Consider the following 57,671-nt stretch of genomic DNA (forward strand, 5'->3'; position numbering starts at 1 on the left):
CCCTCGAATCCGGGCAAGAGATCCCCTCGGGATCGCCCGGATCAGGCGTGTGGACGTCGCTCATGGCGGATTCGGACATCAGGGAGGCGGACATGGCGGAATCCGAGAGCCCCGTGCGGATGCCTTTCAGCGGTCCTGACCTGGAGATCCTGCGTTTCCTCGCCCAGCAGCCCCGGGCCTCGTTCGCCGAGGTCGGCACCCGGGTCGGGCTGCACGAGCGGACCGTCGCCCGGCGGCTGGAGCGGATGCTGCACACCGGCCTGGTGCGCTTCATCGCCGCCCTGGTGAGCGAGCACCTGGGCGAGGGACTGGTCGTCGAACTGGCCGTACGCTGCGCCCCCGGCCGCCTGGAGGAGGTGGCCCGCGTCCTCGCCGCCCGGCCCGACACCCGGTCGGTGGAGGTGGCCACGGGCGACCTGGTGGTCCTCGCGGAGATGGCCGTCAAGGACGAGGCCGAGCTGATCGAGGTCATCGACCGCACGGTGGGCCGGCTGCCGGGGGTGCTGGACATCCACTCCGCGCTCGTGCTGAGGCTCCTGCTCACGGCGGTGGACTGGTCCCCCTACGAGACGGAGCCCACCCGGTTGCGCCGGCTGGCGATGTACGGGCGGCGGCCCCCGCCCCCCATCGACGTCGACGCCGTCGACCGCGAGCTGGTGGATCTCCTGGCCGAGGACGCGCGGATGCCCGTCAGCAGCCTGGCGACCCGGCTGAGCCTGAGCGAGTCGACCACGCGCCGGCGCCTCGCCCGGCTGATGTCCTCGCACGTCTTCCAGCTACGGCTGTTCGCGGAGCCGGAGGTCCTCGGGTACCCGGCGGAGACCCGCTTCCAGCTCGAGGTCGAACACACCCACCTCGACGCCACGCTCCGCCGGCTCGCCCACGAGCCCTCCGTGCGGTACCTGGGGGTCACGACGGGACGCAGCAACGTGCTCGGCTACAGCAGCCACGCCACGGTGGCCGCCGCGCACGACTTCCACGCGCGGGCCTTCTCCGGCTTGCGGGGGCTGCGCCGGGTGGAGACCGCCCTGCTCATGCGCACCTACAAGCGCGCCGGACGCTCGGTGCCCGCCCTCATGGGGCGGGCCTCCCCGGACGCCCGCCCCCGCCCCCGCATCTGACGCGGGCGCCCGGCGGGCGGCCGGCGGGTGACGCGGCCCGATCCGGCCGCCCGATCCGGCTGGTGGGGCCGCGTCGGTGGGGGCCGCGTCGACGGGTGGGCGGACCCCCGACGCGGTTCAGCGGGCCAGCAGCTCGCGCAGCGCCGCGGCGACGTCCTTGGGGGCCTCCTCCGCCATGAAATGGCCCCAGCCGACGGTGGTGTGCACCAGGTCGGGGGCCCACGCGGCCCACAGCGCCCGGGCGTCGTAGCCGAGCGCGGCGCCCCAGTCCTGCTGCAGCACGGCCACCGGCATCCGCAGCCGGTTCCCCGCGTCGCGGTCGGCCTGGTCGTGCGTGACGTCGATCCCGGCGGAGGCGCGGTAGTCCGCGACGATCGACGGGATCGCGGCGCGGCAGGCGTCGAGGTACGCGGCGCGCACGTCGGCCGGGATCGCGGCCGGGTCGCCCGTCCAGGCGTCGAGGAAGTGCCCGAAGAACGCGTCCGCCGCACCCGCGATCAACTGCTCGGGCAGGCCCGGAGGTTGCGCCATCAGGTACAGGTGGAAGCCGACCGCGGCCGTGGTGCCGCGCATCGCCGCCCACATGTCGAGCGTCGGCAGCACGTCGAGGCAGGCCAGGTGGGTGACCGCGGACGGGTGGTCGAGACCGGCCCGGAACGCGACCAGCGCGCCCCGGTCGTGCCCCGCCAGCGCGAACCGCTCGTGCCCGAGCGCCCGGGCCAGCGCCACCGTGTCGGCGGCCATCGTGCGCTTGCCGTACGCGGTGCCGTCCGGGTCCGCGGGTTTGTCGCTCGCGCCGTAGCCGCGCAGGTCCGGGCAGATCACGGTGTGGTCCGCCGCGAGGTCGGCGGCGAGGTGCCGCCACATCAGGTGGGTCTGCGGGAAGCCGTGCAGCAGCACGAGGGGGCGGCCGGCGCCGCCGACCGCGACGTTCAGGGTGACGCCGTCGGCGACCTTGACGCGCTGCTGCTCGAAGTTCGGGATGCTCGGTGCCATGGTGCGCTGCTCTCGTCTCGTTCCGCGGGTGCGTCTGATATCTCTGACATGTCGAGCCTGCCGCGCCCCGATCAGCAACGAATCAGCGCCGACGGCGGGGCACCGGCCGGCGGCCACTTCTCCCCATACCTCCTGACCTGGGCGTATATCGGCCGTTTATCCGGTGACGCGTAGCCTGTGACGGTGCCCCCGACCTTGCTCGCCGCGGAGACCGTGCGCCCGACGGAGGCCGCGATCAACGACCAGATCCGGACCCTCATGAACCACCCCGCCAGTGCCGAACGCACCGAGGAGTACGTCCGGCTGCTCACGCTGTGGGCGAGGGCCGGGACCGTGGTGGCGGGGAGGTGCGGGGAACTCGGGGGCCACTAGCGTGGGGGGATGGCGGAGGTGGAGTTCGGGGTGCTCGGGGCCGTCGTGGCGGAGCGGGGCGGGGAGCGGGTCGCGCTGAGGGGACCGCGGCACGCGGCCGTGGTGGGGCGGCTGGTGGTGGCGCGGCGGCGGGTGGTGCCGGTGGGCCGGCTGGTCGAGGACCTGTGGGAGGAGCCGCCCGCGGGGGCGGTGGGCGCCGTGCAGACGTTCGTGGCGGCGCTGCGCAAGGCGCTGGAACCGGACCGCCCGCCCAGAGCCCCGGCGACGCTGCTGGTGACGGAGGGCCCCGGGTACGCGCTGCGCGCGGCGCCGGACGCGGTGGACGCGTGGCGCTTCGAGGCGGCGGTGAGCGCCGCCGCCACGCTGCCGCCCGGGCAGGCGCTGGAGCGGCTGCGCGAAGCGCTGGGCCTGTGGCGCGGCCCGGCCTACGCCGAGTTCGCCGACGCGCGCTGGGCCCGCGCCGAACGCTCCCGGCTGGCCGAACTCCGGCTCCAGGCCGGGGAACGCGCGGCCGAGGCCAGGCTCGCGCTGGGCCTGGCCGCGGAAGCGGTGCCCGACCTGGACGCGCACCTGGCCGAGCACCCGTGGCGTGAGGACGCGTGGCGGCTGCTGGCCCTCGCGCTGTACCGCACCGGCCGCCAGGGCGACGCGCTGGCGGTGCTGCGCAGGGCGCGGGCCCTCCTGGTCGGCCAGTTGGGCGTGGACCCGGGGCCCCGGCTGCGCCGGCTGGAGGCGGAGATCCTGGCCCAGGACCCGCACCTGGACCTGCCGCAGGCGCCGCGCCCGGAACCGTACGACGCCCCGGACCCCGATCTGCCCGCCACCGCCGCCGACCGGCTGTGGCGGCAGGCGGCCGCGGCCTACGACCGTACGGTCGGCGGTGGCGCCAGGGCCCGCCTGGAGTCGACCGTCGGCCTGATCCGCAACCTCGCGGTCACCGGGGGCGGCGGCCTCGAAGCGGCCCGGCGGCACCGGCTCGCCGCGATCGCCGCGGCGGAGGAACTCGGCGATCCCGAGCTGACCACGCGGGTGATCGGCGGCTACGACGTGCCCGCGATCTGGACCCGCGGCGACGACCCGGAGGCGGCCGAGCGGATCGTGGCCGCGGCGGAGCGCACCCTTGCCGCGCTGCCCGCGGGCGCGCTGCCCGCGGGGCCGCCGCCCGGGGGCGCTTCCGGGGGCGCGGCGGCGCCGTACGACGCCGCGCGCTGCCGCCTGCTCGCCACGATCGCGGTCGAGATGCGCGGCACCCGCTCCCCGCGCGGGCCCGAGGCGGCCCGGGAAGCCGAGGAGACCGCGCGCCGGCTGGACGACCCCGCGCTGCTCGCGTACGCGCTCAACGGCGTGTTCATGCAGTCCTGCACCCGCGCCGGCCTCGCGCCGCGCCGCGACGCGGTCGGCGCTGAACTCGTCGCGCTCGCCGCCCGGCACGGCCTGGCCACCTTCGAGGTGCTCGGGCACCTGATCCGGATGCAGGCGCGCGCGGCGCTCGCCGACCTCCCCGCCGCCGACGCGCACGCCGCGGCCGCCGACCGCCTGGCCGAGCGGCACGAACTGCCGCTGGTCGGGGTCTTCACCGAGTGGTACGCCGCGCTGCGGCTCGCCGTCGCCGGGCGGCCGGGGCCGGCCGAGGCCGCCTACCGGGCCGCCGACGCACGGCTCGAGGGCGCGGGCATGCCAGGGGTACGGCGCGGCCTGCTGCCCCTCGCGCTGCTCTGCCTGCCCCTCGCCGAAGGCGCCAGTGCCGGTGCTGGTGCTGGTGCTGGTGCCTGGGCCGTCGTAGCCGCCGCCGAGCAGGCGGAACCCGGCGCGGACTGGGGACCGTACCGGCCCTGGGCCGAGCCCTTCCTGCTGCTTCGCGCCGGCCGCCGCGACGACGCCCGCGACGCGCTGCGCGCGCTCCCCGAGCCGCCCGCCGACCTCACGTACGAGGCGCTGTGCTGCCTCCAGGCCGTTCTCGCCGCGGAGTTGGGCGACCTGCCCGCCCTGCGCCAGGCGCGTGCCCGCCTGCTGCCGGCCGCGGGCGAACTCGCGGGTGCGGGCACGGGCATGTTCACCGCCGGCCCGGTGGCCCGTCATCTGGCCGCGATCGACGCGGTGTCGGACGGTTAGGCCGTGTTGGGGAAGTCCCTCCGCCCTGCCTTGAGCGGGGGAGGCGCCCCCTCCCGTGGCGCCTGGCACTCACGCTTCGTCGTCGGGCTGGTCCGAGGAGGCCCCCTACGAGGACAACCCTCCGCCTTGCGATCGGGGGGCACCCTGCCGCGCCGAAGGCTGTGGGGAGCGCCAGACGCCACGGGCCCCGCCCCTCGGGCGGACGGCGCTCCTTCCCCGACACGGCCCAGCTGTATTGATCATGGGCGTTGTCGACACGGGTCTTGATCATGGCGAGGACCCCCGGTGTGGTGGGGGTGTCCGGGCTCCACACCACGCACGGAGGTCTTCGTGTCCCACCGTGATGCCCGGCTGACTGTTCACGGCGGGCGAATATCCTGGTCGAGCGGGTGCTGTCGGGCCGTCCGGCCGCCCGTGTCGCGGCCGAGAGGGGTGTGTCGCGGGCCACCGCCTGCGAGTGGGTGGCCCGTTGGCGGGCCGAGGGCGACGCGGGCCTGGCCGGCCGGTCCAGCCGCCCGCACAGGACACCGCACCGCACCCCTGCCGTGGTGGAGGCCCGGGTCTGCGAGCTGCGCCAGGCACGCAAGCTGGGCCCGGCCCGGACCGGCCCGATGCTTGGCCTGCCCGCCTCGACCGTCCACGTGGGCGGCCCGCCGCAGGCGGGGGAACCCGGAGCAGCCGGGCGGGTCGGGGCGCCGCGGGGCGCTTGAAGGACCTGGTGCGCGAGCGGCGGCGGGCCCGGCACGCCCTGCGACTCCGTCTGCGGTGTTGCCGAAACGCCCTCAGGAAACCGCCCTGAGGACCCTTGGGCGCCTTGCATCCGAAGCCCCATGACGCCGCTCGCTGATCCACCGCCTCTCGTGCACCAGGTCGTCACTCGCGGGTGAGCAGCGCCACCGGGGAGGTGCCGAGGAGGTCGGCGAGCGGGACCGCTCCCTCGTGGACGGTGCCGCCGATCCGGTCGTGCCAGCGGCCCGGCGGCAGCGGCAGGACGCTGCCGCGCCACCCGCCGGACTCCTCCAGCCGCCGGGACAGCCGCGTCACCACGGTCAGGGCCGCGCCGCCGCGGACGAAGGCCACGCAGTGCGCCGCGGCCGGGCCGTCGGCGCCCAGCGGGGCGTAGCCGGCCTGCGGGCCGTACCACTCGGGGTGGTCGCGGCGCAGCCGCAGCGCGACGGCGGTCAGCCGCAGCTTCACCTCGTCGGGGCCCTGCGGCTCGGCGCCGTCCAGCACCCGCTCCAGGGCGCGGTCGACGCCGGTCCGGACCGTGTCGGGCTCGGCCTCGCCCAGCGGGCCGCGGTTGTCGGGGTCGACGAGCGTGTACACGGGGAACTCGGTGCCCTGGTAGAGGTCGGGCACGCCGGGCATGGTCAGGTGCAGCAGGGCCGCGCCGAGCGAGTTCGCGGTGGCGTACGGCTCCAGGCCCGCGGCGAACGTGCCCACGTCGTCCAGCCGCGCCCCGCACGGGCCCTCGCGGGTGAAGTCGGCGACCGCCGTCTCGTAGTCCCCGTCCTGCTCGGTCCAGGTGGTGCGCAGGCCCGCCTCGCGTACGGACTTCAGGGCGGCGGGCACCAGGCGGTCGGGGTCGCCCGAGCCGAGGCCGAGCGCGGTCTGGTAGACGGTGTACTCGGTGTGCCGGTCGGGCGCGGCGGCACCGCTTCGCCCGCCGCGGCTCGATCCCGCGGTCAGCCACTCCCGCCAGGCGTCCGGGCACTCGGACAGCACCGCCAGCCGCAGCCGCAGATCGGCGCCGTGCTTGGTGTCGTGGGTGGACAGCACCGTGCCGGTGGCGGGCAGGGTGCGCCGCCGCTGCTCGCAGTAGGCGTGGAACTGCTCGGGGGAGACGGCCGGCGACCCGGGATCGCGGCCGACCTCGCACAGCGGCAGCAGCGGGCCGTACCGGTAGAACGCGGCGTCCTCGACGGACTTGGCGTGCAGCGCGGAGGCGACCTGCGGGAAGCGGACGACGAAGTCGTCGGCGTCCGGGCCGGGGGCGCAGCCGGCCGCGTCGAGCCGGCCGAGCGCGAGGTCGCGGAGCATGCCGAGCGCGGGGGCCAGGCGCCGTCCGCAGTCGCCGATCGCCCGCTTCGCGGCATGGGTGAGCATGATGACGTCGGCGTCCGCGGGCTCGGCGCCGGGCCGGACGTAGGAGCGGTAGACCGGGATGCGCACCAGCAGTTCGCGCAGTGCGTCCGCCAGGACCTCCGGCGCGTAGGGCGGCGCGTAAGGGTCGACCTCCTGGTGGTCGGTCCTGACGTAAGGGGTGTTGTCCTGGTGGGCGGGGCTTACCTCCGCGGCGGAGCCCGCCATCTGGTGCGCCCGCTGGGCCCGGTCCGCGCCGCGCACCAGGCGCGCGACCTCCGCGGCCAGGTCCCGGCCCACCACCCGGTACGCGGCCCGCCGCACCGTCGGCTGCCAGCGCCCGCCCGCGTCGTCCGACACCCCGGTGAACTCGCGGTAGAAGTCGGCCACTTGGGCTGCCCCGCGCGGATCGGTGAACAGCCCGTCGATCCGGTCGAGCGCGTCGTATCCGGTGGTGCCCGCGCACCGCCAGTCCGCCGGCAGCTGCTCCCGGCGCTGGAGGATCTTCTCCACCACCGTCCAGCGCCCCCCGCTCGCCTGCGCCAACTGCTCCAGATAGCCCGCCGGGTCGGCGAGCCCGTCCGGATGGTCGATCCGCAGCCCCTCGGCGACGCCCTCCCGCAGCAGCCGCAGCACCGTCGCGTGGGTCGCCTCGAACACCTCCGGCCGCTCCACGCGGACCGCGATCAGGTCGGAGATGGTGAAGAAGCGGCGGTAGTTCAGCTCGGTGCGCGCCGCCCGCCAGTACGCCAGTTCGTAGTGCTGCGCGGCCACCAGCTCCGGCAGCGGCAGCTCCTCGGTGCCGGCCCGCAGCGGGAAGCGGTGCTCGTAGTACGCCAGCACCTTGCCGCCCCCGGAACCCGCCCCCGCAGCTCCCGTGCCCGTGCCCGCCGGGGCCCCTCCCGCGCCCTCCTCCGCCCGCTCGGCGCGCTTGTCGGCCACCACCGCCAGCTCGCCCAGCACGTCCGGCAGGGGCTCGCCCAGCACCGGCAGCAGCACCCGCCCGCCGCGCTCCGCCCAGTCGATGTCGAACCAGTCGGCGTACCGCGAGCCGGGGCCGTCCCGCAGCACCTCCCACAGCGGACCGTTGAGGTGCTCCGGCGCCGGCACCGCCATGTGGTTCGGCACCACGTCCAGCACCAGGCCCATGCCGTGCGCCCGGGCCCGCGCGGACAGCTCCCGCAGCCCCTGCTCGCCGCCCAGCTCCGCGCGCACCCGGGTGTGGTCCACCACGTCGTACCCGTGCGTCGAGCCGGGCACCGCCTCCAGGACCGGCGACAGGTGCAGATGGGTGACGCCGAGCGCGGCCAGGTACGGGACCCGGGCGGCCGCGTCGGCGAAGGTGAACCGGGGCTGCAGCTGTATCCGGTAGGTCGAGGCGGGCACCACAGGAGGCGCCGGGAAAGCCATCATGAGGTCTTCTCTACCCCGGATCGGCCGAACAGGCGCGCCAGACCGGCCCGAACCGGCCCGCGCCACCCGACGCGGCCCGCCCGCCCCTGCGCGCCACCCGAGCCGGGCCGCCCGCTGTCACCCGGGCGCCCGCCGCATGTCACCCGTACGGGTCAGCGCCGGTCAGTCCGGGGGCCGCTGGAGCACCACGATGCTGCGGTCGGCCAGCAGCAGGGAGTCCCCGCCCCTGACCTTCTCACCGCCGCCCGGCGGCACCCCGTCCGGCCGCTCGGTGTCGATCACGAGCTGCCACTCCTTGCCGTGGTTGACCGGCAGCACGAACTCCAGGGCGCGCGGCGCCGCGTTGAACAGCAGCAGGAACGAGTCGTCGGTGACCGGCTCCCCGCGCGGGCCCGGCTCGGAGATCGCGTTGCCGTTCAGGAACACCACCAGCGACCTGGCGTGCGCGGCCTGCCAGTCCCGCTGCGTCATCTCCCGCCCGTCGGGGGTGAACCAGGCGATGTCCGACAGCTCGTCGTGGGTGCCCTGCACCGGCCGGCCGTGGAAGAAGCGGCGGCGCCGGAAGACCGCGTGGTCGCGGCGCAGCCACACCATGGTCTTGACGAACTCGTGCAGCTTCAGCGCCTCGTCGTCGGCCTCGCTGCTGCCGGGCTTGCCGGGCCAGCTGATCCAGGCCAGTTCGTTGTCCTGGCAGTAGACGTTGTTGTTGCCGCGCTGGGTGCGGCCGAACTCGTCGCCGTGGCTGAGCATCGGCACGCCCTGCGAGAGCATCAGGGTGGCGATGAAGTTCCGCATCTGGCGCAGCCGCAGCGCCTGCACCGCCCGGTCCTCGGTCGGCCCCTCGGCGCCGCAGTTCCACGACCGGTTGAAGCTCTCGCCGTCCCGGTTGCCCTCGCCGTTGGCGTCGTTGCGCTTGTCGTTGTACGACACCAGGTCGCGCAGGGTGAAGCCGTCGTGGCAGGTGACGAAGTTGATCGAGGCGAGCGGGCGGCGGCCGTCGTCCTGGTAGAGGTCGGAGGAGCCGGTCAGCCGCGAGCCGAACTCCGCCAGCGTGGCGCTCTCGCCGCGCCACAGGTCCCGCACCGTGTCACGGAACTTGCCGTTCCACTCCGTCCACAGCGGCGGGAAGTTGCCGACCTGGTAGCCGCCCTCGCCGACGTCCCACGGCTCGGCGATCAGCTTCACCTGGGAGACCACCGGGTCCTGCTGCACCAGGTCGAAGAAGGACGACAGCCGGTCCACCTCGTGGAACTGCCGGGCCAGCGTGGCCGCCAGGTCGAACCGGAACCCGTCGACGTGCATCTCGGTCACCCAGTAGCGCAGGCTGTCCATGATCAGCTGGAGCACGTGCGGGCTGCGCATCAGCAGGCTGTTGCCGGTGCCGGTGGTGTCCGTGTAGTAGCGCTTGTCGCCGCCGAGCCGGTAGTACGACGCGTTGTCCAGGCCGCGCAGCGACAGCGTGGGGCCCAGGTGGCTGCCCTCGGCGGTGTGGTTGTAGACCACGTCGAGGATCACCTCGATGCCCGCCCGGTGCAGCGCGCGCACCGCGGTCTTGAACTCCAGCACCTGCTGGCCGCGGTCGCCCAGCGAGGAGTAGCCGTTGTGCGGGGCGAAGAAGCCGATGGTGTTGTAGCCCCAGTAGTTGGCCAGCCCGGCGTCGGCCAGCCGGTGGTCCTGGATGAACTGGTGCACCGGCATCAGTTCGAGGGTGGTGACGCCGAGTTCGACGAGATGGCTGATCACCGACGGGTGCGCCAGCGCCGCGTAGGTGCCGCGGATCTCCTCCGGCAACCCCGGGTGGGTCATCGTCAGGCCCTTGACGTGCGCCTCGTAGATGACCGTCTTGTGGTAGTCGATGCGCGGCGGGCGGTCCTCGGCCCAGTCGAAGTACGGATTGACCACCACCGACGACATCGTGTGCGGGGCGGAGTCCAGGTCGTTGCGGGAGTCGGGCTGCCCGAAGCGGTAGCCGTAGACCGCCTCGTCCCAGTCGATGCCGCCGCTCACCGCCTTGGCGTACGGGTCCAGCAGCAGCTTCGCGGAGTTGCAGCGGTGCCCGCGGGCCGGGTCGTACGGCCCGTGCACCCGGAAGCCGTACCGCTGGCCGGGCATCACCCCGGGCAGGTAGGCGTGCCGGACGAAGGCGTCCGCCTCCCGCAGTTCTACCGCCGTCTCGGAGCCGTCGTCCTGCAGGAGACACAGCTCGATCCGCGAGGCCACCTCGGAGAAGACGGCGAAGTTGGTGCCCGCGCCGTCGAAGGTGGCACCGAGCGGGTACGACTGACCCGGCCAGACTTGCATGTGAGGACTCTTCCGCTCCGGGGACCGGCCGCGCGGCGGGTTGCCGCACGACCGGCAGTGACGTTGCGACAGCATCCTCCCATCCCGCTCCCTCCCGAGGGTGACACTGCGGCAACGGCCTGCGACGGAACGGCTGATGGGGTTGTCTGCTAGTAGTCAAGTAGGGTCGTTCCGGCTGCGACACCCCCCGCACCGCAGTACCCTTCCTTGATCGTGGACGGGGGTGGGAGGCGGTGACGTGGTGACGTCCGGAGGTCTGATGCTCCCGGGTGGCGGTGAGCAGGGTGACCGGCACGTCACGGGGGATGCCCCGGACGACGGGGTGCCCACGCTGCCAGGCGTGGTCTCCGTCGCCGCGCCGCTGGAGATCGGCGCGGAACTGGACTGGGGCGCCGACGCGTGGGCCGAGGTGCGCACCCGCGCCCGCCGGGCCGGCCGGGCCTACGTGTGGCTCAACCTCGTCGAGCAGCGGCTGCGGGCCGTGGTCAACGCGGTGCTGCGGCCCATCTACGAGCCGGTGCACGGCGAGGAGTGGGTGGTCGCCGCCGCGGGACCGGCCGGCCACGAGTGGGTGCAGCGGGCCGTCGCGGTCCGCGAGGTCAGCCGCCGCAAGGGCTTCCTGCTCGACCCCGCCGACGACAACGTCCTCAGCTTCCTGACGCTGCCCCAGCTCCGCGAGCTGGTGGTGCAGCACTGGCCGTGCTTCGAGCCGTACTTCGACGACCGGCGCGAGCTCGAACTCGCCCTGGACGAGCTGGAAGTCGCCCGGCACGTGGTCTCCCGCAACCGGGCGCTGTCGCGCACCGTGCTGGACCAGGTCGAGCGCTCCTCCGCGCGGCTGCTGGAGCTGCTGGGCTCGGGGCCCTCGCGTACGGCCAAGCAGCGGCTGCCGGTGGACGCGCTGGAGGAACTGGTCGCCGACCGCTACTCCGACGTGGTCGGCGTCTACCCCGACCGGGTACGGCTCCAGCGCCAACTGCCGGTCGAGGACCTCTTCGCCGGAGCCAGACGGCTGGACGCGGTCGGCATCGGCCTGAACCTGCTGGTGCAGAACTACTCCGGGCGGCGGCTGGTCCGGCTCGCGGAGTCCGGCTGCCGGGTGCGGCTGCTCTTCCTCAACCCGGCCAGCAGCGCGGTGCGCCGGCGCGAGCGCGAACTCGGCCTCGGGCGCGGCGAGCTGAGCCGGTCGGTGGAGATGAACATCCTGCACATGCGGCGGGTCCGCGCCCGGGTGCGCGACCAGGGCGCGTTCGAGATCCAGGTGTTCGACGAGACACCGCGCTTCACCGCCTACCTCGTGGACGGGGACAGCACCGACGGCCTCGCCGTGGTGCAGACCTACCTGCGGCGGGCCCGCGGTATGGAGGTGCCGGTGCTGGTGCTGCGCGGCGGCACCCGGCGGGTGGTCAACGACGACAAGCCGGCCGAGGGCGGCCTGTTCGACGTCTACCGCGAGGAGTTCGAGGGCATCTGGACCGACTCCCGTCCGGTGTCCTGACCCGCCGGCGAAGGACCGGCCCTACCACGCCGCGGGCGCCGGAACGGTGCTGCCCGGCTGCCGGGAGTGTCAGTGGGTCAGGCGATGATGGCAGGGCACACGGGGGAGAACGGCTGGAAGGACACGCCATGGCATGGCACGAGGATCTGCTGGTCGGCTTCGACCTGGAGACCACGGGGACCGATCCGCGGCAGGCCCGCATCGTGACCGCGGCGGTCACCGAGGTCAAGGCGGGGGAGCCGGTGCGGCGCCGCAGTTGGCTCGCCGACCCGGGCGTGCCGATCCCGGCGGAGACCACCGCCATACACGGCGTCAGCACCGAGCGGGCGACCGCGCACGGGCGGCCCGCACCCGAGGTGGTCGCCGAGGTCGCGGACGCGCTGCGCGGCTACTGGGCGGCCCGGGTGCCCGTCGTCGTCTACAACGCGCCCTTCGATCTCACCCTTCTGGACGAGGAGTTGGCGCGGTACGCACTGCCGAGGCTCGCCTCCGGCGAGGGGACCGCGGGGCCGGTGATCGACCCGCTCGTCATCGACCGCGCGCTCGACCGCTACCGGCGCGGCAAGCGCACGCTGGAGGCCGCGTGCGCGGTGTACGGCGTGGTGCTCGTCGGCGCCCACGAGGCGGGCGCCGACGCCCTCGCGGCGGTCCGGGTGGCCCGGGCGGTCGCGCTGAGGTTCGCCGAGGCGGGCGAGGCCGATCTGTGGGACCTCCAGGAGCGCCAACGGCTCTGGTACGCCGCGTGGGCCGAGGACTTCCAGGGATGGCTTCGCCGCAAGGACGCCGCCGCTGTGGTGGACCCGCACTGGCCCCTTCGCCCGGCCCACCCGGTCCACGGGTGACGGTTCCGCCGTGAGCGCGTGAAGCTCTCGGCGTACGGAGTTCAGGGTGCCCCCGCACCCCCGGCCTGCCCGGCCACGGGAGTGCCGGACCTGGCGGCCGGCCGCAACGCACCGTCAGACCGCAGCGGACCGCACGGGGCCGCCACGTTGTCCGGTCGCCGCGCTAGAAGGAATACCACCGTACGGACGGGTCCTCCGCGCGGAGCGAGGCCACGCGCCGGCGGAACTCCGTGCGGGCCGCGGGGTTCGCCGGGGCGTGCTGGGCGACCCAGGCGCACCCCGCGGTCTCCCGGGCGCCGCGCAGCGCCTCGTAGCCGTCCCAGGTGGTGACGTCCCAGCCGTAGGCGGCGGTGAAGGCGTCGTAGTCCGCGGCGGGCACCCCGTAGCGGTCGCGGCTGAGCGCCTGGACCACCAGGTCATGCTCGCGCAGGTCGGAGGAGAAGGTCTCCAGGTCGACCAGGACGGGCCCGTCCGGCCCGATATGCACGTTGCGGGGGAGCGCGTCGCCGTGGATCGGGCCGCGCGGCAGGCGCGGCACGAGGTCGGCCGCGGCCTGCGCGAAAGCGTCCCTGCGGCGGCGCAGATACGCCGTGTCGGCCGGGTCCACCGCGTCGCCGGCCGCCCGCAGCCACCGCTCCACCCCGGCCAGCAGATCCCGCGGCGGCAACCCGAAGTCCGGTTCCGGCAGGGCGTGGACGAGCCGCAGCAGCGGTGCCACGTCGACGGTCGCGGCGGGCCGCAGGGACTCCGGCAGCCGCTGCCAGTACGTGATCGGGTGCCCCTCCACCAGCCGCACCTCGGACTCGGCGGAGCGCACCGCGGGCACGTCGTGCTTGGCGAGCCAATCCGCGGTGCGCACCTCGCGTTTGGCCCGGTCCAGCAGATCGGCGCCGCGCCCCACCTTGATCACCAGCCGCCCGGCGGCGAAGACCGCGTTCTCCCCGAAGGAGAGCAGGTCGGCCTCCCGGTGCCCGGCAGCGTCCAGCACCGCCCGCGCCCGGTCCTGCGTGAACACCGCGTCCGCCATGCCCAGCCTCTCGCTTCTCTGCCCATGCGGCCCACCCGCACCGCCCGTTCGCATATGCCGGAGGAATCGGCCATGCGGCGGGGCAACGGCAAGTCTCGCACCCGCACTCGGTGGATTCGCTGCGGATTTCCGGGAAGTCCGCCGAAACCTGCCGCGAATACGTACCCGTAGTACCGATGAGTTACGACCCCGGCACTGGTCGTATCACGTGCAGGCCCGTTCGGGTGACCGAAACGGGACAGGAAACGGGATGCGGGACGCGAAAACCGAGGAGGGGCGATGGCGGTGGTGTCCCTGGACGTGGCCGGCCTCGCCGCCGACCGGGCCACGCTGTCCGCGCTGGCCCACGTCGCGCTGGCCGCTCGCCGGGCCGGCCACCGGGTGCGGCTGCGCGGCGCCTCGGCCCCGCTACGTGGGCTGCTCGAACTCGCCGGGCTCGCCGGGCAGTTCGAGTGGGAGCCCGAAGAGCGGGAAGAGCCGCTCGGTGTCCAGGAACGAGTTGAGCCCGGTGACGCGCCCGTCTGAGATGTCGAGCACCTGGAGCGCCCACGCGCGGTGGCCGTGCCCGGACGGGTCGCGGCGGTACTGGCCGAAACCGGGTGCGCCGTTCGCCGCGACCGGCAGCAGCCGGGAGCCCTCGCATTCACGGCCGGTGCCGGCGAGCCACGCGCGTATCTCCCCGGTCCCCCGCAGCCACAGCGGGTACGGCGGCATGGTCATGGTGGCGTCCTCGTGCAGCAGGCTGGTGAGGGCGTCGAGGTCGTACCGCTCGAAGGCGTCGACATAGCGGTCCAGCAGGGCCTGCCGCTCCTTGTCCATGGCGGCCGTCGCCGGGGCGCTCTGGGCGCCCTGGGAGCCCTCGGGCGCGGCCGGGCGGGTGTCGGAGAGCCCGGCGTCCGCCAGGGTGGCGCGGGCGCGCTGCAGGGCGCTGTTGACCGACGCGACGGTGGTGCCGAGGAGTTCGGCGGTCTCGCTCGCCTTCCAGGCCAGCACCTCGCGCAGGATCAGCACGGCCCGCTGCCGCGGCGGCAGGTGCTGGAGGGCGGCCACGAAGGCCAGCCGGATGCTCTCGCGGGAGACCACCACGTCGGCCGGGTCGCCCGCCGACGGCAGTGCCCGCAGGTCCGGCACGGGCTCCACCCAGTCCGTCTCGGGGGTGCGGTCCGGCAGCGCCGCGTCGGCCCGCGAGGCCGGCGACAGGTCCATCGGCCGGGCCCGGCGCTTGCCCGCCTTCAGGCTGTCCAGGCAGACGTTCGTCGCGATGCGGTACAGCCACGAGCGCAGGCTCGCGCGGCCCTCGAAGCCGTCGGCGCCCCGCCAGGCCCGCACCATGGTCTCCTGCACCGCGTCCTCGGCCTCGAAGGCGGAGCCGAGCATGCGATAGCAGTACCCGGTCAACTCGGCCCGGTGCGCCTCCAGGCGCTCCTCGATCCCACCGCCGGACCGGGTCGACCCGGCCGTCGCGGCCCTGCTCGCGCTCTGCCGTACGCTCATGGGCCCACCGTACCCGCGGGCACCGACAGTGCCCCCGAGCCGACGCGGCGCGGGGGCACTGTGGGTCTGTCGGTGCTGGTCAGACGCGGTCCGGGACCGGCAGGGGCGGCCGGCTCTCGGCGACCGGCGGCAGCGGCAGCACCGACTCGTCGTGGGTCAGGTCGGGCATCCGCCGCATCCACCGCGGCAGGTACCAGTTCCGCTCGCCGAGCAGCGTCATCACCGCCGGCAGCAGCACCCCGCGGATCACGGTGGCGTCGATCAGCACCGCGAAGGCCAGGCCGACACCCATCTGCTTCATGCTCTGCATCGACAGCGTCCCGAAGATCGCGAAGACCGCGACCATGATGACGGCGGCGCTGGTGACCACGCCCGCGGTGGTGGTGATGCCGTGCTCGATCGCGGCCTTGGTGGTCAGGCCGCGCATCCGCGCCTCGCGGATTCGGGAGACCACGAACACGTGGTAGTCCATGCTCAGCCCGAAGAGGATCACGAAGAGGAACAGCGGCAGCCAGGCCACCACGGCGCCGCTGCTGTGCGCGCCGACCAGCGAGGCGCCGACGCCGTGCTGGAAGACCAGGCTCAGCACCCCGTAGGCCGCGCCCACCGACAGCAGGTTCAGCGCGATCGAGGTCAGCGCGATGGTCAGGGACCGGAAGGAGAGCAGCATCAGCAGGAAGGCGAAGACGATCACGAACGCGAACACCGGCGGCACGCTGCTGGTGATCTTGTGGGTGAAGTCCATCGACGAGGCGGTGTCACCGGTGATCGGCGCCTGGACCCCGTCGAGCTTGCCGAGCGTGTCGGGCCGCACGTGGTCGCGCAGCAGCCGTACGTCGGCCTCGGCCTTGGACCGGTCGCTGCCGCCGGCCAGCGGCACGTCGATCCGCGCGACGTTCTGCGGGCCGTGCACGGTGACGGTGACCGGGCCGGTGCTGGCGCCCGAACTGACCGCCTCGGCGCGGAAGTCGGCGATGGCCTTCTTGACCTGCGGCGAGTTGATCGCGTCGGCCTTGACCACGACGTGCGCCGGGTCGGGACCGCCGGGGAAGGCGGTGTTGATGTGCTCGTAGGTCTTGATGATCGGCAGGCTGTCGCCCAGTTCCTGCGACGTGGACAGGTTCGCGGTGTGCATCGAGAAGGCCGGGATCGCGAGGGCCACCAGGGCGCCGCCGGCGATCAGGGTCGCGGCCTTCGGGTTGCGCAGCACCGGCCGCAGCACGGTCCGCCAGAAGCGGCTGCCGTTGTTCGCCGCCGGGGCGTGGCCGCGGCCGTGGCCACGGGACTTGCGGCCGATGAACGGGATGCGGCCCTTCTCGACCCGTTGGCCCAGCAGCGACAGCAGTGCGGGCAGCACCGTCACCGAGCCGAACATCGCGATCGCCACCACGATCATCGTGGCCATGCCCATCGCCTTGAAGTCGCCGATGCCGGTGAAGAGCATCCCGGCCATCGCCACGATCACGGTGAACCCGGAGATCAGGATGGCCCGGCCGGAGGTGGCCGCGGCGATCCGCAGCGCGGTCTCGGCGTCGTGGCCCGCGGCGCGCTCCTCGCGCTCCCGGCGCAGGTAGAACAGGCAGTAGTCGACGCCGACCGCCAGGCCCACCAGCAGCATCACCGAGTTGGCGGTGTCGCTCATCGGGATGGCGTGGCTGACCAGGGCGACCACCCCGCCCGCGCCGAGGAACGCGGTCATCGCCAGCGCGACCGGCAGCAGCGCGGCGACCAGCGCGCCGAACGCGATGAGCAGGATGGCCAGCGCGACCGGCACCGCGGAGTACTCCGCGGTCTTGAAGTCGCTGCCGAAGGCGTTGTCGACCGCGTGCTCGCCGCTGGCGTCGCCGAACTCCTCTATCCGCAGGTCCTTGTGGGCGCTCTGGGTCTTGGCGACCGCGTCGAGCACCGGCTGCACATGGTCGGGGGCGTCGTCGGCGGACCCGCGCATGTCGAAGCGGACCAGCGCGGAGTGGTGGTCCTTGGAGATGGCCTGGGTGTCGTACGGCGAGGTGATCGCCGTCGCGAGGCCGGTGGAGCGCACCGCGCTCATCACGTCGTCGACCGCGGTGCGGACCGCCGGGTCGGTGACGCTGCCGTGCGCGGTCTGCACCAGCACCATCTCGGACGCCTTGTCCTTCAGCCCGGCGTCGTCGGTGATGGTCGCGGCCTGGTTGACCTCGCCGGCCATCGACCGGTTCTCGTCGATGTCGGAGCGGCCCACGGACTGGCCGATCACCATGACCGCGATGACGAAGAGCAGCCAACCGCCGACCGCCGCCCAGCGGTGCCGGGCGCTCCAGCCGCCCATGGCCGCCGCGATGCCCATTCTGCTGCCGTGTGCGCGAGCGCGACTCACGGTGTCCCCCTTGAAGGATCGTCCTGGGTGGCGGCCTGTGACCTGCCGCTCTTTCCACCCATGACGCTACGAGTCCAGGGGGCGCCGACCCATCCGGCCAACTGGTGACTTCAGGTGAGGCGTTCTCCCTCTCAGGGGTGGGGAAAGCCCCCCTTCGACCGGAGGGGTAAGCCCTGATCATCTTGGCGGCTGCCCCTTACACGTAATGGTTGAGGGGGCGGGCCGGTGCGAAGGCGTGATCGCAGGTCGGCGCGGGGGCGCGGGCGGGTCAGGCGAGGGCGAGACGGCCGAGGGGGAGCGCGGTAGGGGCCCCGAGGCGGGCCTCGTCGTACCGGCGCAGCAGCAGCTCGGCCACCTCGGGTGCCGGGCCGAGGACGTCGGCGAGCACGTCCGCGCCCGCCTCCCGCGCGCCCCGGGCGATCCGGTCCGGCAGGAACCCGGGCGCGAGCACGTACGGTGCCACCGCGATCCGGCGCACCCCTTCCGCGCGCAGCACGCGCACCGCGTCCTCGGTGCGCGGCAGGGAAGCGGAGGCGAACGCGGGCCGCACGGCGCACCAACCGGTACGCCGCCACTCCCGCGCGATTGCTGCGATCACCGCGCTCGCCTCCGGGTCGGTGGAGCCGGCCGACGCCAGGACGACGCCGGTCCCGGCCCGGTCACGGGCCCGCACCCCGGCCGCCCGCAGCCGCCGCTCCAGGGCGGCGGTCAGCAGCGGCGAGGGGCCGAGCACGGCCGCGGTGCGCAGCCGCAGACCCGGCAGTTCGGCCGCCGACTCGGCCAGCACCGCCGGGATGTCGGTCTTGGCGTGGAAGGCCCGGGTCAGCAGCAGCGGCAGCGCCACCGCGTCGGACACGCCGTCGGCCGCCAGCCGCCGTACGGCGTCCGGCACCGACGGCGCGTCGAAGTCGAGGAACGCGGTGTCCACCCGCAGCCCCGGCCGGGCCGCCGCCACCCGCGCGGTCAGCGCCCGTACGGTCGCGGCGTGCCGCGGGTCGCGCGAGCCGTGCGCGATCACCAGCAGCGCGGGCGGGTCCGTACGGGGCGGGCGCACGGCTACTGGGCCCTCGCGGTCAGGCCGCGGCTGCGCAGCACCCAGCGCTCCAGCGGGCTGAAGACGATCAGGTCGATCGCTATGCCCACCACGAGGATCAGCAGGATGCCGAGGAAGACGCCGGCCATGTCGGACGCCTCGCGCATGTTCTCCAGGTAGCGGCCCAGCCCCACGCCCAGGTCGGGCGAGGAGGCGATCAGCTCGGCGGCCATCAGGGAGCGCCAGGAGAACGCCCAGCCCTGCTTCAGCCCGGCCACGTAGCCCGGCAGGGACGCGGGCAGCAGGATGAACCAGGCGCCGCGCAGCCCGGTCGCGCCGATGGTGCGGCCCGCCCGCAGGTACAGCGGCGGGACCTGGTCGATGCCGGCCACCAGGCCGTTGGCGATCGAGGGGACCGCGCCGAGCAGGATCACCGCGTACATCGCCGAGTCGCTCAGGCCCAGCCAGATCACCGCGGCCGGCACCCACGCCACCGAGGGCAGCGACTGGAGCCCGGACAGGATCGGCCCGATGGCGGCCCGGACGAAGGGCACCCGGGCGACCAGCAGGCCCAGCGGGGTGCCGATCACCAGCGCGGCGAGGAAGCCGAGCAGGCCGCGCTCCACGCTGGTCCAGATGATCGAGAACAGGTCGCCGGCGTTCCACCGGTCCACCAGCTCCTGCCACACCGCGTGCGGGCTGGGCAGCTTCGTCGGGTCGGCGACCTTGCCCCACACGCACAGCTGCCACACCACCAGCACCAGCACGACCGCGCTGAGCGGCGGCAGCACCTTCTTCAGCAGCACCTGCCCGACCGGGGTGCGGCCGACGGAGACGGTCTCCAGCGCGTCCAGGCCGGCCTCCAGGCCGGACAGGTCCCGCGCCGACCGCTCGGCGCGCGCCTCGTCGTCCGCCCGCTCGTTCCCGTCGAGCGGCGCGGTGTCCTTCGCTCCGGTGTCAGTGCTGGCCATGGCGGCGGATCTCCCCCCGGAGTTCTTCGGTGATCTCGATGGACAGGTCGGCCACGCCCGCGTCCTCGATACGGCGCGGCTGCGGGATGTCGATGGTCCACTCCCGGTTGATCCGGCCGGGCCGGGAGGACAGCAGCACGACTCGCTGGGCGAGCCGGACCGCCTCGCGCACGTTGTGCGTCACGAACAGCACCGACAGGTCGGTCTCGGACCAGATCCGGGTCAGCTCGTCGTGCAGCACGTCCCGGGTGATCGCGTCGAGCGCCGCGAACGGCTCGTCCATCAGCAGCAGTTGGCTGTCCTGGGCGAGCGCCCGGGCCAGCGCCACCCGCTGCCGCATCCCGCCGGACAGCTCGTGCACCCGCTTGCCGTACGCGTCGCCGAGCCGGACCAGGGACAGCAGCCGTTCGGCCTCGGCCCTGCGCTCCTCGCGCGGCACCCCGCGCAGCCGCAGCGCCAGTTCGATGTTCTTGCCCGCGGTCAGCCACGGGAACAGCGCGTGCTCCTGGAACATCAGCGCGGGCCGCCCGCCGGGCGCGTCGATCGCGCCGGCCGAGGGCTTGTCCAGCCCGGCCACCAGGTTCAGCAGGGTGGACTTGCCGCACCCCGAGGCACCCAGCAGGCAGACGAACTCACCCGGCGCCACGTCGAGCGTGATGTCGTCCAGCACGAGCTGCTGGGCGCCGGGCCTGCCGAACGCCTTCGAAACATGGTCGATGCGCGCGGCGTACCCGGCGGGTCCCGCCGGCGGTGCCGCGGGGCCGGTGAGGGTGTCGGCCATGGTGGTCACCTCCTGGGGTCCTCGGTTGCGCATGGGATGGGGTCGGTCGGGTGCGGCGGAGTGCGGTGCCGCGGTACGGCTTCGCGGTGGGGCCGCGAGGCCGCGGTGCTGAGCTGTGCTGACGCCTGCTGAGGTGCGCTGACCTGCCGCGCGGCCGGGCCGTCGGGGCCGTCCGGGCCGTCGGGCCCGGCCGCGCGGAGCGGGGGGCTACTGCGTGCCGAGCCCGGCGGCGCTCACCGTCGGCTTGCCCTGCTCCTTGAGGACCTTGTTGAGCAGCGTGAGGTCGTAGATCCCGTCCAGCTTCGGCGCCTTGAGCAGGCCCGCCGACACCGCGTGCTCCGCCTCGGCCTTGGCGGTGTCCGCCAGCGGGTCGTCGAGCACCTGGATGGACTTCCACGCCGGGTCGAGCTGGCTGGCCGGCAGCGACTTCTGGGTCAGCGCCTTGATCTGGGTGTTCGCGTCCGCCTTCGCCTTGTCGGGGTTGGCGTTGATCCACGCGTTGGTCTTCACCGAGCCGCGCAGCACCGCCTCGACGACGTCGGGGTGCGCCTTGAGGAACTTCTGCGACACGATCACGTTGGTGATCACGAACTGCTTGTTCGGCCACAGCGTGCTCTCGTCGAGCAGCACCTTCGCGCCCTCGTCCACCAGCTTCGACGCGGTGGGCTCCGGCACCCACGCGCCGTCGATGGAACCGCTCGCGTACGCCTGCGGGGCCAGCGAGTTGTCGGTGCGGACCACCGACACGTCGCCCTTGCCGCTCTGCGCGTCGACCTTCCAGCCCTTGGACCTGATGAAGTTCAGCAGCGCCACGTCCTGGGTGTTGCCCAGCTGCGGGGTGGCGATCTTCTTGCCCTTGAGATCCGCGATGGTCTTGATCTTCTTCGGGTTGACCACCAGCTTGACGCCGCCCGAGGCCGACCCGGAGATGATCTTCAGGTCGGAGCCCTTGGACTGGGTGTAGCCGTTGATGGACGGCGAGGGGCCGATCCAGCCGATGTCGATCGAGCCGGCGTTGAGCGCCTCGATCTCCGCGGGGCCCGCGTTGAAGGTGGACTGCTTGATCTTGGTGCTGCCCAACTCCTGCTGGAAGAAGCCCTCTTTCAGGCCGACCAGGGCGGTGGCGTGGGTGAGGTTCGGGAAGTAGCCGATCTTCACCTCGTCGGTGGAGAGCTTCTTCGCGCTCGCGCTGCCGCCGGCGGCGGCCGGTGCGGTGGTGGCGTCGTCGTCCGACTTGCTGGAGCCGTAGCCGCAGGCGGAAAGAGCGCCGAAGAGGATCGGCAGCGCGGCGGCCGCGGCGACGAGTCTGCGGCGGCGGGAGGCGCGCGGGGCGGATATGCGGGGCAGGGCAGACACGGGTGTGTCCCTTCGTAAGGCCCGGCGTGTCGCGCCCGATGGGGCTAGGGCGCGGCCGGAGTGGCGTCAGGTCCTCGGAAGCGGTGCCGCGGCAGGGCGTGCCGGGCACGGCGGGTGCGTCTCGGGTACGGCGGACGGAGCGGGTACGCGGCGCACCCGGCAGGAGCGCGGTGTGCGCGGCGTACGGCGGTGGCCGCGGCGGTGGTGCGGGCCGCGGCCGGGCGGGTCAGCCCGCACATCGTGCGACCCCGCCCGTCCCGGCGCCGAGCCGGCCGCTGCCGACCCGCCCGCCTTCCTTCGCGAAGCCCGAGAAGGCTTCCTGAGCCAGATCCGACACCGTCAGAAGTCCCATCCGTCGTCGTCGGCGGCCGGGGCCTGGGGGCGGGCGGCGAACGGCTCGCCCGCCATGCCGGCCGTCAGCGTGGCGCCGTCGGCGGGGTCGATGAGCAGGAACGACCCGGTCAGCCGCGACTCGGCGTAGGCGTCCACCGGCAGCGGCTCCGCGGTGCGCAGCACCACCGCGCCGATGTCGTTGACCTCCAGCGCCGCCGGGTTCTCCTCGTGGGCGAGGCCGTGCGACAGGTCGATCCGGTACGGCAGTTCCTTCACGATCGCCTTCACCGTGCGGGTGGCGTGCTTGAGCAGCACCCGCTCGCCGACCCGCAGCGGCCGCTCGTGCAGGTGGCACGCGGTGGCGGTGATGTCCTGGGTGACGGCCGGCGCGTGGGCGGTCGGCGCGATCAGATCGCCGCGGGAGACGTCCACGTCGTCGGTGAGCAGCACGGTCACCGACTGCGGGGCCCACGCGGTGTCCACCGCGGTGCCGAGCGCGTCGATCCCGGCGATCGTGGTGGTACGGCCCGAGGGCAGCACCGTCACCGGGTCGCCGACCCGCAGCAGCCCGGAGGCGATCTGCCCGGCGTAGCCGCGGTAGTCGGGGTGCTCGGCGGTCTGCGGCCGGATCACGTACTGCACCGGGAAGCGCGGCGGGCAGCCGGTCAGGTCGTGGCCGACCCGGACGGTCTCCAGGTGCTCCAGCACCGTCGGGCCGCCGTACCAGTCCATGTTCGCCGACGGCTCCACCACGTTGTCCCCGGTGAGCGCGGAGATCGGGATGGCGGCGACGTCCGGCACGCCGAGCGAGGCCGCGTACGCGGTGAACTCCTCGGCGATCGCGGCGAACACCGGCTCGGCGTAGTCGACCAGGTCCATCTTGTTGACCGCCAGCACCACGTGCGGCACCCGCAGCAGCGCGGCGACCGCGGCGTGCCGGCGGGTCTGCTCGACCACGCCGTTGCGGGCGTCCACCAGCACCACGGCCAGTTCGGCGGTGGACGCGCCGGTGACCATGTTGCGGGTGTACTGCACGTGCCCGGGGGTGTCGGCGAGGATGAACCGCCGCCGGGCGGTGGCGAAGTAGCGGTAGGCGACGTCGATGGTGATGCCCTGCTCGCGCTCGGCGCGCAGTCCGTCGGTGAGCAGCGCCAGGTCGGGGGCCTGCTGCCCGCGCACCAGGGACGCCCGCTGCACTGCCTCCAACTGGTCGGTGAGCACCGACTTGGAGTCGTGCAGCAGCCGCCCGACCAGCGTGGACTTGCCGTCGTCGACGGAGCCGGCGGTGGCGAAGCGCAGCAGGGTGGTGGCCGACAGCTGCTCGGCGGTGATCGGGCTCGTGGTGCCGGTCATGGCTAGAAGTACCCCTCGCGCTTGCGGTCTTCCATCGCGGCCTCGGACATCTTGTCGTCGGCGCGGGTGGCGCCCCGCTCGGTGAGCCGGGAGGCGGCGATCTCGGTGATCACCGCTTCGAGTGTGGTGGCGTCGGAGTCGACCGCGCCGGTGCAGGACATGTCGCCGACGGTGCGGTAGCGCACCAGCCGGGTCTGCACCGGCTCGTCGGCCTTCGGGCCGCCCCAGTCGCCCGCGGTCAGCCACATGCCGGCCCGGTTGAAGACCTCCCGCCGGTGCGCGAAGTAGATCTCCGGCAGCGCGATGTGCTCCCGGGCGATGTACTGCCACACGTCCAGCTCGGTCCAGTTGGAGAGCGGGAAGACCCGCACGTGCTCGCCGGGGGCGTGCCGGCCGTTGTAGAGCGACCACAGCTCGGGGCGCTGGCGGCGCGGGTCCCACTGGGAGAACTCGTCGCGCAGCGAGAAGACCCGCTCCTTGGCGCGCGCCTTCTCCTCGTCGCGCCGGCCGCCGCCGAACACCGCGTCGAAGCGGTGCTGCTGGATCGCCTCGGTGAGCGGCACGGTCTGCAGCGGGTTGCGGGTGCCGTCCGGGCGCTCGCGCAGCCGCCCGTCGTCGATGTAGTCCTGCACCTTCGCGACGTGCAGCCGCAAGGTGTGCTCGGCGACCGTACGGTCCCGGTACTCCAGCACCTCGGGGAAGTTGTGGCCGGTGTCGACGTGCAGCAGCGAGAACGGCACCGCGGCCGGCGCGAACGCCTTCAGCGCCAGGTGCAGCATCACGATCGAGTCCTTGCCGCCGGAGAAGAGGATCACCGGCCGCTCGAACTCGCCCGCGACCTCGCGGAAGATGTGCACCGCCTCCGACTCCAGCGCGTCCAGGTGCGTGAGCGCGTACGGACTGGCGGTCGCCCCGCTCTGCGCGACGGTCGTCGTCATGCCCTACCTCTTTCGCTCGCGATGCGGCCGCTGTCCCCGAGGTACGCGTACACGGCGGCCGCCGACTGCGCGACGCTGCTGCCCTGGGTCTCGATGCGCAGATCGGGGTGCTGCGGTACCTCGTACGGGTCGTCGACCCCGGTGAGCCCGGTCAGCTCGCCCGCGGCCTGCTTGGCGTACAGCCCCTTGACGTCGCGCACCGCGCAGACGTCCACGGGGGTGGCGATGTGCACCTCGACGTAGTCGGTGCCGCGGCTCTGGTGCCGCTTGCGGACCGCCTCGCGGCTGTCGGAGTAGGGCGCGATCACCGGGACCAGCACCAACACGCCGTGTGAGGCGAGCAGTTCGGCGACGAAGCCGATCCGCTGCACGTTGGTGTGCCGGTCCTCGCGGGTGAAGCCGAGCCCGGCGGAGAGGAATTCGCGGATCTCGTCGCCGTCCAGCACCTCGACCCGCCGGCCCTCGGCGCGCAGCTGCTCCGCCAACGCGGTGGCGATGGTCGTCTTGCCCGCGCTGGGCAGCCCGGTGAGCCATACCGTGGCTCCGCCGCTCATCCGGTCCTCCTGGTTCGTCGACTCGGTGGTCGTCGGTTCGGTCGTCTCAGGCTCGATGGTCGTGGGCCCGCTGGACGTCGGCCCGGTGGTCGTCGGCCCGGTGGCCGTCGGCCCGGTGCGGCTGCGGGCAGCCGCGTCCGGGGGCGTGCGCACAGCGTTCACCGGTGTGTTCACAGGTGGATGCCGCACTCGGTCTTGCCGAGCCCGGCCCACCGGCCCGACCTGGCGTCCTCGCCCTCCAGCACCCGGCGGGTGCAGGGGGCGCAGCCCACCGAGGCATAGCCGTCCATCAGCAGCGGGTTGGTGAGAACCCCGTGCTGAGCGACGTATGTTTCCACGTCTTCCTGTGTCCATCGGGCGATCGGGGCGATCTTCACCTTTCGGCGCTTGGCGTCCCAACCGACCACCGGGGTGCCCGCGCGGGTCGGGGACTCGTCGCGGCGCAGCCCGGTGGCCCACGCGTCGTAGCCGCGCAGGCCCGCCTCCAGGGGGGCGACCTTGCGCAGCGCGCAGCACAGGTCGGGGTCGCGGTCGTGCAGCTTCGCGCCGTACTGCGCGTCCTGCTCGGCGACGGTCTGCGCCGGGGTGAGCGTGATCACGTTCACGTCCATGACGGCGTCCACGGCGTCCCGGGTGCCGATGGTCTCCGGGAAGTGGTAGCCGGTGTCGAGGAAGACGACGTCCACGCCGGGCATGGCGCGCGAGGCCAGGTGCGCGACGACGGCGTCCTCCATCGAGGAGGTGACGCAGAAGCGGCGGCCGAAGGTGTCGGCGGCCCAGCGCAGCACGTCGAGTGCGGACGCCTCCTCCAGGTCGCGGCCGGCCTGTTCGGCCAGCCGCTCCAGGTCCTGCGCGGTGTGCGGTGCGGTGGTCACGGTGCGCCTCCGTCGGAAGAGCCGTGCGGGGAAGGTCCCTTGAAGCCCTCGGCGAGCAGGCCGAGGAACTTCAACTGGAATGCGCGGTTGCAGGCCCGGCATTCCCACGAGCCGTGCCCCTGTTCCGAGGGGCGCAGGTCCTCGTCGCCGCAGTAGGGGCAGTAGAACGGCGCGGCTCGCTCCGTCACGACAGCTCCTCCTCCGACGCTCTGGCCGCCCACTGGGCGAAGCGCTCGCCGTCGGTGCGCCCGGCCTGGAAGCGGCCCAGCACGCGCTCGACGTAGTCGGGCAGTTCGGTGGCGGTGACCTTCAGGCCGCGGACCTTGCGGCCGAAGCCCGGGTCGAGGCCGAGGCCGCCGCCGAGGTGCACCTGGTAGCCCTCGACCTGGTTGCCGTCGGCGTCGGTGACGAGCTGGCCCTTGAGCCCGATGTCCGCGGTCTGGATACGGGCGCAGGAGTTGGGGCAGCCGTTGATGTTGATCGCGATCGGCTCGTCGAAGTCCGGCAGCCGCCGCTCGAGTTCGTCGATCAGCGAGGCGCCGCGCGCCTTCGTCTCCACGATCGCCAGCTTGCAGAACTCGATGCCGGTGCAGGCCATGGTGCCGCGCCGGAAGGGCGAGGGTGCGACCTGGAGGTCGAGCGCTTCGAGCCCGGCGGTCAGCGACGCGACCTGGTCCTCCTCGACGTCCAGCACGATCAGCTTCTGGTCGGTGGTGGTGCGCAGCCGGTCCGAGCCGTGCGCGCCGGCGAGTTCGGCGATCTTCGTCAGGGTGGCGCCGTCGACCCGGCCGACCCGCGGCGCGAAGCCGACGTAGTACCGGCCGTCCTTCTGCCGGTGCACGCCGATGTGGTCGCGCCACACCTGCGCCGGCTGCTCGGGCCCGGGGCCGTCCAGCAGCGGCCGCTTGAGGTACTCGTCCTGGAGCACCTGGCGGAACTTCTCCGCGCCCCAGTCCGCGACGAGGAACTTCAGCCGGGCGCGGCCGCGCAGCCGCCGGTAGCCGTAGTCGCGGAAGATGCCGATCACCCCGGCCCACACGTCGGGCACCTCGCCCAGCGGCACCCACGCGCCGAGCCGCACGCCCAGCTTGGGGTTGGTGGACAGCCCGCCGCCGACCCACAGGTCGAAGCCGGGGCCGTGCTCGGGGTGGTCCACGCCGACGAACGCGATGTCGTTGATCTCGTGCACCACGTCGAGCAGCGGGGAGCCGGAGATCGCGGTCTTGAACTTGCGCGGCAGGTTGGAGAACTCCTTGGTGCCGATGTACCGCTCGTGGATCTCGTCGATCGCGGGGGTGCCGTCGATGATCTCGTCCTCGGCGATGCCCGCGACGGGGGAGCCGAGGATGACCCGCGGCACGTCGCCGCACGCCTCGGTGGTGGACAGGCCCACGGCCTCCAGCCGGCGCCAGATCTCCGGCACGTCCTCGATCCTGATCCAGTGGTACTGGATGTTCTGCCGGTCGGTGAGGTCGGCGGTGCCGCGGGCGAACTCCTGCGAGATCTCGCCGATCACCCGCAGTTGGGCCACGGTCAGCCGGCCGCCGTCGATCCGCACCCGCATCATGAAGAAGCTGTCGTCCAGCTCCTCCGGCTCCAGCACGGCGGTGCGGCCGCCGTCGATCCCGGGCCGGCGCTGCGTGTACAGGCCCCACCAGCGCATCCGCCCGCGCAGGTCGGAACCGTCGATCGAGTCGAAGCCGCGGTGCGCGTAGATCGTCTCGATCCGGGTCCGTACGTTGAGACCGTCGTCGTCCTTCTTGGACTGCTCGTTGGCGTTCAGCGGCGTGAAGTGGCCCATCGCCCACTGGCCTTCACCGCGGTGCCGTCCGGTCCTGCGGCGGGCGGCGGCGTTCGGAGCGGCGCTCCCGGCCGGGGGCTGGGGGGAGTCGGGGCTGGAAGCCATGGCGATGCGTCCTTCGGGCAGGCGTGTATACGGGTCGGTGCGGCGCGGGGCGGCATGCGGCACGGGCTGACCCGGGGCCTGCGCGGGCGCAGGGCATCACGGCTCACCCGATCACGGCAGGCGGCTCTCGCGCATCCACGACGGCGGGGACGGCGGGGTCGGCGCGGTACGCGCCGCTAGGTGCTCAGCCCGCCGGACAGATGGCGCTGGACACGCGGCAGAAGTCGACGTGCGGCCGACCTACCAAGGCGATTCCAGTGCGTGACATGACGAAAGCGTGGCACGCAGGTATTCGGCCAGTCCACCGACATCCACGATGTGGACCACTTCATCCCGAATAGTGGGCACCGCTTGCCTCGCGGACCGCTCACCCCCGTTCCGCGAGCACCGCCGGGGCCAGCGAGTGGGGGAGCAGCTCCGCCTCGTGGACCGGCCGCAGCACCTCCACGCGCACCCCGTCGGCGAAACGATACGGCCGGTGCGCCAGCACGCCCGCGAGGGTGCGGCGCAGCCGCGACATCTCCGCGCGGACGGTCACCGTACGGCTCGGGTCGCCGAAGAGGTCCGCGGCGAGCTGCGCCGCGCTGCGCCCGCCCGGGTGCAGCGCCAGCACGAACAGCAGCTCGGCATGGCGCGGGCTGAGCTGCTGCGTCCAGCCGCCGGCCGGGCCGTGCACGGTCACCTCGCTGCCCTGCGCCCCGCTCACGTCGAGCACCACGCGGTTCCCGGCCACCGGCCGCTCCCGCGCGCTCACCCGGATCAGCCAGCCGCCCGGCAGCGGGTCCAGCTCGCACAGCCCCAGCGCCGGCAGCCACGCCTGCCCGGGCCGTACCTCCGCGGGCAGCGTGACCCGGTCCGGGCCGGCCATCCCGGTCACCGCCGCCGTCCACCCGTTCCGGTCCACGGCCAGCGCCTGCCCGGAGATCCGGGTCAGCAGCGGCGCCGCCACCGACCGCAGCCGCTCCACCGCCTCCCAGTGCCGCGCCCGCAGTTCGCCCTCCGCGACCCGGGCGACCGCCGACACCAGCGCCAGCGTGCTGGGATGGGCCCGGGTGGCGGGACCGCTCACGTCCACCACGCCCAGCAGCCGGCCGTCGCGCGGGTCGTGCAGCGGCGCGGCCGCGCAGGTCCAGTGGTGGAGGGTGCGGACGAAGTGCTCGGCCGAGTGCACTTGCAACGGGGTACGGGTGACCAGCGCGGTGCCGATCGCGTTGGTGCCCACCGAGCCCTCGGCCCAGGACGCGCCCTCGGCGAAGCCCAGCCGGTCGGCGCTCTTGCTGAGCGCGAGGTTGCCGTCGCGCCACAGCACCCGGCCCTCGGCGTCGGTGACCACCATGATGTGCCGGTCCGCGTTCGCGACCGACACCAGGCCGTCGCGCAGGCTCGGCAGGATGTCCGCGAGCGGGGTGGACCGCCGGCGCTGCTCGACGTCGTCGGTGCTCAGGATGCGGTCGGGCTCTCCGGTGTCGGGGTCCACGCCCAGCCGCAGCATCCGCGTCCACGACTCGCCGATCACCGTGCGCGGCGCCGTGCACGGCGCCTGACCGGCCAGGGCGGCCTCCCGTGCCGACGCCAGCAGGCGCTCCGAGGTCCGCTCGCCGGTGCCGGCCGACCGCACCGCACCGATCCGAAGGTGTGCCATCTCGCCCCCGCTCAGCCCCGTTGCCGTGTTCCGGTGGTCGGTGCGCCCGCGTAGCCGCGGCCACCGGGGCGCACCGGGGCCGCGTGCAACCTTCTGCAACGGTTGCGAGCCTACGCGAATTCGACCGACAGTGACGGCACGTCACCGACCCTGCACAGGTCCAACTCGCGGTCGGTGGAGCCCCGTCGGGTACGGGCCGTGTACTGGGGGTGGTGCCGAGTCGGCGCGGTGCCACCCCCACCGCCCGGACCGGCGCCCGCCCGCCCGGGTGTCCTCGCGGGTGCCCTCGCTTCGCGGGTGCCCTCCCTTGCTCCGCAGGCGCCGTCGCGGGGGTCCCTGCTCCCCGGGCGGCTCCCCGGTCGCCCTCACCCCTCCACCGGCCTGGCCCGGTCCACCAGCGCCGCCAGATCGACCGAGCGCGGCAGCGTGCCGAACGTCGCGCCCCAGTCCCGGCCCAGCCGCGACGCGCAGAACGCGTCGGCCACCGGCGCGGGCGCGAACCGCACCAGCAGCGAGCCCTGGAAGACCAGGGCCATCCGCTCCACGACCCGCCGGGCCCGCGCCTCGATGCCCTCCAGGTCGGCGAGGTCGGAGAGCAGGTCCTTCACCGCGGCGTCCAGCCGGTGGTCCGCGCCGTGCGCGAGCCCGATCTCCGCGAGGAAGGCGTCCACCGCCTGCGGCTCGCGCTGGAGCACCCGCAGCACGTCGAGCGCCTGCACGTTCCCGGAGCCCTCCCACACCGAGTTCAGCGGCGACTCCCGGAAGATCCGCGGCATGCCGGACTCCTCCACGTAGCCGTTGCCGCCCAGGCACTCCAGCGCCTCGACGGCCACCGACGGGCACCGCTTGGTGACCCAGAACTTGGTGACCGCCACCGCGAGCCGGCGCAGCGCGCGTTCGCGCGGGGTGTCCGCGTCGTACGCCGCCGCCAGCCGCAGCACCGCGGTGGTGGCCGCCTCCGACTCCAGCGCCAGGTCGGCCAGGACGTTGCGCATCAGCGGCTTGTCGATCAGCGGTCCGCCGAACGCGCTGCGGTAGGTGGCGTGGTGCACCGCCTGCGCGACCGCCTGCCGCATCAGCGCGGCCGAACCCAGCGCGCAGTCCAGCCGGGTGGCGGCCACCATCTCGATGATCGTGGCGATCCCGCGGCCCTCCTCGCCGACCCGGCGTGCCCAGGTGCCGGCGAACTCCACCTCGGAGGAGGCGTTGGAGCGGTTGCCGAGCTTGTCCTTCAGCCGCTGGATCGCGAAGACGTTGCGGGTGCCGTCGGCCAGCACCCGCGGCACCAGGAAGCAGGTCAGCCGGTCCTGGTCCCGGTCCGGAGCCGGCACCTGCGCCAGCACCAGGAAGCCGTCCGACATCGGCGCCGAGCAGAACCACTTGTGGCCGGTGAGGGTGTAACTGCCGTCCTCCGCGAGCGGCTGCGCGGTGGTGGTGTTCGAGCGGACGTCGGAGCCGCCCTGCTTCTCGGTCATGCCCATCCCGAACAGCGCGCCCGGCTTCTGCCCGGGGGCGACCAGCCGGTGGTCGTAGACGTGCGAGCCGAGCCGCGGCTCCCACTCGGCGGCCAGCTCCGGGTCGGCGCGCAGCGCGGGCACCGCGGCGTGCGTCATCGACACCGGGCAGCCGTGCCCGGCCTCGGCCTGCGTCCACACCATGAAGCCCGCGGCCCGCCGCAGATGGCCCTGGGGCCGCGACCAGGCGTCGGTCAGGCCCGAGGAGACCGCGTGGCCCAGCAGCCGGTGCCAGGCCGGATGGAAGTCCACCTCGTCGATCCGGTTGCCGTACCGGTCGTGGGTGCGCAGCACTGGGGTGCAGGTGTTCGCCTCCTCGCCCCACCGCTGCGCCTGAGCGGAACCCGCGGCCTTGCCGAGGTCGCTCAACTCGTCGGTGATCTCCGCCAGCCGCACCGGGTCCGCGTGCCGCGCCACACCTTCGGCGAGCGCGCGGTCGGTGCTGTACACGTCATGGCCGACCAGGGGCGGCACCTGGTTCGTGACCGTGTGAGTGGGGGCAGTCATGCCAGCTAACGTAAGGGGGTGCAAGCAGCAGACGAAAGAAGCCATCGGCGTCCGGGTCGGTGGCGAAGGGCCCGCGCGCTGTACCGGAATGTCTCCAAACGCCGGATGGCCTGGCTGCTGCTCAAGGACACGGTGGACTCCTGCATGGAGTACCGCGTCACCGGACTCGCCGCCGAGGCGGCCTTCTTCGTGCTGCTGTCGCTGCCGCCGCTGCTGCTCGGGCTGGTCGGCGCGCTCGGCTACGTCGACACCGTGGTCGGCCTCGACACGATCGACCACATCCGGCACAACATCCTCAAGGCGTCCTCGACGGTGCTCTCCGACAAGGGCGTCAACCAGCTGGTCAAGCCGCTGGTGGACGACGTCTTCCACGGCCGCCGGCCGGACCTGATCTCCATCGGCTTCCTGATCGCCCTGTGGTCGGGCTCCCGCGCCGTCAACGTCTTCGTCGACACCATCACCATCATGTACGGCCTGGAGGGCCGCCGCGGCATCGTCCGCACCCGGCTGATGTCCCTGCTGCTGTACGTGGCCGCGCTGCTGGTCGGCGCGGCCGTGCTGCCACTGGTCGTGGTCGGGCCCGGCACGCTGACCCGGTACCTGCCCGGGGGCAGCGCGACCGAGCACATCCTGTACTGGCCGGCCGCGCTGTTCGCCTCGATCGCGTTCCTCACCACGCTGTACCACGTCTCGGTGCCGGTCAGATCGCCCTGGTACGAGGACGTGCCCGGCGCGCTGGTGGCCCTGCTGATGTGGGTGCTCGGCAGCTTCGTGCTGCGGATCTACCTCACCCACGCCGTCGAGGGGCACACGATCTACGGCTCGCTGGCCGCGCCCGTCGCGGTGCTGTTGTGGATAGGTGTGTCCGCGTTCGCGGTCCTGGTCGGCGCGGCGGTCAACGCCGCCGTGGACCGGGTGTGGCCCTCGGTCGCCACCTCCGCGGCCCGCGAGGAGAACGCCCGGCTGCGGGAGGCCGCCGCGGAGGCCGTGGTGGCCCGCGCGGCCGCCCGCCGGGCCCGGCACGCGGCGCCGAGCACCGAAGAGGAGGAAGAGCGCGAGGCGCAGTTGCCGCCGGCGGAGTACCCGGAGCGCTGGGCCGACTTCCATCCGCACCTGGACATCCGGGCCCGGCTGCGGCCCAGCCGCCCCGGCGCCACCCCGCGCCGCCGCCCGCCGGCGCCCGACGCCCGCGACTATCCGAGCGAGGCGCCGCCGCCCGTGGCCCCGCCGGCCCCGCAGTCCCTGTCCGCGGCCCCGCCCGCTCCGCGCGTGCCGCCGCCCCCGCCGCCCATGCCGCCCCTTCCGCCGGTGAACCCCCGGTACCCGCGTCCCCGGGGCGACGGCGGGCCGCCCGCCGGGTGACCGGCGCGGCCGGGCGACAATGGAGGGGTGTACAGCGAGTGGGCGCACCCGGTCGGCGGGGTCACCGTGTGGTCGCGGACGGACGGCGGCGGTGAGTACCGCGTGCTGCCCGACGGCTGCATGGACCTGATCTGGCACGACGGCACCCTCCTGGTCGCCGGCCCCGACACCGCGGCCCACGCCGCGCACGACCGGCCGGGCGCCGCCTACGCCGGACTGCGCTTCGCGCCGGGTGCGGGCCCGGGGCTGCTGGGCGTGCCCGCGCGCGAGATGCGGGACCTGCGGGTGCCGCTGGCGGACCTGTGGCCCGGGGCGCGGGCCCGGCAGCTGGCCGAGCGCGCCGGGGACGATCCGGTGGCGGTGCTGGAGCAGTGGGTCTCCCGCCGCACCCGCGAGGTGGGCCCGGCCGACCCGCTGCCGCGCCGGGTGGCCGGGGCGCTGGCGGCAGGGCGCACGGTCGCGGAGGTGGCCGGCCGGACCGGCCTGGGGGAGCGGCAGTTGCGGCGCCGCTGCGAGGCCGCGTTCGGGTACGGGCCGAAGACGCTGGCGCGCATCCTCCGCCTCCAGCGGGCGCTGGAACTCGCCCGCGCGGGCACGCCCTTCGCCGACGTGGCCGCGGAAGCCGGCTACGCCGACCAGCCGCACCTCTCCCGCGAGGTGCGCGCGCTGGCCGGCGTGCCGCTGGGCGAACTGGTCAGGAGGTAGCGCCCGTGGCGACCGAGGGCAGCGCCGCGAACAGCTCCACCGTGTTGCCGTCCGGGTCGTGGACGACGGCGTACCGCTGGCCCCAGAAGGCGTCCCACGGCTTGAGGTGGCCCTCGTGACCCGCGTCCGTCAGCTCGCCGTAGCAGGCGTCCACCCCTTCGGGACTCCCGCAGTCGAAGGCGAGTGCCACCCGCGCGCCGACCGCCGGCGTCCACCCCGGGTCGAACGAGCGCACCGTCTCCACGGTGTCCCACGCCACCCGCAACCCCCCGGGCAGCACCACCTCCACATGCGGCTGCCCGTCGGCGTCGTCCGGCAACTCCAGCCCGAGCCGGCGGTAGAACGCCAGCGATGCGGCCATGTCGGCGACGGTGAGCGAGACGAGGTCAAGGCGGGGCGTGATGTGTGCGTTCATGCCATCCACGCTAGGCGCCGCCCCCGAGGCGGGTCTTGAACGAAACGGACACCGCGCCGGCCGCGCCCCTTGGCGGGGTGACGCTCCTTCCACGGAGGAGCCGCACGAACCAAGGGGCGCGGGGAACCGCGCGACCAGCCACCGCCGGTGTCAGCCGGGAACGAGACCTCGGCCGCGACGGCGGGTTGCCGTTCACCCGCCCGGCACCACCGCCGGGTTGTCGGCGTTCGTCAGGGTCTCCCAGGCGACGAAGAGGTCGTTCGTGCCTGCGGGGCGGCGGGACTCGGTGAGGGTCTGGGTGTTGGTCATCGCGATGCCCATCCGGTTGTGGAGGGCGTTGAAGCCGACCTCGGTGACCGGTCCGAGCCCGAGGTTGAGCTGTCCGCCGCACAGCCAGGACGGCGGCGTGGTGCCCAGTTCGTACTTCGACTGGAAGCCGAGCGCCTGCCGCAGTCGCTCGCCGACCTGGGGGTAGAGGTCCTGGCCCTGGATCGCCGCGGTCTCGGCGATGTCGGAGATGGACGCGATGCCGTACCCGGTGTGGGTGAAGTCGCGGCAGGTCTCCTGGGTCAGACCGTCGACGAAGGTCGACTGGCCCTGCCAGTAACTGATGATCTGCGCGGAGGTGTTCAGCCCGCTGCCCGGCACGGTCTTGGGCAGCGATCCGTCCGAGGACAGGTAGATGTACGCCGGCACCCGGTTGAGGTAGCGCGCGATCGCCTTGTCGTAGTCGGACGAGTCGTTCAGGAAGATGGAGATGCCGACCGCGGCCTCCATCATCGTCAGCTCCCAGTTGCCGTTGCTGTTGGAGCCGTTGATCACCTCGGGCAGGTAGACGTCGCGCAGCATGTCGGAGAACCTGGCGATGTCCGACGAGGACCAGCCGTCGTACGTGTAGCGGATGATCTCCGCGGCGCGCGGCCACACCGAGCCCGCCCAGCCGGTCTGCAGCGGGGCGTTGCTGTTGGTGTGCTCGGTGATGGTCGACGCCCAGGCGTTCATCAGGTCGATGGACTTCTGCGCGTAGGCGCTGTTGCCGGTGATGTACCAGGCCAGCGCGTCGGTGTACGCGGCGATCGCGTCCTGCCGCTCGTCCGTGCAGCCGTAGTTGGGGTTGGAGTACGACCCGCACTCCACGTTGGCGCGCGGCTTGGGGGTGCGGGACAGAGAGGCGTACGAACTCCCGATCATCTGGTCGTACGCGTCCTTCCACGGCTCGGCGTTCGCCTGCACCTTGCCCTTGATGTAGTCGAGTTGGGGCAGGCTGACCATCACGCCGGGGTGGGTGAAGGTGGTCGGCGCGGCGGCCACGGCGGGGGCGGCGTGCGCGGCGGCCCGCGCGGCGGCGGAGGCCGTGGTGGAGGCTGAGGCGGTGCCGGTACCGGGCAGCGCGGCGACCGCGGTGCCGAGCGCGGCTGCCGCGGCGACCAGGATCATGGCGCGCCGGAAGCGTTTCCGGCCGCCGGCCGGCGGGGGAGTGCGGTGCGGGACGCTGTCGCGCATGGGGGGCTCCTCGGTCCGCGGTGGGGGGGGGTGGGGGTGGGGGTGCGGGTGCGGGTAGCGGTGCGGGGTAAGGAAACTTTCCTGTCCGTGGTACGGGAGGATCGCGCGGTGACGACAGTGCAGTCAAGGGGCTGAACGAAAGTCAATTGGCTGATCCGGCAGGCCCGTTGGGCGGTCACGGACTCAATCGCTGGTCACCGACGTGAACATGGTTCGGACCTCTGCGGCGCGGGCGCGGTCAGGCCGGATAGGCGTGCGTCTGGGCGGCCTTCACCGACGCCCACACCTCCGCGCCCTCGCGCAGGTCGAGTTCGGCGACCGCGGGCGCGGTCAGGTCCGCGGCCAGCGGCAGGGCGTCCTCCGCGCCGGCCAGCGCGATCCGGAACTGCGCGCCGTGCGACTCCATGCCGGTGATCCGGGCCCGCCAGGCGTTGCGCGCGGAGCTGTCGGGGCGCTGCCGGTGCAGGGTGACCGCGCTGGGCGGGAACGCCACGAACGCCGGTCCGGTCAGCTCCTCGGTGCCGGTCAGCGTGAACCGCGGGCCGACCCGGACCAGATGGCCGTCCGCCTCGCCCCGGTACAGGTTCAGGCCGACCAGCCGGGCGATGTAGTCCGTGCGCGGGTGGCGGGCGATCTCGGCGGGCGTGCCCTGCTGCACCACGGTGCCGTGCTCGACCACCACCAGCCGGTCGGCGAGCACCATCGCGTCCAGCGGGTCATGCGTGACCAGCACCGCGACCGCCTCGAACGCGGCCAGGTGCCGGCGCAGTTCGGCGCGTACGTCCAGCCGGGCGCCGGCGTCCAGGGCGGCCAGCGGCTCGTCGAGCAGCAGCAGCCGCGGGGCGGTGGCCAGCGCCCGGGCCAGCGCGACCCGCTGGGCCTGGCCGCCGGACAGCCGGCGCGGCTTGACGTGCGCGTGGTCGGCCAGGCCCATCCGGTCCAGCAGGCCGGCGGCGAGCGCGCGCGCCTCGGACCGGGTGGCGCCGTGGCAGCGCGGCCCGAACGCCACGTTGTCCAGGGCGCTCAGGTGCGGGAAGAGCAGGTAGTCCTGGAAGATCACGCCGACCGGGCGGCGCTCGGGCGCGACCCGCACCCGCCGCTCGGGCTGCTCCAGCACCCGGCCGTCCAGCCGCAGATGCCCCCGGGTCAGCTCGGTCAGCCCGGCCAGGGCGCGCAGCGACGTGGTCTTGCCGGCGCCGTTCGGGCCGAGCAGCGCCAGCACCTCGCCGGGGGCCGCGGACAGCTCCACGTCGAGCCGGAAGGTCCCGCGGTCCACCACGAGACGGGCGTCGAGACCGGTCTCCGGGCCGCCCCCGCCCGTACCGCGTTCGCCCGCCCCCGTACCGCGCTCGCCCGTACCGGGTCCGTCCGCGGCACCCGTGCCCGTACCGCCCTCGCCCGCCCCCGCACCGCCCTCGCCCGCGCTCATACCGCGCTCGCCCCCGTCCAGCGGTCGCGCAGGCCGGCGAGGACCGTGATGGAGACCGCGAGCAGCACCAGGCTCAGCGCGACGGCCGCGTCCGGGTCGTCCTGCAGCGCGAGGTAGACCGACAGCGGCATGGTCTGGGTGCGGCCGGGGAAGCTGCCGGCGAAGGTGATCGTTGCCCCGAACTCGCCGAGCGCGCGCGCCCAGGCGAGCACCGCGCCGGCCGCCACCCCGGGCGCGATCATCGGCAGCGTGACCCGGCGGAAGGCGGTGAAGCGGGACGCGCCCAGCGTCGCCGCGGCCTCCTCGTACCGGCTGTCGGCGGCCCGCAGGGTGCCCTCCACGCTGATCACGAGGAACGGCATCGCCACGAACGCCTCCGCGACCACCACCCCGGCCGTGGTGAACGGCAGGGTGATCCCGAACCACGAGTCGAGCCACTTGCCGACGATCCCGTTGCGGCCGAGCGCCAGCAGCAGCGCCACCCCGCCGACCACCGGCGGGAGCACCAACGGCAGCGTCACCAGGGCCCGTACCAGCCGGCGGCCGGGGAAGCGGGTCCTGGCCAGCAGCCAGGCCAGCGGCACCCCGAGCACCAGCGCCACGGCCGTCGCCAAAGTCGCCGTCTCCAGCGACAGCCGTAGCGCCTGCCACACCGCGGAGCTGGTCAGCAGGTCGGGCATGCCCCGCCAAGGGGCCCGCACCAGCAGCGCCAGCAGCGGCACCAGCAGGAACGCCAGGCCGACCACGGCGGGCAGCAGCAGGGGCAGCGGGACGGCGCCGCCCCCGCCGCGCGGGCGCCGCGGCCGGGACAGCCGTCCCGGCGCCGTGGCGCCCGCGTTCTTCACCGCGGGGCTCACGGGTTGAGGAAGCCCGCCTGGGTGAGCACCTTCTGGCCCTCGGCGGACTTCACCAGGGCGATGAACGCCGCCGCGCCGTCAGGGTTCGGCGCGTCCTTCAGCGGCGCGATCGGGTACTCGTTGATCGCCTTCGCGGACTCCGGGAAGTTCACGCCCTGCACCTTGCTGCCCGCGCTGTTGACGTCGGTCTGGTAGACCACCGCCGCGTCGGCCTCCTTCAGCTCCACCTTCGTCAGCGCGGACTTCACGTCCTGCTCGTACGACTTCGGGGTGAGCTTGAGGCCGCTGGCGCTCAGCGCCTTCTGCGCGGCGGCGCCGCACGGCACGGTCTTGGCGCACAGCACGACCGACAGGCCGGACTTGGTGAGGTCCTTCAGGGTGCGGATCTGCTTCGGGTTGCCCGGCAGGGTGGCGATCTCCAGCTGGTTGCGGACGAAGTCGGCGGGCGTGCCGGCCGCGTCCCCCTTGTCGGTGACGGTCTTCATGGTGGCCGGGCTGGCCGCCGCGAACACGTCGGCCGGCGCGCCGCCGGTGATGCTCGCCGCGAGCTGGTCGCTGCCGCCGAAGCTGAAGACGACCTTCGTGCCGGGGTACGCCTGCTGGAAGTCCTTGCCGAGCGCCGTGAAGGTCTCCTTCAGCGAGGCCGCCGCGAACACCACCACGGTGCCGGAGACCTTCTTCTGCGCGCCGGTGGCCGACGCGCCGGACGAGGGCTTCTCGGAGGACGTCGACTTGTCCGAGGAGGACGACGAGGAGCAGGCGGAGAGCGCGAGCAGCAGCACGGCACCGCCGGCCACCGCGCACAGGCCACGGGACCGTGCGGCACGGGTGGCCCGGGCGGACCGGATACGTCGGGTGGTCACAGAAACTCTCCCTCTCCGCCGCGCCGCCGGGCGCGGGCACGTGCAAGATGATAGTTCCGCATCTGCCAGGAGAAAGTCTGCTGTCACATTGCATAATCCAAACAACCGGCGGCCCCACCTTTGCTTGTGCGATCGCACGACGATCGCGTCGGAGCAGGTGGGGCCGCCGTCGGTCCGGCCGTGCCGGGCCCGCTACGGCCCGAAGCTGTGCCCTGTGGCCCGAAGCTGTGCCCTACGGCTCGAACCCGTCCCTCATGGCTCGAACCGGTAGCCCATGCCCGGCTCGGTGACGAAGTGCCGGGGCCGGGTCGGGTCGTCCTCCAGCTTCCGGCGCAACTGCGCCATGTAGACCCGCAGGTAGTTCGTCTCCGTCCGGTAGGACGGCCCCCACACGTCCCGCAGCAACTGCTTCTGGCTGACCAGCCGGCCCGGGTTGCGGACCAGCGCCTCCAGCAGGTGCCACTCGGTGGGGGTCAGCCGGACGTCCGCACCGTGCCGGGTCGCCTTCTTCGCGGCCAGGTCCACGGTGAAGGCCGCCGTCTCCAGCCGGGCGGCCGCCGGCCCCTGCTCCTGGTCGGAGCGGCGCCGCTCGGCCGCCCGCAGCCGGGCCAGCAGCTCGTCCATCGCGAACGGCTTGGTGACGTAGTCGTCCGCGCCCGCGTCCAGCGCCTCCACCTTCTCGTCGGAGCTGTGCCGGGCCGACAGCACGATGATCGGCACCCGGGTCCAGCCCCGTATCCCGGCGATCACGTCCACGCCGTCCATGTCGGGCAGGCCGAGGTCGAGCAGCACCACGTCCGGGTGCCGGTCGGCGGCCATCCGCAGCGCGGTGGTGCCGTCGTAGGCGGCGTCCACCTCGTAGCGGCGCGCCCGCAGGTTGATCACCAGGGCCCGGACGATCTGCGGTTCGTCATCGACGACGAGGATGCGCGTCATGGTCAACCCAGCTTCGCGAGCGCCAGGTTGAGGGTGACCACGTCGACGTACGGCGTGCCGAGGAAGCCCAGCGGCCGGCCGTGGGTGTTCGCCGCGACCAGGTGGCGCACCTCGGTGGTGCTCAGGCCGCGGGCCTTGGCCACCCGGTCGACCTGCTCGGCGGCGTACGCCTTCGAGATGTCCGGGTCCAGGCCGGAACCGGAGGCGGTGACCGCGTCGGGCGGCACGTCCTTCGGGTTCACCCCGTCGAACGCGGCGACCGCCGCCCGGCGCTCCTTGATCGCCTTGACCAGGTCGGGGTCGTTCGGGCCGAGGTTGGAGGCGCCGGAGGCCAGCGGGTCGTAGCCGCCGGACGACGGCCGCGGCTGGAACCACTTCGGGTCCGGCTTCGCCACCTCGTTCGGGTCGTTGGGGTTCTTCTTGGGCAGGTCGAAGTTCTGCCCGATCAGGCTGGAGCCGACGACCTTGCCGTCCAGCTTCACCTGCGAGCCGTTCGCCTTGGCGGGGAACGCCGCCTGGGCGACACCGGTGACCAGCAGCGGATACGCCAGCCCGCAGAGCACGGTGAAGACCAGGAGCATCCGCAGGGCCGCCAGATGACTGCGCACGATACGCATGAGGGGTTCCCCTTTCTCAGTTCAGTCCGGGGATGAACTGCACGACGAGGTCGATGAGTTTGATGCCGACGAACGGCAGGACCAGGCCGCCCAGGCCGTACACCCAGATGTTGCGGCTGAGCAGCGCCGAGGCCGACGACGGCTTGTAGCGCACCCCGCGCAGCGCCAGCGGGATCAGCACCACGATGATCAGCGCGTTGAACACGATCGCCGAGGTGATCGCCGAGGTCGGGCTGTGCAGGTCCATCACGTTGAGGTGGCGCAGGCCCGGGTAGACCCCGGCGAACATCGCCGGGATGATCGCGAAGTACTTCGCGACGTCGTTGGCGATCGAGAAGGTCGTCAACGCGCCCCGGGTGATGAGCAGTTGCTTGCCGATCTCGACGATCTCGATGAGCTTGGTGGGGTTGGAGTCCAGGTCCACCATGTTCCCGGCCTCCTTGGCGGCCGAGGTGCCGGTGTTCATGGCGACGCCGACGTCGGCCTGCGCGAGGGCGGGTGCGTCGTTGGTGCCGTCGCCGGTCATCGCGACGAGTTTGCCGCCGGCCTGCTCCCGTTTGATGAGCGCCATCTTGTCTTCGGGGGTGGCCTCGGCGAGGAAGTCGTCGACGCCGGCCTCGTCGGCGATGGCCTTGGCGGTGAGCGGGTTGTCGCCGGTGATCATCACGGTGCGGATGCCCATCCGGCGCAGCTCGTCGAAGCGCTCGCGCATGCCGGCCTTGACGACGTCCTTGAGGTTGATCACGCCGAGCACCGAGGCGGTGGTCGTCCCGTCCCGGCGGACGACCTCGCCGACGACCAGCGGGGTGCCGCCGCCGCCCGCGATCGCGTCGACCAGCGGGCCGACGTCCTCGGCGGGGCGGCCGCCGTTGTCCCGTATCCACTGCATCACCGCGCTCGTGGCGCCCTTGCGCAGGCTGCGCTGCCCGCCGTCCTCGGCGAGGTCCACCCCGCTCATCCGGGTCTGCGCGGTGAACGGCACGAACTCCGCCCGCGGCAGCCGTCCTTCGGCGCGCGCCCGCAGCCCGTAGCGCTCCTTGGCGAGCACCACGATCGAGCGGCCCTCGGGCGTCTCGTCGGCCAGCGACGACAGCTGCGCCGCGTCGGCGAGCCGCTCGGCGGTGACACCCTCGGCCGGCAGGAACTCCGCGGCCTGCCGGTTGCCGAGGGTGATGGTGCCGGTCTTGTCCAGCAGCAGCGTGGTCACGTCACCCGCGGCCTCGACCGCGCGCCCGGACATCGCCAGCACGTTGCGCTGCACCAGCCGGTCCATGCCGGCGATGCCGATCGCCGACAGCAGCGCCCCGATCGTGGTCGGTATCAGCGCCACCACCAGCGACACCAGGATCACCAGCGACTGCTCGGCGCCCGCGTAGATCGCGAACGGCTGGAGCGTCACCACGGCGAGCAGGAAGACGATGGTCAGCGACGCCAGCAGGATGTTGAGCGCGATCTCGTTCGGCGTACGCTGCCGGGCCGCGCCCTCCACCAGCGCGATCATCCGGTCGATGAAGGTCTCACCGGGCTTGGAGGTGATCTTCACGACGATCCGGTCGGAGAGCACCGAGGTGCCGCCGGTCACCGCGCAGCGGTCGCCGCCGGACTCGCGGATCACCGGCGCGGACTCGCCGGTGATCGCGGACTCGTCGACGGACGCGACGCCCTCCACGACGTCGCCGTCACCGGGGATGGTCTGCCCGGCCTCGACCACCACGTGGTCGCCCAGCCGCAGCGAGGAGGCGGGCACCTCCTCCTCCACTCCCGGCGCGCCGGGCCGGAAGGAGGCCAGCCGGCGGGCGACGGTGGCGGTCTTGGTCCGGCGCAGCGTCTCGGCCTGCGCCTTGCCGCGCCCTTCGGCGACCGCCTCGGAGAGGTTGGCGAACACCACGGTCAGCCACAGCCACACGGTGATCACCCAGGCGAAGACGCTCGGGTCCTTGATCGCGTCCAGGGTGGTCAGCACCGAGCCGACCTCGACCACGAACATCACCGGGTTCTTCACCATCACCCGGGGGTCGAGCTTGCGGCACGCGTCCGGCAGCGAGGTCAGCAGCTGCTTGGGGTCCAGCATGCCGCCGGAGACCCGGTGCTGCTCCTGGCGCTGCGGCGCCGGCCCCGGTGACGCGGGGGGTTCCAGAGTGGTCAGGGACGACATCAGTGCAGACCTTCCGCGAGCGGTCCCAGCGCGAGCGCCGGGAAGTAGGTGAGCCCGACCACGATGACGATCACCGCGGTGAGCAGGCCGACGAACTGCGGCCGGTGGGTGGGCAGCGTGCCCGCGGTCGCGGGCACCGGCTGCTGCTTGCCGAGCGAGCCGGCCAGCGCGAGCACGAACACCATCGGCAGGAACCGGCCGACGAGCATCGCCAGGCCGAGCGCGGTGTTGTACCAGTTGGTGTTGACCGACAGACCGGCGAACGCCGAGCCGTTGTTGTTGGCGGCGGAGGTGAAGGCGTACAGCACCTCGGAGAAGCCGTGCGCACCGGAGTTGAGCATCCCGGCCCGCTCGCCGGGCAGCGCCATCGCCAGCCCCGCGCCGACCAGCACCACCGCGGGGGTGGTGAGGATGTACAGCGACGCGAACTTCATCTCCCGGCCGCCGAGCTTCTTGCCCAGGTACTCCGGGGTGCGGCCGACCATCAGCCCGGCCACGAAGACCGCGATGATCGCCAGGACGAGGATGCCGTACAGGCCGGAGCCGGTGCCGCCGGGCGCGATCTCGCCCAGCATCATGTTGAAGATCGTCATGCCGCCGCCGAGCGGCGAGTACGAGTCGTGGAAGGAGTTGACCGCGCCGGTCGAGGTGAGCGTGGTGGACGTGGCGAACAGCGCCGACCCCCACACGCCGATCCGCTGCTCCTTGCCCTCCATCATCCCGCCGGCCGCGTGGCCGGCCGCGCTGTGCACGCTGTGCAGCTCGTTGACGGTGATCACGGCCACCGACGCGGCCCAGATCAGGGCCATCACGGCGAGGATCGCGTAGCCCTGGCGCTTGTCGCCGACCATCTTGCCGAAGGTGCGCGGCAGGCTGACCGCGATCACCAGCAGCAGGTAGATCTCCACCAGGTTGGTGAACGCGTTGGGGTTCTCGAACGGGTGGGAGGAGTTGGCGTTGTAGAAGCCGCCTCCGTTGGTGCCGAGTTCCTTGATCACCTCCTGCGAGGCGACCGGTCCGCCGGTGAGGCTCTGGTGGTCGCCGACGAGCGTGGAGATCGACTGCACGCCGTGGAAGTTCTGCACCGCGCCGGCCGCGACCAGCACGATCGCGAAGACGAACGCGATCGGCAGCAGCACCCGCAGCACGATCCGGGTCAGGTCCACCCAGAAGTTGCCGACCCGGTCGGTGCGCTTGCGGGTGAAGCCGCGGATCAGGGCCGCGACGACCGCGATGCCCACCGCGGCCGACACGAAGTTCTGCACCGCGAGCCCGGCCATCTGCACCAGGTGGCCCATCGTGGTCTCGCCCGAGTACGACTGCCAGTTGGTGTTGGTGACGAACGACGCCGCGGTGTTGAAGGCCACGCCCGGCGTCACCGCCTTCATGCCGATCGCCAGCAGCAGGTGGTTCTGGAGCCGTTGCAGCCCGTACAGGAACAGCACGGACACCGCGGAGAACGCCAGCACGCTGCGCAGGTAGACCGGCCAGCGCTGGTCGGCGTCGCCGTCGACCCCGCCGACGCGGTAGATCAGCCGCTCCACCCGCAGATGCCGGGCGGAGGTCAGCACATGGGCCATGTAGTCGCCCAACGGCCGGTAGGACAGGGCGAGTACGGCGAGCAGCGCGAGGATCTGCAGCCAGCCCGCGAGGGTGTCGTTCACTAGAACTTCTCCGGGTGGATCAGGGCCAGCACCAGGTAACCGACCAGGGCCACGGCGACGACGAGTCCGACGACGTTCTCCGCGCTCACAGCCGCTCCACCCCCTTGGCTATGAGGCCGATGACGGTGAACACCGCGACGGTGAGAAGGATGAACAGGAGGTCTGGCATGCGAAGGCACCCCGGGCAGTCGGTCGAAGGGGACGGGACCGCCCACGAGCCGTGCGCCGGCCGGTGGGCGATGCCGACCGGTTGCCGGTCGGCCTCCTTACTGAATCCCTCCCCGGCCGGCCGGGAGCTCCCCGTTAGCGCCTTCCTGACGCGCTCACCTGCGGCCTTGACGGCGTCTTGACGCCGGGGCACGGCAGGGGCACGGCCGGGGCGGGGACCGGGCAGAGCCGGCGGCTACGGCCGGTCCGGGTCGGGTTCCGGGTAGGGGACCGGCGCCGGCGCGGGACCCGCGGCGGGCAGCGACAGCACCATCGTCAGGCCGCCGCCGGGGGTGTCCTCGGGGGTGAGGGAGCCGTGCATCGCCTCGGCCAGGCCGCGGGCCAGCGCCAGGCCCAGGCCGAGCCCGGTGCCGTTGTCGCGGTCGCCCATCCGCTGGAACGGCTCGAAGGCCCGCTCGCGGTCCCGCGCGGGCATCCCCGGGCCGCGGTCGATCACCCGCAGCTCCACCCGGTCGCCCAGCGCGCTCGCGGTCAGCACGACCGGCCGGCGGGCAGGGGCGTGCCGTACCGCGTTGGCCAGCAGGTTGGCGATGACGCGCTCCAGCAGCGGTGGATCGGCCAGGACGGCCGGGGCCCGCTCCAGGCCGCGGGTGTCGATGCCCGGGGCGTCGGCGGGCAGCGACTCCAGCGCGGCCGGCAGCACCTCCTCCAGCGCGGTGGCCCGCAGCCGCAGCCGCAGGGCGCCCGCCTGGAGCCGGCTCATGTCCAGCAGGTTGTCCACCAGCCGGCTCAGCCGGGCCAGCGACTCCTCGGCGGTGGCGAGCAGCTCCTCGCGGTCCTCGGCCGAGAACTCCACGTCCTGGCTGCGCAGCGAGCTGACCGCGGCCCAGCCGACCGCCAGCGGGGTGCGCAGGTCGTGGCTGACCGCGGCGAGCAGCGCCGTACGCATCCGGTCGGCGGCCTTCACCGGCTCCACCTCGGCGGCGGCCTCGGCGAGCCTGGCCCGCTCGGCAGCCCCGGACACGTGGGCGGCGAAGGCGGCCAGCACGCGCTGGTCGGAGGCGGAGAGCGGCCGGCCGCGCAGCAGCAGCACCATGCCGTCGCCCGCGGGCACCCGGACGGCGGCGCCCGCGCCGCCGTCGTACGGGCCGGTGCCGGTGGCGGTGCTGATACCGGAGGCGGGGGTGGTCGCGGTGGCGGTGGCGGGGGGCGTGGTGCCGGTGCCTGTGCCGCGGGGGCCCTGCGGACCGCCGCCGACGGCCGTGCCGCCGCCGACGGCCGTAGCGCCGCTGCCCGCCGGGGCCGCGCCGCTCGCCTCCGCCGGGGCCGTGCCGCTCGGCTCCGCCGGGACCAGTTCGGCGCTGTCCATCCCGAACGTCTCGCGGGCCCGTTCCAGCAGCGCGGGCAGCGCGTCACCGCCGCGGACGATGCTGCCCGCCAGGGACGACAGCGTCTCGGCCTCGGCGGTGGCCCGGGCCGCCCGGCGCGACAGCCGCAGCGAGCGGTCCACGACGGCCGCGACCGTGCCCGCGACCACCACGAACACCGCGAGCGCCAGGATGTTGTTGGGCTCGGCGATGGTGAACTGCCCCACCGGCGGGATGAAGTAGTAGTTCAGCAGCAGCGACGCGGTCACCGACGCCACCACCGCCGAGACCACCCCGCCGAAGCAGGCCACCCCGACCACCGCCAGCAGGAACAGCAGCGCCTCGCTGGTCAGGTTGAGGCTGCCGCGGTTGCCCGCGAGGACCGCGGTGAGCGCCAGCGGCAGCACCAGCCCGCTCACCGGCCCCGCCACCAGCCGCCAGGTGGTCAGGGTGCGGCGCCGCGAGGGCAGCAGCCGGCCGTGCCCGGCCCGCTCATGGGTGACCATGTGCACGTCGATGTCCGCCGAACTGCCCACCGTGGTCTCGCCGATGCCCCGCCCGGTCAGCAGCCGCTCCCACCGCCGCCGGCTGCTGGTGCCCAGCACCAGCTGGGTCGCCCCCACCCCGCGGGCGAACTCCAGCAGCGCCACCGGCACGTCGTCGCCGACCACCGAGTGGTAGCTGCCGCCCAGGCTCTCCACGAGCTGCCGCTGCCGGGCCAGCGCGGCCGGCGAGGCGCCCACCGCCAGCCCGTCGCTGCGCGCCACGTGCACCGCCAGCAGGTCCCGCCCGCCGTCGATGCCCGGCGGGGCGCCGCCCGCCGACCGGTCGGCGATCCGCGCCGCCCGGCGGATCAGCGTCTCGCCCTCCGGGCCGCCGGTCAGCGCCACCACCACGCGTTCCTTGGTCTCCCACACCCGCCCTATGCCGTGCTCGCTGCGGTAGTGGTGCAGCGCCTCGTCCACCCGCCCCGCCACCCACAGCAGCGCCAGCTCCCGCAGCGCGGTCAGATTCCCGATCCGGAAGTAGTTGGCGAGGGCCGCGTCGACCTTCTCCGCGCCGTAGACGTTGCCGTGCGCCATCCGGCGGCGCAGCGCCTCCGCCGGCATGTCCACCAGCTCGATCTGGTGGGCGCGGCGCACCATCTCGTCGGGCACCGTCTCGCGCTGCGGCACCTCCGTGATCTTCTCGACCACGTCGTTGACCGACTCCAGGTGCTGGATGTTGACGGTGGTGACCACGTCGATGCCCGCGGCGAGCAGCGTCTCGACGTCCTGCCAGCGCTTGGCGTTGCGCATGCCGGGCGGGTTGGAGTGCGGCAGCTCGTCCACCAGCGCGACCTCGGGGCGGCGGGCCAGCACCGCCGCCAGGTCCATCTCGCCGACCACGGTGCCGCGGTACTCCCGCTCCAGCCGGGGCACCACTTCCAGGCCCTCCACCAGCGCCAGCGTGTGCGGCCGCTGGTGGCACTCCACCAGCGCCACCACCACGTCCGTGCCGCGCTCCGCCCTGCGGTGGCCCTCGTCCAGCATCCGGTAGGTCTTGCCGACGCCGGGGGCCGCGCCCAGGAACACCTTGAGCAGCCCGCGCCGGCCCGTCCGCCCGGCGGGTTCCCACGCGTCGCCCGTGGGCGGGGAGCCCGCGGCGTGGGAGTCCGAGGGGTGGGAGCCCGAGGATGGCGAGAAGGGCGCGGTCGCTCGCGGCTGGACCTGTTCCGGGTTCTGGGCCTGGACCCGTTCCGGGTTCTGGGCCTGGGCGTGCGTGGGCGCCGGGCGGCGGGCCGAGGGCCCGGCCGGGTCGTGTTCCGGGATCATCCGGTCCACGCAAGCCGAGGGCACGCCGTGCGGCCGGGCGCGTTGACGACTTCCTGGCGCCGATCACCCGGACCTTGACGCGCTGTTGACACCGGTGCCGGGCCGTACGACGCACGGCCGGGACCCGTCGTAGCCCGGCCGCCGTCCCTGGACCCGGGCCCGGGAGTGTGCCACAGTGCGCCGATGCCCGCCTCCTCGCGTGACTCGTCGGCCGGTGCCGGCTGGCAGGACCAGGAACCCGGCCGCTACCGGGAGTTGATGCCGCCCCGGGTGGTCGAACTCTCCTGGCTGAACCCGGCCACCCTGTGGCGGGCCCGCAACGGCCCGCTCGCCTCGATCTTCGGTGACCCGACCGGGACCGACCGGCAGCGCTGGGTCGGCGCCCAGACCGAACGCGGCGCCGCCGAGGGCGACCTGGTGATCACCCGGGACGACCCCGACACGTTCTCCTTCATGCTGCTCGGGGACACCGGCGAGGGCGACGGCCCGCAGTACGCGGTGGTCCCCGGCCTGCTCAAGGAAGGCGCCGGAACCCGCTACGCGGTGGTGTGCAGCGACGTCATCTACCCGGTCGGCACCGGCAACGACTACCCGACGAAGTTCTTCCGCCCCTACCGCGACTACGACGCGCCGATCTACGCGATACCCGGCAACCACGACTGGTACGACGGCCTCACCGGCTTCATGCGGGTCTTCTGCCGCGCCCCGGCCCTGCCGCCCGCCGCGCGGGCCCGCCCGCTGTCGGCCGCGTGGTGGCGGGGCCTGCTGTGGGCGCGGCCCGACACCCCCGACGACGCGCTGCTGGACCAGGCCCGGCAGATGCGCTCCGCCCCCGCGCAGGCCGCGTCCCAGCCGGGCCCGTACTGGGCGATGGACAGCGGGCCGATACGGATCATCGGCATCGACACCGGGCTGCTCGGCGACATCGACCGGGAACAGGGCGAGTGGCTGCGCCGGGTCGCGCGCGGACCGCGGCCGAAGATCCTGGTCACCGGCTCGCCGATCTACGTCGACGGCGAACACCACCCGTGCGCGATAGCCGGCGGCGGCACCGTGGACGAGGTCGTCCGCGACCCCGCGCACCACTTCGTCGCCGCGATCGGCGGCGACATCCACAACTACCAGCACTACCCCGTGGACGTCGGTGGCCGCCGGATCGAGTACGTCGTCTCCGGTGGCGGCGGGGCGTTCATGCACGCCACCCACACGATCCCGCGGGTCTCGGTCGGCGGTGTCGGCGAGGACGACTTCCGCTGCTACCCGATGCGCGGCGACTCGCTCGCCTTCTACAGCCGGCTCTACGGGCGCAGGCTGCGGCTGCGGCGGCTCTTCGACCTCACCCCCGACCAGGCGTCCGCGGTCGTCGCGCACCGGCTGGGCACCACCCCGGTCCGCGCCTCCGACCGCACGGTGACGCTCAGGGCCCGCTTCGTCGCGTCCGTGCTGGGTGTCGCGTCCCACCGGCGCCGCCGGTCCCGCTTCCGGCTCCGGCTGCCGGTCCGCCGCACGCTCACCCAGGTGCTCTCCCCGGGCTCGGCGACCTACAGCCCGCCGTTCTTCAAGAACTTCCTCCGCCTGGACGTCACCCCCGAGGCGATCCGGATACGGTGCTACGCCGCCACCGGGCTGCGCGCCCACGAACTCGACCCGCCGGTCGAGGACGACTTCACGATCCCGCTGACGCCCGCGACGCCGGCGGCGTAGGACCGGCCGGGCCCACGTGTGTCGCACCGGCCGGGTCGGACTGCCCGGACGGGCCGGGGGGAGGGATAATCGGGCAGGTGGGCCGGCGGGAGAGCGACCGTGTGCCGGTCGCCGTCGCCCGGAACGGGAAGCCTGCCATGACCACAGCGCGTGATCTTCTGACCGTCACGATGGACATGCCGTCCAGCCGGACCGTGGAGCGCGGCGATCTGTCGCTCGGGCTCGCCGGCGCGGAGCTGGTCGACCTGCTGCGAGCGGGCGCGGCCACCCTGGACCGCGGCCGGATCGTGCCGGGGGCGCGGCTGCCGCACGAGGACCGGCTGCTGGGCGAGGCCGCCGTCGCGATGTCCCGCACGCTGCCGTTCGAGACCCTCGACGACTGGCTGTGGCGCCGCGGCCGCGGGCTGCCCGCCGTGTATCTGGCCGCCTTCACCGACGAGGGCCGGCTCACCCGGCAGCGCCGGCGGCGCTGGTGGGTGTTCGGCGGCAGCCGGATGGTGCTGCTGGACACCGACGACCGCCGCCGGGCCGGCCACCGCTGGGCGGCCGACGAGCCGGTGCTGGTCGCCCTCGCCACGACCATCGGCGTCACCGGGCACCGGCCCGACCCGTCGCCCCCGCCGCCGGACCCGTCGGCGGGCCTTCCCGCGCCCGACCCCGCCGACCCCGTCGACCTCCCGCCCGACCTCGCCGCACAGGTCGCCGACCCCTCCGTCGCGGCCGTGCTCTCCGCCGTCGTCCACGCCGTCGCCGAACTCTCCGACGAGCGCCGCCGCCGCGCCAACCGGCTCAAGGACGCCCACACGACGACGCTGCGCCGCGGCTACTGACGGCCCGGCCCGCGGGCGCATGGGCGGGGCCGGTTAGGGTCGTGACGTGGTCACCCTTGCCGAACTCGCCGAAGACCCGCACCCGCACCTCGCGGAACTGCGCGAACGCGCGCCCGTGGTGTGGCTGCCCGCGCTCGGCGGATGGATGGTAACGGGCCGGGCGCTGGCCGTGGAGGTCATGCGGGACGCCGCCGCGTTCACCGTGGACGACCCGAGGTTCACCACGGCGCGGGTGGTCGGCCCGAGCATGCTCTCGCTGGACGGACCCGAACACGCCCGCCACCGGGACCCGTTCGTGGCCCCGTTCCGGCCGCGCGCGGTGCACGCCGCGTTCGGCGAGACCGTACGGCGCGAGGCCGACCGGCTGCTCGACGGCCTGGCGCCGCGCGGCGCCGCCGAGTTGCGCCGGGACTTCGCCGGGCCGCTCGCGGCGGTGGTGATGGCCGAGGTGCTGGGGCTGACCGACGTCCCCGTCCCGGCCATCCTGGGCTGGTACGACCAGATCGTGCGGGCCGTCGACCGGCTCACCCACGGCGAGGACGCGGGAGCCGAGGGCCCGGCCGCGTACCAGGCGCTGCGCGCGGCGGTCGCCGGCACCCTCGACGCGGGCGCCGCGGACTCCCTGCTGGTGGCCGCTGCCGCCGACGGCCGGCTCGACCTGCCCGAACTGGCCTCCAACGCGGCCGTGTTGCTCTTCGGCGGCATCGAGACCACCGAGGCGATGATCGCCAACGCGCTGCTGCACATCCTCGCCGAGCCCGACCTGGTGGCCCGACTCCTCGCCGATCCCGACCTGTTGGACAACGCGGTCGAGGAGTCCCTGCGGCTGGAGCCGGGCGCCGCCGTCGTGGACCGCTACGCCACCCGCGACACGGACCTGGCGGGCATACGGGTCCGGGCCGGCGACCTGGTCACCGTCTCGCTGGCCGGCGCCAACCGCGACCCCGCGGTCTTCCCCGACCCGGACCGCTTCGACGTCCACCGCCCCAACGCCCGGCTCCAGTTGGCGTTCGCGCACGGCCCGCACTTCTGCGTCGGCGCGCACCTGGCCCGGCTCGAAGCCCGCGTCGCCCTGCGGGCCTGCTTCGAACGGCTTCCCCACCTGCGGCTCGACGCGAGCCGCCCGAGCGCCCCGCGCGGCCTCGTCTTCCGCAAGCCCCCCACCCTCGCGGCCCGCTGGCACTCCTGACCCCGCGCCCACCCGCGCGCCTACGGCTCCCGTGGACGTGCCCGCGAAGTCCCTTTCCTCGCAAGGCGGTTCGGGGCGCCCGGTCCGCTGGGTGCCGTGCCGGCGGCGCTACGGCGCCGTCGTGCGCGTCGCGGGTTCGTGGTCGGCGGCCGGCGTCGGGCGGGGGACCAGCCCGCCGGTGCGCAGGAGGTGCCCGGCCGTGTCGAGCCCGGCGCCCAGCGCGAACGCGGCCGGTTCGTCGAGTTCGCCGATCGTGGTGCGCCCCTGCTCGGCGCGGACCGCCCGCACGGACGCCGCCTCGACGTCCTCGTGGTCGAGCAGTTCGGGGCTGTGGCTGGTGACGAGGACCTGCCGCCGGTCGGCCGCGTCGCGCAGCGCCTCCCGCAGGACGGCGGCGGCCGCCGGGTGCAGCGCGGTCTCCGGCTCCTCGACGGCGACCACTCCGTACCGTCCGTCGGCCGGCGCGAAGAGCGCGAGCAGCACGCCGAGGGCGCGCAGCGTGCCGTCCGACACCGAGGGCGCGGTGAACTTCCAGGGATGGGCGGAGCCCGCGGTGTCCTGGGTGAACTCCACGGTCTCCGCGCCCTCCAGCACCCGCCGGCGGGTACCGCGCAGGCCCGGCACGATCCGCTGGAGATAGCTGTCGAGGCGGCGCAGATCCGCCCCGTCGGCGACCCGGCGCAGCCGGTGCAGCACGGCCGCGGCGTTCGCGCCGTCGCGCAGCAGCGCCCGGCCGTCCCGCGGCGGCGCCGGCGCCCGCATGGCCGCCGGGTCGAGGCTGAACGACCGGATGCCCGCCAGCCCCGCGTGCGCGGCCGCGAACGCCTTGTGCCGGCCGAGTTCCGCCAGCAGCAGGCGGCCCGGGTCGGCCGGCGGCAGCTTCCGCTCGGTGCTCGTGGTCAGCGTGCCGTCCGCCACCCGGAAGGCGGCGCGGGCCTCGCCGGCCGCCACCTCGCAGCGCTCCCGGGCGATCCGGAACCCGCCCTTGCGCGCGGCCGCGACCTGCACGCCGTACGTGCCGGTGAGCGGGCCGCGGCCCTCGTCGGGGCCCTCGAAGGACAGCCGCACCGAGAAGCGGTCCGGGTGGCCCGGGGCCCTGCGCCGCACCTGCGCCGCGCCGCCACGCTCGCGCAGCGCCTCCGCCAGCGAGCCGCCGACCCCGTCGGACACCAGCCGCAGCGCGTCGAGGAAGTTGCTCTTCCCCGCGCCGTTGGGGCCGACGAGGAAGACCAGGTCCCCGAGCCGGACGTCTGCTTCGGCGAGGCTGCGGTACTGCTTGAGCCTGACGCGCGTGACACGGAAGTGACTGGGCTCCATCGCCCCAGTCTGGCAGCAAGGGCCGGCCGTACGCGCCCTTGCCGCGTCGCGTCGCCCGGCCCGCGCTCCCCGGCCCGCGCGTCTGCCGTGCCGCCGCCGGCCGCGGCTCCCGTACGGTCCGATGTCTTCTTGCCGGATCGGCAAGGCGGATCGCGGGTCGGGCAGGGTTCGCCGGATGATCGGGTCCGGGCGGTCCGTGAGGCCCGCCCGGCCCCAGCATCCCCATCCCCATCAGGGAGGACCCATGACCCAGCACACCGGCGACGGACTCGGCACGCACCGGATGATCGCGACGCCCGCGGGGCGTACCCACGTGGTGGAACGGGGGAGCGGGCCGCTGGTGCTGCTCGTGCACGGCTTCCCCGAGTCCTGGTACTCCTGGCGCCGCCAGCTGCCCGCGCTGGCCGCGGCCGGGTACCGCGCGGTCGCGATCGACGTCCGCGGCTACGGCCGGTCCTCGAAGCCGGCCGACCCGGCGGCGTACCGGATGCTGGAGCTGGTGGCGGACAACGCCGCGGTGGTGGAGGCGCTGGGCGAGCGCTCCGCGGTGGTGGTCGGCCACGACTGGGGCGCGACGATCGCGGCGAACAGCGCGCTGCTCCGGCCGGACGTGTTCCGCGCGGTGGGCCTGCTGAGCGTGCCGTACGCCCCGCGCGGCGGCCCGCGGCCCAGCGAGATCTTCGCCGGGATGGGCGGCGACGAGGAGTTCTACGTCTCCTACTTCCAGCAGCCCGGCCGCGCCGAGGCCGAGATCGAGCCCGACGTGCGCGGCTGGCTGGCCGGGTTCTACGCCGCGCTGTCCGCCGAGACGATGCCGCCGCCCGGGGCGCCGGACCCGCACTTCGTCACGCGCGGTGGGCGGCTGCGGGACCGCTTCCCCGCCGTGGCGGGCTCGGGTGCCGGTTCCGGTCTTCCCGGCTGGCTCAGTGAGGCCGAACTCGATTTCTACGCGGGCGAGTTCGAGCGGACCGGGCTGACGGGCGCGCTGAACCGCTACCGCAGCATGGACCGGGACTGGGCGGACCTCGCCGCCTACGACGGTGCCGCCATCACGCAGCCGTCCCTGTTCCTGGGCGGCTCCCTGGACGCCTCCACCACCTGGCTGGCCGACGCGATCAAGGCGTACCCGGTCACCCTGCCGGGCCTGGTCGGCTCCCATCTCCTCGACGGCGGCGGCCACTTCCTCCAGCAGGAGCGTCCCGAGGAGGTGAACCGGCACCTTACAAAGTGGCTGTCCGCGCTGCCCGCGTGAACCGTACGGTTCGGCCCGGACGCTTCTATGCTCGGGGCACGTGACGGGCGATCCAGCGCAAGCAGTGGAAGCAGCGGAAGAAGGTACGGCCGCGATGCCAGCAGACCCAGGGCCCCGGCCGGCCACCGGCGGCCGTACCCCGGCCAAGCCCGTCGGGGTGGTGGGCGCCGGCCTGGTCGGCCTGGCCGTGGCGCGCCGACTGGCCCTGCGCGGGGCCGAGGTGGTCGTCTTCGACAAGGAGGCGGAGGTCGCCGTCCACCAGTCGGGGCACAACTCCGGCGTCGTCCACTCCGGCCTGTACTACCCGCCCGGCTCGCTCAAGGCCACGCTGTGCCGGCGCGGGGTCGGGCTGCTCAAGGACTTCTGCGCGCGGCACGAGCTGCCGTACCGGGAGATCGGCAAGGTCGTCGTCGCGCACTCGCCCGCCGAGGTGGAGCGGCTGGGTGTGCTGGAGGAGCGGGCCCGCGCCAACGGCGTGCCCGGGGTGCGCCGGCTCGACCCGGCCGCGCTGCGCGACATCGAGCCCGAGGTCAGGGGACTGGCCGCGCTGCACTCCCCGACCACCGCCATCGTCGACTTCCGCGCGGTGGCGCGGGCGATGGCCGGCGAGGTGGCCGCGGCCGGTGGGCGGCTGCTGCTCGGCAGCGAGGTCACCGCGATCCGGCCCGGGCCGGGCGACGGGGTCACCGTGGTCTGCGGCCCGCGGGCGTACGCGCTGCGCGGCGCGGTGATCTGCGCGGGACTGCAGTCCGACACGGTGGCGCGACTGGCGGGTGACGCGCCCTCGCCCGCGATCCTGGCATTCCGCGGCGAGTACTACCGGCTCCGTCCGGAGCGGGCCGGACTGGTGCGCGGGCTGGTCTACCCGGTGCCGGACCCGGCGTACCCGTTCCTCGGCGTGCACCTCACGCCCCGGGTGGACGGGAGCGTCGACATCGGCCCGAACGCCGTGCTCGCGCTGGCCCGCGAGGGCTACCGGCGCCGCGACGTCAACCCGCGCGAGCTGGGCCGGGCGCTGGCCTGGCCCGGCACCCGCCGGCTGGCCCGACGGCACTGGCGGGCCGGGCTGCACGAACTGCACGGCTCGCTGTCGAAGCGCGCCTTCACCGCCGAGGCCGCGCGCTACGTCCCCGCCCTGACCCCCGCGGACCTGGTGGCCGCGCCGGCCGGCGTCCGCGCGCAGGCGCTCGACGAACACGGCGACCTCGTCGACGACTTCAGGATCTCCGCACTCGGCCCGGTCACCGCCGTACGCAACGCCCCCTCTCCCGCGGCCACTTCGTGCCTGGCCATCGCGGAACACGTGGTCGAGCGGCTGACTTTCCCGAGCTGAACTCCCGAACTGACCTTGCCGAGCGGATCAGCCGTACCGGGCGAGGGGCGAGGGACCAGGGGCGTCCGGCCCGTTCCCGGGTCATGCCGGCGGCGCCCCCGTCTCGGTCAACTCGCCGCCGGCCAGCCGCAGCCACCGGTCCACGCCGATCCGCTCCAGGAACCGCTCGTCGTGGCTGACCACCACGAACGCGCCCCGGTACGCCGTCAGGGCGCTCTCCAGCCGCCCGGCGCTGACCAGGTCGAGGTTGTTCGTCGGCTCGTCCAGGAGCAGCAGTTGCGGGGCCGGCTCCGCGCACAGCACGCAGGCGAGGGTGGCGCGCAGCCGTTCGCCGCCGGAGAGCACCCCGGCCGGCAGGTGGGCGCGGGCACCCCGGAAGAGGAAGCGCGCGAGCAGGGTCATCCGGTCCGCCTCCGTGCGGTGGGGCGCGAACGCGGCGAAGTTCTCGGCGACCGTACGGTCCAGGTCCAGCAGGTCCAGCCGCTGGGAGAGGTAGGCGATCCGCCCGTCGGCCCGCCTGATCCGCCCGCTCCGTGCGTCGAGCCGGGCGCCGGAGCCGGAGCCGGGGTCGGAATCGGTACCGGCTCCTGATGAGCCGTCGGGGCCGGCGGAGCCCTGGATCAGCCGCAGCAGCGTCGTCTTGCCCGCGCCGTTGGGGCCGGTCAGCGCGATGCGCTCGGGGCCCCGGACGGTCAGGTCGATTCCCGCGCCGGCGAACACCTCCCGGCTGCCGAGCCGTACCCGCATCCCCTCGCCGAGGAAGACGGTGCGCCCGGCGGGGACCTCGGTGTCCGGCAGTTCCAGGGTGATGCCCTGCTCGTCGCGCAGCGCGCGCTCGGCGTCGTCGAGCCGGGCCCTGGCGTCGCCGACCCGGGCGGCGTGCGTCTGCCCGGCCCGGCCCGCGGACTCCTGGGCGCCGCGCTTCATGGTGCCGGCGAAGATGCGCGGCAGGCCCGCGCTCTTGAGGGTGCGGGCGGCGTTGCCCGCGCGGCGCTCGGCCCGCTCGCGGGCCTGCTGCAACTCGCGCTTCTCCCGCTTCCACTCCTGCTCCGCGCTGCGGACGTTCTTCTCCGCGACCTCCCGCTCGGCCCGCACGGCCTCCTCGTAGGCGGTGAAGTTGCCCCCGTACAGGCGCAGTTCACCGCTGTCGAGTTCGGCGATGCGCTCCATACGGTCGAGCAGCGCGCGGTCGTGGCTGACCAGCAGCAGGCAGCCGTGCCACTCCTCCAGCACGTCGTACAGCCGGTGGCGGGCGTCGAGGTCGAGGTTGTTCGTGGGCTCGTCGAGCAGCAACACGTCGGGGCGCTTGAGGAGTTGGGCGGCGAGGCCGAGCGAGACGACCTGACCGCCGCTGAGGGTGCCCAGCCGGCGGTCGAGCGCGAGGCCGGGCAGGCCGAGCCGGTCGAGTTGCGCACGGGTGCGCTCCTCGATGTCCCAGTCGTCGCCGATCACCGTGAAGTGCCGCTCGTCCACGTCGCCGGACTCGACCGCGTCCAGCGCCCGGATCACCGCGGCGACTCCCAGCACCTCGGCCACCGTGAGGTCACCGGTCAGGGGGAGGGTCTGCGGCAGGTGGGCGAGCGTGCCGGTGACGGTCACCGACCCACCGCTGGGCCGCAGTTCGCCGGCGATCAGCCGGAGCAGCGTGCTCTTGCCGGCGCCGTTGGGCGCGACCAGGCCGGTGCGGCCGCCGCCCGCGGTGAAGGAGAGGCCGTCGAAGACCGGTGTGTCGTCGGGCCAGGAGAAGGACAGGTTCGTGCAGACGACGGAAGCGTCGGACATGGGAGGACCTCGGGGTGTCACGAGGGCAGACGGAGACCTCTGCCCTGGGGGCATGGGGAAAAGGGCACGACGGCACAGCCACGGCGGCGGCGCTTCCACGCGCCTGCCGGTGGCCGGTCAGCTCCGGGTCTCACCCGGAGATGTCGTCGTCACCCGCCATGCCTGGTCTCCTCGGTAGTGCCGTTCGGTGATTCACCCGACGATCAACGTCGGCCACCGAGTGTAGTGCCTTCGCGGGCGCCGCGCGTTCCGCCGGATCAAGGGCCCGGGCCCAGGCCCGGGCCCGGGCCCAGTTCCAGGGGGACGCGGGAGGAGAGCGACGACGTGTCGGCGCGGCACCGGTCCGCCGCCCGAAAACAGGGTGCTGCCAGGACTCGCTTCCCCCTAGGTTCGGCCCCATGGCTGACGAGAGTTTCGGGCATCCACGGCTCGCCGCGATCTACGACCCGCTCGACCCCGACCGCGGCGACCTCGACGCGTATCTGCGGATCGCGGCGGAGTTCGAGGCGCGCAGCGTGCTGGACATCGGCTGCGGGACCGGGGTCTTCGGCCTGCTGCTGGCCGATCGCGGGATCGAGGTCACCGGGGTCGACCCGGCCCTGGCGTCCGTGGCGGTGGCCCGGGCCAAGCCGGGGGCCGAGCGGGTGCGGTGGCTGCACGGTGACGCCACCGACCTGCCGCCGCTGGCGGTGGACCTCGCGACGATGACGGCGAACGCCGCCCAGGAGATCGTCGACCCGGGGGCGTGGCGGCGGACCCTGCGCGGCGCCTACGAGGCCCTGCGGCCCGGCGGGCACCTGGTGTTCGAGACCCGCGATCCGGCCCGGCGCGGCTGGGAGGAGTGGAACCGCGAGTCCACCTACGGGGTGACCGAGATCCCCGGCGTCGGCGCCGTCGAGACCTGGGTCCGACTGACCGACGTCAGCCTGCCGTTGGTGACGTTCCGCTGGACCTACGTCTTCGCGTCCGACGGGGAGGTCCTGACGTCGGACTCGACCCTGCGCTTCCGCGAGCGGCAGGAGGTCGAGCGGG

Annotated in this window: 45 protein-coding genes and 1 pseudogene (1 of these 46 only partly in view); 14 read left to right on the top strand and 32 right to left on the bottom strand. The window is 74.0% G+C overall.

Translation table 11 applies throughout. The features are described from left to right. Window positions 1-92 precede the first annotated feature (92 nt). Entirely contained in the window at window positions 93-1,121 is a 1,029-nt protein-coding gene (locus ACIPAE_RS27345) for an Lrp/AsnC family transcriptional regulator (protein ID WP_402448623.1), read from the top strand. Between the two features lie 117 nt (window positions 1,122-1,238). Here ACIPAE_RS27345 and ACIPAE_RS27350 read toward each other — a convergent pair whose 3' ends face one another. Then, a complete protein-coding gene (locus ACIPAE_RS27350; RefSeq protein WP_402448625.1) occupies window positions 1,239-2,117 on the bottom strand; it encodes an alpha/beta fold hydrolase in 879 nt (292 codons plus the stop codon). A 183-nt stretch (window positions 2,118-2,300) separates the two neighbouring features. Between ACIPAE_RS27350 and ACIPAE_RS27355 the strand changes: the two genes are divergently transcribed. The 3 genes and pseudogenes from ACIPAE_RS27355 to ACIPAE_RS27365 all read left to right on the top strand — a co-directional run. Further along, the gene (locus ACIPAE_RS27355) at window positions 2,301-2,489 is read left to right on the top strand and encodes a hypothetical protein (RefSeq protein WP_328470503.1); all 189 of its coding nucleotides are present in this window, start codon (window positions 2,301-2,303) and stop codon (window positions 2,487-2,489) included. Window positions 2,490-2,498: 9 nt separating this feature from the next. Then, complete coding sequence (locus tag ACIPAE_RS27360; RefSeq protein ID WP_402448628.1) at window positions 2,499-4,601, top strand: BTAD domain-containing putative transcriptional regulator; 2,103 nt, start codon at window positions 2,499-2,501, stop codon at window positions 4,599-4,601. 330 nt (window positions 4,602-4,931) lie between these two features. Beyond that, window positions 4,932-5,242 (top strand): annotated as a pseudogene (locus tag ACIPAE_RS27365) (leucine zipper domain-containing protein); the annotation flags it as partial. A gap of 232 nt (window positions 5,243-5,474) precedes the next feature. Here the strand turns inward: ACIPAE_RS27365 and ACIPAE_RS27370 are convergent. Together ACIPAE_RS27370 and glgX are read right to left on the bottom strand one after the other, a co-directional pair. Then, window positions 5,475-8,093 carry an alpha-amylase family glycosyl hydrolase gene (locus tag ACIPAE_RS27370; protein WP_402448768.1) on the bottom strand — a complete coding sequence of 873 codons (2,619 nt, stop codon included), beginning with the start codon at window positions 8,091-8,093 and terminating at the stop codon, window positions 5,475-5,477. A gap of 165 nt (window positions 8,094-8,258) precedes the next feature. Further along, window positions 8,259-10,397, bottom strand: a complete 2,139-nt coding sequence (gene glgX / locus ACIPAE_RS27375; protein ID WP_402448630.1) for a glycogen debranching protein GlgX — start codon at window positions 10,395-10,397, stop codon at window positions 8,259-8,261. Between the two features lie 241 nt (window positions 10,398-10,638). Here glgX and ACIPAE_RS27380 point away from each other — a divergent pair, with 241 nt between their 5' ends. Together ACIPAE_RS27380 and ACIPAE_RS27385 are read left to right on the top strand one after the other, a co-directional pair. Further along, entirely contained in the window at window positions 10,639-11,895 is a 1,257-nt protein-coding gene (locus ACIPAE_RS27380) for an SAV2148 family HEPN domain-containing protein (RefSeq protein ID WP_402448770.1), read from the top strand. A gap of 128 nt (window positions 11,896-12,023) precedes the next feature. Then, window positions 12,024-12,737, top strand: coding sequence for an exonuclease domain-containing protein (locus ACIPAE_RS27385; RefSeq protein WP_402448633.1), 714 nt, complete (start codon window positions 12,024-12,026; stop codon window positions 12,735-12,737). Between the two features lie 163 nt (window positions 12,738-12,900). Here ACIPAE_RS27385 and ACIPAE_RS27390 read toward each other — a convergent pair whose 3' ends face one another. The 16 genes from ACIPAE_RS27390 to ACIPAE_RS27465 all read right to left on the bottom strand — a co-directional run bounded on the left by ACIPAE_RS27390 (window position 12,901) and on the right by ACIPAE_RS27465 (window position 31,377). Then, window positions 12,901-13,764 carry an aminoglycoside phosphotransferase family protein gene (locus tag ACIPAE_RS27390; RefSeq protein ID WP_366413874.1) on the bottom strand — a complete coding sequence of 288 codons (864 nt, stop codon included), beginning with the start codon at window positions 13,762-13,764 and terminating at the stop codon, window positions 12,901-12,903. 408 nt (window positions 13,765-14,172) lie between these two features. After that, on the bottom strand, window positions 14,173-15,258 hold the full coding sequence (locus ACIPAE_RS27395; protein ID WP_329363790.1) for a sigma-70 family RNA polymerase sigma factor: 1,086 nt from the start codon (window positions 15,256-15,258) through the stop codon (window positions 14,173-14,175). A gap of 79 nt (window positions 15,259-15,337) precedes the next feature. Then, on the bottom strand, window positions 15,338-17,584 hold the full coding sequence (locus tag ACIPAE_RS27400; protein WP_402448772.1) for an MMPL family transporter: 2,247 nt from the start codon (window positions 17,582-17,584) through the stop codon (window positions 15,338-15,340). 298 nt (window positions 17,585-17,882) lie between these two features. Next, a complete protein-coding gene (locus ACIPAE_RS27405; protein WP_402448635.1) occupies window positions 17,883-18,668 on the bottom strand; it encodes a sirohydrochlorin chelatase in 786 nt (261 codons plus the stop codon). Between the two features lie 2 nt (window positions 18,669-18,670). Then, complete coding sequence (locus ACIPAE_RS27410; protein ID WP_329363786.1) at window positions 18,671-19,618, bottom strand: ABC transporter permease; 948 nt, start codon at window positions 19,616-19,618, stop codon at window positions 18,671-18,673. Next, window positions 19,605-20,408, bottom strand: coding sequence for an ABC transporter ATP-binding protein (locus ACIPAE_RS27415; protein WP_402448636.1), 804 nt, complete (start codon window positions 20,406-20,408; stop codon window positions 19,605-19,607). The genes ACIPAE_RS27410 and ACIPAE_RS27415 overlap by 14 nt, the downstream gene beginning before the upstream one ends. Before the next feature lie 198 nt (window positions 20,409-20,606). Then, the gene (locus ACIPAE_RS27420; protein ID WP_402448774.1) at window positions 20,607-21,737 is read right to left on the bottom strand and encodes an aliphatic sulfonate ABC transporter substrate-binding protein; all 1,131 of its coding nucleotides are present in this window, start codon (window positions 21,735-21,737) and stop codon (window positions 20,607-20,609) included. Window positions 21,738-22,094: 357 nt separating this feature from the next. Next, window positions 22,095-23,441, bottom strand: a complete 1,347-nt coding sequence (locus ACIPAE_RS27425) for a GTP-binding protein (protein ID WP_328470513.1) — start codon at window positions 23,439-23,441, stop codon at window positions 22,095-22,097. A 2-nt stretch (window positions 23,442-23,443) separates the two neighbouring features. Then, window positions 23,444-24,379 carry a sulfate adenylyltransferase subunit CysD gene (gene cysD, locus ACIPAE_RS27430; protein ID WP_329363783.1) on the bottom strand — a complete coding sequence of 312 codons (936 nt, stop codon included), beginning with the start codon at window positions 24,377-24,379 and terminating at the stop codon, window positions 23,444-23,446. Further along, entirely contained in the window at window positions 24,376-25,086 is a 711-nt protein-coding gene (gene cysC, locus ACIPAE_RS27435; RefSeq protein ID WP_402448777.1) for an adenylyl-sulfate kinase, read from the bottom strand. The genes cysD and cysC overlap by 4 nt, the downstream gene beginning before the upstream one ends. Window positions 25,087-25,103: 17 nt before the next feature. Next, a complete protein-coding gene (locus ACIPAE_RS27440) occupies window positions 25,104-25,808 on the bottom strand; it encodes a phosphoadenylyl-sulfate reductase (protein ID WP_366413876.1) in 705 nt (234 codons plus the stop codon). Continuing rightward, entirely contained in the window at window positions 25,805-25,996 is a 192-nt protein-coding gene (locus tag ACIPAE_RS27445; protein WP_329363779.1) for a hypothetical protein, read from the bottom strand. The genes ACIPAE_RS27440 and ACIPAE_RS27445 overlap by 4 nt, the downstream gene beginning before the upstream one ends. Next, window positions 25,993-27,714: a nitrite/sulfite reductase gene (locus ACIPAE_RS27450; protein WP_402448638.1), complete on the bottom strand. Its 1,722-nt coding sequence runs from the start codon at window positions 27,712-27,714 to the stop codon at window positions 25,993-25,995. The genes ACIPAE_RS27445 and ACIPAE_RS27450 overlap by 4 nt, the downstream gene beginning before the upstream one ends. Before the next feature lie 184 nt (window positions 27,715-27,898). After that, window positions 27,899-27,982: a putative leader peptide gene (locus ACIPAE_RS27455; RefSeq protein ID WP_322899662.1), complete on the bottom strand. Its 84-nt coding sequence runs from the start codon at window positions 27,980-27,982 to the stop codon at window positions 27,899-27,901. Between the two features lie 99 nt (window positions 27,983-28,081). After that, the gene (locus tag ACIPAE_RS27460; RefSeq protein WP_402448640.1) at window positions 28,082-29,356 is read right to left on the bottom strand and encodes a GAF domain-containing protein; all 1,275 of its coding nucleotides are present in this window, start codon (window positions 29,354-29,356) and stop codon (window positions 28,082-28,084) included. Window positions 29,357-29,721: 365 nt separating this feature from the next. Next, window positions 29,722-31,377, bottom strand: coding sequence for an acyl-CoA dehydrogenase family protein (locus ACIPAE_RS27465; protein ID WP_402448642.1), 1,656 nt, complete (start codon window positions 31,375-31,377; stop codon window positions 29,722-29,724). 18 nt (window positions 31,378-31,395) lie between these two features. Here ACIPAE_RS27465 and ACIPAE_RS27470 point away from each other — a divergent pair, with 18 nt between their 5' ends. Next, complete coding sequence (locus ACIPAE_RS27470; RefSeq protein ID WP_402448645.1) at window positions 31,396-32,739, top strand: YihY/virulence factor BrkB family protein; 1,344 nt, start codon at window positions 31,396-31,398, stop codon at window positions 32,737-32,739. Between the two features lie 27 nt (window positions 32,740-32,766). Then, entirely contained in the window at window positions 32,767-33,444 is a 678-nt protein-coding gene (locus ACIPAE_RS27475; protein WP_402448647.1) for a helix-turn-helix domain-containing protein, read from the top strand. On the opposite strand, the gene ACIPAE_RS27480 is transcribed toward ACIPAE_RS27475, so the two are convergent. From ACIPAE_RS27480 to ACIPAE_RS27530, 11 genes are all read right to left on the bottom strand, one after another. After that, window positions 33,434-33,859 carry a VOC family protein gene (locus ACIPAE_RS27480; RefSeq protein WP_402448649.1) on the bottom strand — a complete coding sequence of 142 codons (426 nt, stop codon included), beginning with the start codon at window positions 33,857-33,859 and terminating at the stop codon, window positions 33,434-33,436. The two genes, ACIPAE_RS27475 and ACIPAE_RS27480, sit on opposite strands and share 11 nt — an antisense overlap. Before the next feature lie 192 nt (window positions 33,860-34,051). Further along, window positions 34,052-35,296 carry an alginate lyase family protein gene (locus ACIPAE_RS27485; RefSeq protein ID WP_402448779.1) on the bottom strand — a complete coding sequence of 415 codons (1,245 nt, stop codon included), beginning with the start codon at window positions 35,294-35,296 and terminating at the stop codon, window positions 34,052-34,054. Between the two features lie 304 nt (window positions 35,297-35,600). Next, window positions 35,601-36,791 (bottom strand): ABC transporter ATP-binding protein, encoded by a 1,191-nt coding sequence (locus ACIPAE_RS27490; protein WP_402448651.1) that lies wholly within the window; start codon window positions 36,789-36,791, stop codon window positions 35,601-35,603. Further along, complete coding sequence (locus ACIPAE_RS27495; protein ID WP_402448652.1) at window positions 36,788-37,648, bottom strand: ABC transporter permease; 861 nt, start codon at window positions 37,646-37,648, stop codon at window positions 36,788-36,790. Before ACIPAE_RS27495 ends, ACIPAE_RS27490 begins: the two co-directional genes overlap by 4 nt. Next, window positions 37,645-38,496: a molybdate ABC transporter substrate-binding protein gene (modA, locus tag ACIPAE_RS27500; protein WP_402448781.1), complete on the bottom strand. Its 852-nt coding sequence runs from the start codon at window positions 38,494-38,496 to the stop codon at window positions 37,645-37,647. Before modA ends, ACIPAE_RS27495 begins: the two co-directional genes overlap by 4 nt. A gap of 267 nt (window positions 38,497-38,763) precedes the next feature. Then, window positions 38,764-39,447 carry a response regulator gene (locus ACIPAE_RS27505; protein ID WP_328470534.1) on the bottom strand — a complete coding sequence of 228 codons (684 nt, stop codon included), beginning with the start codon at window positions 39,445-39,447 and terminating at the stop codon, window positions 38,764-38,766. Between the two features lie 2 nt (window positions 39,448-39,449). Further along, complete coding sequence (gene kdpC, locus ACIPAE_RS27510; RefSeq protein ID WP_402448654.1) at window positions 39,450-40,064, bottom strand: potassium-transporting ATPase subunit KdpC; 615 nt, start codon at window positions 40,062-40,064, stop codon at window positions 39,450-39,452. A 16-nt stretch (window positions 40,065-40,080) separates the two neighbouring features. Next, window positions 40,081-42,219 carry a potassium-transporting ATPase subunit KdpB gene (gene kdpB / locus ACIPAE_RS27515; protein WP_402448656.1) on the bottom strand — a complete coding sequence of 713 codons (2,139 nt, stop codon included), beginning with the start codon at window positions 42,217-42,219 and terminating at the stop codon, window positions 40,081-40,083. Next, a complete protein-coding gene (gene kdpA, locus ACIPAE_RS27520; RefSeq protein WP_402448658.1) occupies window positions 42,219-43,883 on the bottom strand; it encodes a potassium-transporting ATPase subunit KdpA in 1,665 nt (554 codons plus the stop codon). The genes kdpB and kdpA overlap by 1 nt, the downstream gene beginning before the upstream one ends. Beyond that, window positions 43,883-43,972: a K(+)-transporting ATPase subunit F gene (gene kdpF, locus ACIPAE_RS27525; RefSeq protein ID WP_329363756.1), complete on the bottom strand. Its 90-nt coding sequence runs from the start codon at window positions 43,970-43,972 to the stop codon at window positions 43,883-43,885. Before kdpF ends, kdpA begins: the two co-directional genes overlap by 1 nt. 314 nt (window positions 43,973-44,286) lie before the next feature. Beyond that, entirely contained in the window at window positions 44,287-47,232 is a 2,946-nt protein-coding gene (locus tag ACIPAE_RS27530) for an ATP-binding protein (RefSeq protein WP_402448660.1), read from the bottom strand. Between the two features lie 183 nt (window positions 47,233-47,415). Between ACIPAE_RS27530 and ACIPAE_RS27535 the strand changes: the two genes are divergently transcribed. From ACIPAE_RS27535 to ACIPAE_RS27545, 3 genes are all read left to right on the top strand, one after another. Beyond that, the gene (locus ACIPAE_RS27535) at window positions 47,416-48,936 is read left to right on the top strand and encodes a metallophosphoesterase family protein (RefSeq protein WP_402448663.1); all 1,521 of its coding nucleotides are present in this window, start codon (window positions 47,416-47,418) and stop codon (window positions 48,934-48,936) included. Window positions 48,937-49,073: 137 nt separating this feature from the next. Continuing rightward, on the top strand, window positions 49,074-49,766 hold the full coding sequence (locus tag ACIPAE_RS27540; RefSeq protein WP_329363750.1) for a GPP34 family phosphoprotein: 693 nt from the start codon (window positions 49,074-49,076) through the stop codon (window positions 49,764-49,766). 46 nt (window positions 49,767-49,812) lie between these two features. Then, window positions 49,813-50,955, top strand: a complete 1,143-nt coding sequence (locus ACIPAE_RS27545) for a cytochrome P450 (RefSeq protein WP_402448665.1) — start codon at window positions 49,813-49,815, stop codon at window positions 50,953-50,955. Between the two features lie 108 nt (window positions 50,956-51,063). On the opposite strand, the gene ACIPAE_RS27550 is transcribed toward ACIPAE_RS27545, so the two are convergent. Continuing rightward, the gene (locus ACIPAE_RS27550; protein ID WP_402448668.1) at window positions 51,064-52,272 is read right to left on the bottom strand and encodes an AAA family ATPase; all 1,209 of its coding nucleotides are present in this window, start codon (window positions 52,270-52,272) and stop codon (window positions 51,064-51,066) included. Window positions 52,273-52,516: 244 nt separating this feature from the next. On the opposite strand from ACIPAE_RS27550, the gene ACIPAE_RS27555 reads away from it, so the two are divergent. Continuing rightward, entirely contained in the window at window positions 52,517-53,524 is a 1,008-nt protein-coding gene (locus tag ACIPAE_RS27555) for an alpha/beta fold hydrolase (protein WP_402448670.1), read from the top strand. Window positions 53,525-53,618: 94 nt separating this feature from the next. Then, window positions 53,619-54,857, top strand: a complete 1,239-nt coding sequence (gene lhgO, locus ACIPAE_RS27560; protein WP_329363743.1) for an L-2-hydroxyglutarate oxidase — start codon at window positions 53,619-53,621, stop codon at window positions 54,855-54,857. Between the two features lie 81 nt (window positions 54,858-54,938). On the opposite strand, the gene ACIPAE_RS27565 is transcribed toward lhgO, so the two are convergent. Then, on the bottom strand, window positions 54,939-56,639 hold the full coding sequence (locus ACIPAE_RS27565) for an ABC-F family ATP-binding cassette domain-containing protein (protein WP_402448673.1): 1,701 nt from the start codon (window positions 56,637-56,639) through the stop codon (window positions 54,939-54,941). A gap of 398 nt (window positions 56,640-57,037) precedes the next feature. On the opposite strand from ACIPAE_RS27565, the gene ACIPAE_RS27570 reads away from it, so the two are divergent. Further along, a protein-coding gene (locus tag ACIPAE_RS27570) for a class I SAM-dependent methyltransferase (RefSeq protein WP_402448675.1) crosses the window boundary here: on the top strand, window positions 57,038-57,671 show its 5' portion. 92 nt of this gene lie beyond the right edge of the window; only the first 634 of its 726 coding nucleotides appear in the window; it begins with the start codon at window positions 57,038-57,040; the stop codon falls past the right edge of the window.

It is taken from the genome of Streptomyces sp. NPDC087270 (assembly GCF_044744625.1).
Taxonomy (GTDB): domain Bacteria; phylum Actinomycetota; class Actinomycetes; order Streptomycetales; family Streptomycetaceae; genus Actinacidiphila.

Coding starts and splice junctions, on each gene's coding strand:
- ACIPAE_RS27480 (WP_402448649.1), bottom strand. CDS start 33,859: ATGAACGCACACATCACGCCCCGCCTTGACCTCGTCTCGCTCACCGTC.
- ACIPAE_RS27505 (WP_328470534.1), bottom strand. CDS start 39,447: ATGACGCGCATCCTCGTCGTCGATGACGAACCGCAGATCGTCCGGGCC.
- ACIPAE_RS27540 (WP_329363750.1), top strand. CDS start 49,074: ATGACCACAGCGCGTGATCTTCTGACCGTCACGATGGACATGCCGTCC.
- ACIPAE_RS27555 (WP_402448670.1), top strand. CDS start 52,517: ATGACCCAGCACACCGGCGACGGACTCGGCACGCACCGGATGATCGCG.
- ACIPAE_RS27370 (WP_402448768.1), bottom strand. CDS start 8,093: ATGGCTTTCCCGGCGCCTCCTGTGGTGCCCGCCTCGACCTACCGGATA.
- lhgO (WP_329363743.1), top strand. CDS start 53,619: ATGCCAGCAGACCCAGGGCCCCGGCCGGCCACCGGCGGCCGTACCCCG.
- ACIPAE_RS27535 (WP_402448663.1), top strand. CDS start 47,416: ATGCCCGCCTCCTCGCGTGACTCGTCGGCCGGTGCCGGCTGGCAGGAC.
- ACIPAE_RS27465 (WP_402448642.1), bottom strand. CDS start 31,377: ATGACTGCCCCCACTCACACGGTCACGAACCAGGTGCCGCCCCTGGTC.
- ACIPAE_RS27350 (WP_402448625.1), bottom strand. CDS start 2,117: ATGGCACCGAGCATCCCGAACTTCGAGCAGCAGCGCGTCAAGGTCGCC.
- ACIPAE_RS27410 (WP_329363786.1), bottom strand. CDS start 19,618: ATGGCCAGCACTGACACCGGAGCGAAGGACACCGCGCCGCTCGACGGG.
- ACIPAE_RS27400 (WP_402448772.1), bottom strand. CDS start 17,584: ATGGGCATCGCGGCGGCCATGGGCGGCTGGAGCGCCCGGCACCGCTGG.
- ACIPAE_RS27360 (WP_402448628.1), top strand. CDS start 2,499: ATGGCGGAGGTGGAGTTCGGGGTGCTCGGGGCCGTCGTGGCGGAGCGG.
- kdpB (WP_402448656.1), bottom strand. CDS start 42,219: ATGTCGTCCCTGACCACTCTGGAACCCCCCGCGTCACCGGGGCCGGCG.
- ACIPAE_RS27565 (WP_402448673.1), bottom strand. CDS start 56,639: ATGTCCGACGCTTCCGTCGTCTGCACGAACCTGTCCTTCTCCTGGCCC.
- ACIPAE_RS27395 (WP_329363790.1), bottom strand. CDS start 15,258: ATGAGCGTACGGCAGAGCGCGAGCAGGGCCGCGACGGCCGGGTCGACC.
- ACIPAE_RS27490 (WP_402448651.1), bottom strand. CDS start 36,791: ATGAGCGCGGGCGAGGGCGGTGCGGGGGCGGGCGAGGGCGGTACGGGC.
- kdpC (WP_402448654.1), bottom strand. CDS start 40,064: ATGCGTATCGTGCGCAGTCATCTGGCGGCCCTGCGGATGCTCCTGGTC.
- ACIPAE_RS27385 (WP_402448633.1), top strand. CDS start 12,024: ATGGCATGGCACGAGGATCTGCTGGTCGGCTTCGACCTGGAGACCACG.
- ACIPAE_RS27450 (WP_402448638.1), bottom strand. CDS start 27,714: ATGGCTTCCAGCCCCGACTCCCCCCAGCCCCCGGCCGGGAGCGCCGCT.
- ACIPAE_RS27345 (WP_402448623.1), top strand. CDS start 93: ATGGCGGAATCCGAGAGCCCCGTGCGGATGCCTTTCAGCGGTCCTGAC.
- ACIPAE_RS27425 (WP_328470513.1), bottom strand. CDS start 23,441: ATGACCGGCACCACGAGCCCGATCACCGCCGAGCAGCTGTCGGCCACC.
- ACIPAE_RS27455 (WP_322899662.1), bottom strand. CDS start 27,982: ATGTCACGCACTGGAATCGCCTTGGTAGGTCGGCCGCACGTCGACTTC.
- ACIPAE_RS27390 (WP_366413874.1), bottom strand. CDS start 13,764: ATGGCGGACGCGGTGTTCACGCAGGACCGGGCGCGGGCGGTGCTGGAC.
- ACIPAE_RS27530 (WP_402448660.1), bottom strand. CDS start 47,232: ATGATCCCGGAACACGACCCGGCCGGGCCCTCGGCCCGCCGCCCGGCG.
- cysD (WP_329363783.1), bottom strand. CDS start 24,379: ATGACGACGACCGTCGCGCAGAGCGGGGCGACCGCCAGTCCGTACGCG.
- ACIPAE_RS27460 (WP_402448640.1), bottom strand. CDS start 29,356: ATGGCACACCTTCGGATCGGTGCGGTGCGGTCGGCCGGCACCGGCGAG.
- ACIPAE_RS27485 (WP_402448779.1), bottom strand. CDS start 35,296: ATGATCCTGGTCGCCGCGGCAGCCGCGCTCGGCACCGCGGTCGCCGCG.
- ACIPAE_RS27550 (WP_402448668.1), bottom strand. CDS start 52,272: ATGGAGCCCAGTCACTTCCGTGTCACGCGCGTCAGGCTCAAGCAGTAC.
- glgX (WP_402448630.1), bottom strand. CDS start 10,397: ATGCAAGTCTGGCCGGGTCAGTCGTACCCGCTCGGTGCCACCTTCGAC.